44 protein-coding genes, 15 tRNA genes, 1 rRNA gene and 1 other annotated feature (2 of these 61 only partly in view) are annotated in these 44,657 nt (G+C 53.3%); of the genes, 16 read left to right on the top strand and 44 right to left on the bottom strand.

Annotation, left to right across the window (positions count from 1 at the left end):
- The 5 genes from uvrA to BN1190_RS04260 form a co-directional block, all read right to left on the bottom strand.
- Positions 1-2,520: the 5' portion of an excinuclease ABC subunit UvrA gene (gene uvrA / locus BN1190_RS04240; protein WP_040285786.1), read on the bottom strand. Its footprint begins 354 nt before the window's first position; only the first 2,520 of its 2,874 coding nucleotides appear in the window; the start codon lies at positions 2,518-2,520; the stop codon falls past the left edge of the window.
- A 6-nt stretch (positions 2,521-2,526) separates the two neighbouring features.
- Entirely contained in the window at positions 2,527-4,509 is a 1,983-nt protein-coding gene (gene uvrB, locus BN1190_RS04245; RefSeq protein ID WP_040285787.1) for an excinuclease ABC subunit UvrB, read from the bottom strand.
- A 134-nt stretch (positions 4,510-4,643) separates the two neighbouring features.
- Positions 4,644-4,877: an IDEAL domain-containing protein gene (locus tag BN1190_RS04250; RefSeq protein ID WP_040285788.1), complete on the bottom strand. Its 234-nt coding sequence runs from the start codon at positions 4,875-4,877 to the stop codon at positions 4,644-4,646.
- Positions 4,878-4,953: 76 nt separating this feature from the next.
- On the bottom strand, positions 4,954-6,162 hold the full coding sequence (locus BN1190_RS04255; protein ID WP_040285789.1) for an ABC transporter permease: 1,209 nt from the start codon (positions 6,160-6,162) through the stop codon (positions 4,954-4,956).
- The gene (locus BN1190_RS04260) at positions 6,146-6,895 is read right to left on the bottom strand and encodes an ABC transporter ATP-binding protein (protein ID WP_040285790.1); all 750 of its coding nucleotides are present in this window, start codon (positions 6,893-6,895) and stop codon (positions 6,146-6,148) included. The genes BN1190_RS04255 and BN1190_RS04260 overlap by 17 nt, the downstream gene beginning before the upstream one ends.
- Before the next feature lie 120 nt (positions 6,896-7,015).
- Between BN1190_RS04260 and BN1190_RS04265 the strand changes: the two genes are divergently transcribed.
- From BN1190_RS04265 to BN1190_RS04280, 4 genes are all read left to right on the top strand, one after another.
- Positions 7,016-7,438 (top strand): HIT family protein, encoded by a 423-nt coding sequence (locus BN1190_RS04265; RefSeq protein ID WP_040285791.1) that lies wholly within the window; start codon positions 7,016-7,018, stop codon positions 7,436-7,438.
- A gap of 75 nt (positions 7,439-7,513) precedes the next feature.
- Positions 7,514-7,870, top strand: a complete 357-nt coding sequence (locus BN1190_RS04270; protein WP_040285792.1) for a YtxH domain-containing protein — start codon at positions 7,514-7,516, stop codon at positions 7,868-7,870.
- Between the two features lie 219 nt (positions 7,871-8,089).
- A complete protein-coding gene (locus tag BN1190_RS04275) occupies positions 8,090-8,677 on the top strand; it encodes an HTH-type transcriptional regulator Hpr (protein WP_040285793.1) in 588 nt (195 codons plus the stop codon).
- A 53-nt stretch (positions 8,678-8,730) separates the two neighbouring features.
- The gene (locus BN1190_RS04280; RefSeq protein ID WP_425313920.1) at positions 8,731-8,922 is read left to right on the top strand and encodes a hypothetical protein; all 192 of its coding nucleotides are present in this window, start codon (positions 8,731-8,733) and stop codon (positions 8,920-8,922) included.
- A gap of 49 nt (positions 8,923-8,971) precedes the next feature.
- On the opposite strand, the gene BN1190_RS04285 is transcribed toward BN1190_RS04280, so the two are convergent.
- Positions 8,972-9,073 (bottom strand): YjcZ family sporulation protein, encoded by a 102-nt coding sequence (locus BN1190_RS04285; RefSeq protein WP_082023261.1) that lies wholly within the window; start codon positions 9,071-9,073, stop codon positions 8,972-8,974.
- A gap of 144 nt (positions 9,074-9,217) precedes the next feature.
- Between BN1190_RS04285 and BN1190_RS04290 the strand changes: the two genes are divergently transcribed.
- Complete coding sequence (locus tag BN1190_RS04290) at positions 9,218-10,150, top strand: peptidylprolyl isomerase (protein WP_052461681.1); 933 nt, start codon at positions 9,218-9,220, stop codon at positions 10,148-10,150.
- A 476-nt stretch (positions 10,151-10,626) separates the two neighbouring features.
- Here BN1190_RS04290 and yhaM read toward each other — a convergent pair whose 3' ends face one another.
- The 8 genes from yhaM to BN1190_RS04330 form a co-directional block, all read right to left on the bottom strand.
- A complete protein-coding gene (gene yhaM / locus BN1190_RS04295) occupies positions 10,627-11,565 on the bottom strand; it encodes a 3'-5' exoribonuclease YhaM (RefSeq protein WP_040285794.1) in 939 nt (312 codons plus the stop codon).
- A complete protein-coding gene (locus BN1190_RS04300; protein ID WP_040285795.1) occupies positions 11,562-14,459 on the bottom strand; it encodes an ATP-binding protein in 2,898 nt (965 codons plus the stop codon). Before BN1190_RS04300 ends, yhaM begins: the two co-directional genes overlap by 4 nt.
- 16 nt (positions 14,460-14,475) lie before the next feature.
- Positions 14,476-15,726, bottom strand: a complete 1,251-nt coding sequence (locus tag BN1190_RS04305) for a metallophosphoesterase family protein (protein ID WP_052461682.1) — start codon at positions 15,724-15,726, stop codon at positions 14,476-14,478.
- Positions 15,727-15,826: 100 nt separating this feature from the next.
- On the bottom strand, positions 15,827-17,089 hold the full coding sequence (locus BN1190_RS04310; protein WP_040285796.1) for an ABC transporter permease: 1,263 nt from the start codon (positions 17,087-17,089) through the stop codon (positions 15,827-15,829).
- Positions 17,082-17,981 (bottom strand): ABC transporter ATP-binding protein, encoded by a 900-nt coding sequence (locus BN1190_RS04315; RefSeq protein WP_040285797.1) that lies wholly within the window; start codon positions 17,979-17,981, stop codon positions 17,082-17,084. The genes BN1190_RS04310 and BN1190_RS04315 overlap by 8 nt, the downstream gene beginning before the upstream one ends.
- Before the next feature lie 57 nt (positions 17,982-18,038).
- Positions 18,039-18,341: a hypothetical protein gene (locus BN1190_RS04320; RefSeq protein WP_040285798.1), complete on the bottom strand. Its 303-nt coding sequence runs from the start codon at positions 18,339-18,341 to the stop codon at positions 18,039-18,041.
- A 13-nt stretch (positions 18,342-18,354) separates the two neighbouring features.
- Positions 18,355-18,666, bottom strand: a complete 312-nt coding sequence (locus tag BN1190_RS04325) for an LPXTG cell wall anchor domain-containing protein (protein WP_040285799.1) — start codon at positions 18,664-18,666, stop codon at positions 18,355-18,357.
- A gap of 2 nt (positions 18,667-18,668) precedes the next feature.
- The gene (locus BN1190_RS04330) at positions 18,669-18,866 is read right to left on the bottom strand and encodes a helix-turn-helix transcriptional regulator (RefSeq protein WP_040286004.1); all 198 of its coding nucleotides are present in this window, start codon (positions 18,864-18,866) and stop codon (positions 18,669-18,671) included.
- Between the two features lie 168 nt (positions 18,867-19,034).
- On the opposite strand from BN1190_RS04330, the gene BN1190_RS04335 reads away from it, so the two are divergent.
- Together BN1190_RS04335 and mgsA are read left to right on the top strand one after the other, a co-directional pair.
- Positions 19,035-19,220 carry a YhzD family protein gene (locus tag BN1190_RS04335; RefSeq protein ID WP_040285800.1) on the top strand — a complete coding sequence of 62 codons (186 nt, stop codon included), beginning with the start codon at positions 19,035-19,037 and terminating at the stop codon, positions 19,218-19,220.
- 56 nt (positions 19,221-19,276) lie between these two features.
- A complete protein-coding gene (mgsA, locus tag BN1190_RS04340) occupies positions 19,277-19,711 on the top strand; it encodes a methylglyoxal synthase (RefSeq protein WP_179860747.1) in 435 nt (144 codons plus the stop codon).
- A gap of 12 nt (positions 19,712-19,723) precedes the next feature.
- On the opposite strand, the gene BN1190_RS04345 is transcribed toward mgsA, so the two are convergent.
- The 5 genes from BN1190_RS04345 to BN1190_RS04365 all read right to left on the bottom strand — a co-directional run bounded on the left by BN1190_RS04345 (position 19,724) and on the right by BN1190_RS04365 (position 24,684).
- Complete coding sequence (locus BN1190_RS04345; protein ID WP_040285802.1) at positions 19,724-20,542, bottom strand: STAS domain-containing protein; 819 nt, start codon at positions 20,540-20,542, stop codon at positions 19,724-19,726.
- A 145-nt stretch (positions 20,543-20,687) separates the two neighbouring features.
- Entirely contained in the window at positions 20,688-21,467 is a 780-nt protein-coding gene (locus tag BN1190_RS04350) for an enoyl-CoA hydratase (protein WP_040285803.1), read from the bottom strand.
- Positions 21,468-21,556: 89 nt separating this feature from the next.
- The gene (locus BN1190_RS04355) at positions 21,557-23,062 is read right to left on the bottom strand and encodes a coproporphyrinogen III oxidase (RefSeq protein ID WP_040285804.1); all 1,506 of its coding nucleotides are present in this window, start codon (positions 23,060-23,062) and stop codon (positions 21,557-21,559) included.
- Between the two features lie 102 nt (positions 23,063-23,164).
- Positions 23,165-23,515 carry a YlbF family regulator gene (locus tag BN1190_RS04360; protein WP_040285805.1) on the bottom strand — a complete coding sequence of 117 codons (351 nt, stop codon included), beginning with the start codon at positions 23,513-23,515 and terminating at the stop codon, positions 23,165-23,167.
- Positions 23,516-23,535: 20 nt separating this feature from the next.
- Entirely contained in the window at positions 23,536-24,684 is a 1,149-nt protein-coding gene (locus BN1190_RS04365) for a DUF445 domain-containing protein (RefSeq protein WP_040285806.1), read from the bottom strand.
- Between the two features lie 237 nt (positions 24,685-24,921).
- On the opposite strand from BN1190_RS04365, the gene BN1190_RS04370 reads away from it, so the two are divergent.
- Positions 24,922-25,713, top strand: a complete 792-nt coding sequence (locus BN1190_RS04370) for an ABC transporter substrate-binding protein (RefSeq protein ID WP_040285807.1) — start codon at positions 24,922-24,924, stop codon at positions 25,711-25,713.
- Positions 25,714-26,009: 296 nt separating this feature from the next.
- Here the strand turns inward: BN1190_RS04370 and BN1190_RS04375 are convergent, their stop codons facing one another.
- Complete coding sequence (locus BN1190_RS04375; protein WP_040285808.1) at positions 26,010-26,402, bottom strand: ferritin family protein; 393 nt, start codon at positions 26,400-26,402, stop codon at positions 26,010-26,012.
- A gap of 73 nt (positions 26,403-26,475) precedes the next feature.
- Between BN1190_RS04375 and BN1190_RS04380 the strand changes: the two genes are divergently transcribed.
- Positions 26,476-26,679: a DUF5342 family protein gene (locus BN1190_RS04380; protein WP_040285809.1), complete on the top strand. Its 204-nt coding sequence runs from the start codon at positions 26,476-26,478 to the stop codon at positions 26,677-26,679.
- Between the two features lie 54 nt (positions 26,680-26,733).
- Positions 26,734-26,877 (top strand): hypothetical protein, encoded by a 144-nt coding sequence (locus BN1190_RS14985; RefSeq protein WP_179860748.1) that lies wholly within the window; start codon positions 26,734-26,736, stop codon positions 26,875-26,877.
- Positions 26,878-26,933: 56 nt separating this feature from the next.
- Here the strand turns inward: BN1190_RS14985 and BN1190_RS04385 are convergent, their stop codons facing one another.
- The 3 genes from BN1190_RS04385 to BN1190_RS04395 all read right to left on the bottom strand — a co-directional run bounded on the left by BN1190_RS04385 (position 26,934) and on the right by BN1190_RS04395 (position 31,845).
- Complete coding sequence (locus BN1190_RS04385) at positions 26,934-28,193, bottom strand: MFS transporter (RefSeq protein ID WP_052461683.1); 1,260 nt, start codon at positions 28,191-28,193, stop codon at positions 26,934-26,936.
- 167 nt (positions 28,194-28,360) lie between these two features.
- Positions 28,361-30,106 carry an ABC transporter ATP-binding protein gene (locus BN1190_RS04390; RefSeq protein WP_040285810.1) on the bottom strand — a complete coding sequence of 582 codons (1,746 nt, stop codon included), beginning with the start codon at positions 30,104-30,106 and terminating at the stop codon, positions 28,361-28,363.
- Positions 30,103-31,845, bottom strand: coding sequence for an ABC transporter ATP-binding protein (locus tag BN1190_RS04395; protein ID WP_040285811.1), 1,743 nt, complete (start codon positions 31,843-31,845; stop codon positions 30,103-30,105). The genes BN1190_RS04390 and BN1190_RS04395 overlap by 4 nt, the downstream gene beginning before the upstream one ends.
- A gap of 162 nt (positions 31,846-32,007) precedes the next feature.
- Here BN1190_RS04395 and BN1190_RS14810 point away from each other — a divergent pair, with 162 nt between their 5' ends.
- On the top strand, positions 32,008-32,253 hold the full coding sequence (locus BN1190_RS14810; protein WP_144036069.1) for a hypothetical protein: 246 nt from the start codon (positions 32,008-32,010) through the stop codon (positions 32,251-32,253).
- Between the two features lie 145 nt (positions 32,254-32,398).
- Positions 32,399-33,754: a hemolysin family protein gene (locus tag BN1190_RS04400; RefSeq protein ID WP_040285812.1), complete on the top strand. Its 1,356-nt coding sequence runs from the start codon at positions 32,399-32,401 to the stop codon at positions 33,752-33,754.
- A gap of 332 nt (positions 33,755-34,086) precedes the next feature.
- On the opposite strand, the gene BN1190_RS04405 is transcribed toward BN1190_RS04400, so the two are convergent.
- Positions 34,087-34,344 (bottom strand): hypothetical protein, encoded by a 258-nt coding sequence (locus BN1190_RS04405; RefSeq protein WP_052461684.1) that lies wholly within the window; start codon positions 34,342-34,344, stop codon positions 34,087-34,089.
- Positions 34,345-34,980: 636 nt separating this feature from the next.
- The gene (locus BN1190_RS04410) at positions 34,981-36,537 is read right to left on the bottom strand and encodes a carbon-nitrogen hydrolase family protein (RefSeq protein ID WP_040285813.1); all 1,557 of its coding nucleotides are present in this window, start codon (positions 36,535-36,537) and stop codon (positions 34,981-34,983) included.
- 116 nt (positions 36,538-36,653) lie between these two features.
- Here BN1190_RS04410 and BN1190_RS04415 point away from each other — a divergent pair, with 116 nt between their 5' ends.
- Genes BN1190_RS04415 through BN1190_RS04425 form a run of 3 tightly spaced genes read left to right on the top strand, consistent with a single transcriptional unit; the run spans position 36,654 to position 38,422 of the window.
- The gene (locus BN1190_RS04415; RefSeq protein WP_040285814.1) at positions 36,654-37,079 is read left to right on the top strand and encodes a disulfide oxidoreductase; all 426 of its coding nucleotides are present in this window, start codon (positions 36,654-36,656) and stop codon (positions 37,077-37,079) included.
- 1 nt (position 37,080) lies between these two features.
- A complete protein-coding gene (locus tag BN1190_RS04420) occupies positions 37,081-37,554 on the top strand; it encodes a thioredoxin family protein (protein ID WP_040285815.1) in 474 nt (157 codons plus the stop codon).
- 22 nt (positions 37,555-37,576) lie between these two features.
- Positions 37,577-38,422: an RluA family pseudouridine synthase gene (locus BN1190_RS04425; RefSeq protein WP_040285816.1), complete on the top strand. Its 846-nt coding sequence runs from the start codon at positions 37,577-37,579 to the stop codon at positions 38,420-38,422.
- 48 nt (positions 38,423-38,470) lie between these two features.
- Here the strand turns inward: BN1190_RS04425 and BN1190_RS04430 are convergent, their stop codons facing one another.
- From BN1190_RS04430 to queG, 3 genes are all read right to left on the bottom strand, one after another.
- Positions 38,471-39,298: an aldo/keto reductase gene (locus tag BN1190_RS04430; protein WP_040285817.1), complete on the bottom strand. Its 828-nt coding sequence runs from the start codon at positions 39,296-39,298 to the stop codon at positions 38,471-38,473.
- A 311-nt stretch (positions 39,299-39,609) separates the two neighbouring features.
- Positions 39,610-40,083, bottom strand: a complete 474-nt coding sequence (gene trmL / locus BN1190_RS04435; protein WP_040285818.1) for a tRNA (uridine(34)/cytosine(34)/5-carboxymethylaminomethyluridine(34)-2'-O)-methyltransferase TrmL — start codon at positions 40,081-40,083, stop codon at positions 39,610-39,612.
- Positions 40,080-41,237 (bottom strand): tRNA epoxyqueuosine(34) reductase QueG, encoded by a 1,158-nt coding sequence (queG, locus tag BN1190_RS04440; RefSeq protein ID WP_040285819.1) that lies wholly within the window; start codon positions 41,235-41,237, stop codon positions 40,080-40,082. Before queG ends, trmL begins: the two co-directional genes overlap by 4 nt.
- Positions 41,238-41,291: 54 nt before the next feature.
- Here queG and BN1190_RS04445 point away from each other — a divergent pair, with 54 nt between their 5' ends.
- Positions 41,292-42,011 carry a B3/B4 domain-containing protein gene (locus BN1190_RS04445; protein WP_040285820.1) on the top strand — a complete coding sequence of 240 codons (720 nt, stop codon included), beginning with the start codon at positions 41,292-41,294 and terminating at the stop codon, positions 42,009-42,011.
- Between the two features lie 121 nt (positions 42,012-42,132).
- On the opposite strand, the gene BN1190_RS04450 is transcribed toward BN1190_RS04445, so the two are convergent.
- The 16 genes from BN1190_RS04450 to rrf all read right to left on the bottom strand — a co-directional run bounded on the left by BN1190_RS04450 (position 42,133) and on the right by rrf (position 43,964).
- Positions 42,133-42,213: transfer RNA gene (locus BN1190_RS04450), tRNA-Leu, on the bottom strand.
- Positions 42,214-42,245: 32 nt separating this feature from the next.
- Positions 42,246-42,319 (bottom strand) — tRNA-Cys (locus tag BN1190_RS04455).
- 10 nt (positions 42,320-42,329) lie between these two features.
- Positions 42,330-42,404: transfer RNA gene (locus BN1190_RS04460), tRNA-Gly, on the bottom strand.
- A gap of 6 nt (positions 42,405-42,410) precedes the next feature.
- Positions 42,411-42,482: transfer RNA gene (locus BN1190_RS04465), tRNA-Gln, on the bottom strand.
- Between the two features lie 12 nt (positions 42,483-42,494).
- Positions 42,495-42,567, bottom strand: a tRNA-His gene (locus BN1190_RS04470).
- Positions 42,568-42,607: 40 nt separating this feature from the next.
- A tRNA-Trp gene (locus BN1190_RS04475) sits at positions 42,608-42,681 on the bottom strand.
- 7 nt (positions 42,682-42,688) lie between these two features.
- Positions 42,689-42,773, bottom strand: a tRNA-Tyr gene (locus BN1190_RS04480).
- Positions 42,774-42,782: 9 nt separating this feature from the next.
- Positions 42,783-42,858 (bottom strand) — tRNA-Thr (locus tag BN1190_RS04485).
- Between the two features lie 11 nt (positions 42,859-42,869).
- Positions 42,870-42,942: transfer RNA gene (locus BN1190_RS04490), tRNA-Phe, on the bottom strand.
- Between the two features lie 20 nt (positions 42,943-42,962).
- Positions 42,963-43,038 (bottom strand) — tRNA-Asp (locus BN1190_RS04495).
- A gap of 3 nt (positions 43,039-43,041) precedes the next feature.
- Positions 43,042-43,116: transfer RNA gene (locus BN1190_RS04500), tRNA-Met, on the bottom strand.
- Between the two features lie 202 nt (positions 43,117-43,318).
- Positions 43,319-43,394, bottom strand: a tRNA-Val gene (locus BN1190_RS04505).
- Positions 43,395-43,536: 142 nt separating this feature from the next.
- A tRNA-Glu gene (locus BN1190_RS04510) sits at positions 43,537-43,611 on the bottom strand.
- A 22-nt stretch (positions 43,612-43,633) separates the two neighbouring features.
- Positions 43,634-43,724, bottom strand: a tRNA-Ser gene (locus BN1190_RS04515).
- A gap of 4 nt (positions 43,725-43,728) precedes the next feature.
- Positions 43,729-43,803: transfer RNA gene (locus BN1190_RS04520), tRNA-Asn, on the bottom strand.
- 45 nt (positions 43,804-43,848) lie between these two features.
- Positions 43,849-43,964, bottom strand: a 5S ribosomal RNA gene (gene rrf, locus BN1190_RS04525).
- A 272-nt stretch (positions 43,965-44,236) separates the two neighbouring features.
- Positions 44,237-44,657, bottom strand: a sequence feature (23S ribosomal RNA rRNA prediction is too short) (it continues 448 nt past the right edge of the window).

Raw genomic sequence — 44,657 nt, forward strand, 5'->3', positions numbered from 1 at the left:
CGACGCGAGCTTCACGCGCTGCGCTTCACCGCCCGACAACGTAGTCGCCGGCTGACCCAGCTGCACATACCCAAGGCCGACATCGACGATCGTCTGCAGCTTGCGCTGGATTTTCGGGATGTTCTCGAAAAACTCCGCAGCCGTCTCGACGGTCATCTCCAGCACATCCGCAATATTCTTCCCTTTGTACGTGACTTCCAGCGTTTCGCGGTTGTACCGTTTGCCGTGGCAGACATCGCACGGAACGTAGACATCCGGCAGGAAATGCATTTCGATCTTCAGGATCCCATCTCCGCGGCATGCTTCACAGCGTCCGCCCTTCACGTTGAAGCTGAAACGTCCTTTCTTATAGCCGCGCACCTTCGCTTCGTTCGTCATGGCGAATACATCCCTGACATCATCGAAGACGCCTGTGTACGTCGCCGGGTTGGAACGCGGGGTCCGGCCGATCGGGGATTGGTCGATCTCAATGACCTTTTCCAATTCTTCCAGTCCGGAAACCGATTTATACGCCCCCGGCCGCATTTTCGCCCGGTTCAGCTTCTGGGCCAGGATCTTATAGAGCACTTCGTTGATGAGCGTGCTCTTTCCGGATCCCGACACGCCGGTCACCGCGATGAATTCCCCAAGCGGGAAATCGACATCGACTTTTTTCAGGTTGTTCTCAGCAGCCCCTTTGATGGTCACTTTCCGTCCATCGGATTTCCGGCGCTCCGTCGGCAGGGGGATGAATTTCCGGCCGCTCAAGTATTGGCCTGTCAGTGAATCCGGATCTTCCATCACTTCATGCGGAGTTCCTGCTGAAACGATTCTGCCGCCGTCAACACCTGCACCCGGTCCGATATCGATCAGGTAATCCGCTTCCATCATCGTATCCTCATCATGCTCGACAACGATCAGGGTGTTGCCGATATCCCGCATGCTTTTCAAGGTCCGGATCAGACGGTCGTTATCCCGCTGATGAAGTCCGATGGAAGGTTCGTCCAAGATATAGAGGACACCGGTCAGCCGGGAGCCGATCTGCGTGGCAAGCCGGATGCGCTGGGCTTCCCCGCCGGAGAGCGTGCCCGCCGAACGGGACAGAGTGAGATAGTCGAGACCGACATTCTCGAGGAAACCGAGGCGTTCCCGGATTTCGCGCAGAATCAGTTCTGCAATCTGTGCGTCCTTTTCAGACAGCTCAAGCGTGCCGAAAAACTGCAGGGCTTCGACGATCGACTTCTCAGTCACTTCACCGATGTGGAGCCCATCCACTTTGACGGCGAGCGATTCTGCTTTCAGCCGGTATCCCTCACATGTCGGACACGGCCGCTGCGCCATATATTTCTCCATCTGTTCCCTGACATAGTCGGAGGACGTCTCGCGGAAACGGCGCTCCACATTTGCGAGCACCCCTTCGAAATAGATCGAGTTATCCCGCGTCTGGCCGAATTCGTTCGTATAGCGGAAACGGATCTTTTCATCACGCGAGCCGTACAGGATCTTGTTCAGATCGTCTTCTGCGAGTTCGCTTACCGGAGTGTCCATCGGGATGCCATAATGTTTCGCTACAGTCTTCAGCAGTTCGGGATAGTATTGCGAACTTGTCGGGATCCAGGGGACGATTGCATGCTCTTTCAGCGACAGCGAAGGGTCCGGGATGACGAGACCCGGATCGACTTCAAGCTTTGCGCCGAGACCATCACAGTCCGGGCATGCGCCGAAGGGACTATTGAACGAAAACATCCGCGGTTCCAGTTCACCGATCGAGAACCCGCAGATCGGACAGGCATGATGCTCGCTGAACAGCAGTTCCTCGCCATCGATGATATCCACGACTGCGGTGCCTTCGGACAGCCGGAGCGCCGCTTCCAGTGAGTCGCTCAGCCGGCCTGCGATCCCTTCTTTCATGACGATACGGTCCACGACGACTTCGATCGTATGCTTCTTGTTTTTGTTGAGATCGATATTATCATCGAGATCATACGTTTCGGCATCGATCCGGACACGCACATATCCCTGCTTCTTCAGATCCTCAAGCAGTTTGACATGCGTCCCTTTCCGGCCCGAGATGATCGGTGCGAGCACTTGGATGCGTGTCCGCTCTTCGAGTTCGAGCACCCGGTCGGTCATCTGTTCGACAGTCTGGGATGTGATTTCAATGCCATGGACCGGGCAGATCGGTTTGCCGACACGCGCATAGAGCAGTCTCAGATAATCGTAGATTTCCGTCACGGTGCCGACCGTCGAGCGCGGATTGCGGCTCGTCGTCTTCTGATCGATCGAGATTGCCGGAGACAGCCCTTCGATCAGATCGACATCCGGCTTGTCCATCTGCCCGAGGAACTGACGGGCATAGGAAGACAGTGATTCGACATAACGGCGCTGGCCTTCGGCATAGATCGTGTCGAAAGCGAGGGATGATTTCCCTGATCCCGAAAGGCCGGTCATGACGACGAGCTCATCACGCGGAATGGTGACGTCGATATTTTTCAAGTTATGCGCACGGGCGCCCTGAATATAGATTTCTGTATTTTTCATGCTTCCTCACCTTTCTGCTTTCAATTCCAGGATCGTATCCCGAAGTTCTGCCGCCCGTTCGAAATCGAGTGCTTTTGCTGCATCTTTCATTTCTTTCTCGAGCGATGCCAGCAGGTCGGCTTTCTCTTCTTTGGTCAGTTTCTTTCCTTCGGTGACTTTCTCCACATACGAAATCGTTTCATCAGCAGCCTGTGTGGCTTTGATGACATCACGGATTCCTTTTTGGATTGTCTTCGGAGTAATGCCATGTTCTTCGTTGTATGCCATCTGGATCTCACGCCGCCGCTGTGTCTCCTCGATAGCTTTTGTCATGGAATCCGTATATTTGTCAGCGTACATGATGACGCGGCCTTCCGAATTCCTCGCAGCCCGTCCGATCGTCTGGATGAGCGAACGTTCCGAACGGAGGAAACCTTCCTTGTCCGCATCGAGGATCGCAACGAGCGACACTTCCGGTATATCGAGCCCTTCCCGGAGCAGGTTGATGCCGACCAGGACATCGTATGTACCGAGCCGCAGTTCCCGGATGATTTCGATCCGTTCCAGGGTTTTGATCTCCGAGTGGAGGTAGTTCACTTTGACGCCGGCTTCTTTCAGGTAATCGGTCAGATCTTCCGACATCTTTTTCGTAAGCGTTGTTATGAGCACCCGCTCGTTGCGTGCGGCACGCTCGTTGATTTCATCCAGAAGGTCATCGATCTGGCCTTCGATCGGCCGGACTTCGATGATCGGATCGAGCAGCCCTGTCGGACGGATGATCTGTTCGACCATCTCAGGCGTGTGTTCGATTTCGTAAGGACCGGGTGTCGCCGAGACATAGATCGCCTGGTGGATATGCTTCTCGAACTCTTCGAACATGAGCGGACGGTTGTCTAGGGCGGACGGCAGGCGGAAGCCGTGCTCCACAAGCACTTTCTTCCGCGCCTGGTCGCCGTTGTACATCCCGCGGATCTGCGGCAGGGTGACGTGGCTTTCGTCCGCCACGATGAGGAAGTCATCCGGGAAATAGTCGAGCAGTGTATAGGGTGTTTCCCCCGCTTCGCGGAGGGACAGATGGCGTGAATAGTTCTCGATACCGGAACAGAAGCCCATCTCCCGCATCATTTCCAGGTCATAGCGTGTCCGCTGCTCCAGACGCTGCGCTTCGAGGAGCTTGTCGTTCTCCCGAAGGATCTTCAGTTGTTCTTCGAGTTCCGCTTCGATGCGTACGATCGCTTTCTCCATTTTCGCTTCGCCTGTGACGAAGTGGGAATTCGGGAAGATGGCGACGTGCTCACGCTCGCCGACGACTTCGCCTGTCAGTGCGTCGATTTCCCGGAGCCGGTCGATTTCATCTCCGAAGAATTCGATACGGGTACACCGTTCGTCCTGCGACGCGGGGAAGATCTCGACCACATCGCCGCGCACACGGAATGTCCCGCGTGTGAAGCTGACATCATTCCGTTCGTACAGGTTATCGACAAACCGCCGGAGCAGCTGGTTCCTGTCGATTTCCATGCCCGGACGGAGGGAGATCATGTGGGAACCGTATTCCTCCGGGGACCCGAGGCCGTATATGCAGGACACCGACGCGACAATGAGGACGTCGTTGCGCTCGAACAGCGCAGCTGTTGCGGAGTGACGCAGTTTGTCGATTTCGTCATTGATGCTCGAGTCTTTTTCGATATACGTATCCGTCTGCGGCACGTAGGCTTCCGGCTGGTAGTAATCATAGAAACTTACGAAGTACTCCACCGCGTTGTCCGGGAAGAACTCCTTGAATTCACTGTACAGCTGCCCGGCAAGTGTCTTGTTGTGGGCGATGACCAGCGTCGGCCGGTTGATCTCCTTCACGACATTTGAAACCGTGAAAGTCTTTCCGGTTCCTGTCGCCCCGAGCAGTGTCTGATGCTTTTCGCCGTTCTCCACGCCTTCCACCAGCGACCGGATGGCGGCGGGCTGGTCTCCCTGCGGAGTATATGGCGCCTGCAGGCTGAATGTTTCTTTCACTGAACGTCACTCCCTAGTATTGCTCGTATTCCTTTAGTTTAGCACATTCCCGTTCTTCTCCAAAGCAAAAAGCGAACGTACGTTTTTTCTCACAAAAAAAGCTGCACGCGGTAATTGCGTGCAGCCAGAAGCATTCAATTTTCATCCAAAGACCGGAGCGAAGACGTCAGCTTACGGAACGCCAGCTCGTCACGGCTGTCCAGGGCGCTGTCGATATCACCAAGCAGGCGCACCCTTGTTTGTTCACGGTGAATATGGTTCAGAAACAAATCGATGTAGATATCATTCAGCAGTTTCTCCGCCTGCATAGTGGAACTGTTCTGTCCAACGGCTTTGAGGAACTCAGCATGTGAATACTTCTTCTCCATCCTTCTTCACCTCGGAACTCTTTTTTCCATTGTACCGAAATCAGAGCTGTCTTTGCAAGGACTTTTTCGAATATTCCTACTCCTGTTCACTTGTACCTGTCAGACGGATGGTCGCCTCCGAAACGATCAGGACGATGCCCCCGAGGAGAACCGGTGTCAACGACAGCCCGTGGAGGATGAACGCCGGGACCATGACAAGGACGGCCTGGAGCCATTGAACCCGCTCCGTCAGTCGGAAGATCTCCCTGCCGCGGGTTTCTTCGGCATGCGGGAACAGGAGATCCATCCGGAATTCATCGCCGCCGCGCAGCGCCTGCAGCGTCTGGATCGCCGATGCAAAGGCGAGCGCCCCAATAAAGATGAACGCGACCGCCGGAAACGGGATGAACACAGCGCCTGCCATCGACAGCATTGTCAGACGAAGCCACAGCCAGAACGGCTCATCCGTCCTGATGAACGTCCGGCGCAGCAGGAATGCCTGTGCATCCGTCGTTTCCACGGCGGGATCGCGCATGAACAGGCCGAGCCACGACCGTTTGCTGACTGACCCTTTCAGATGGGGCACATCCGTGAAGTAATTTGCAAAACGGTAGAACCCCATCATCCTGTTCTGTTCAAGCTCGATGAAGTGGGTGTACGGGAACGGCTTTCCGGCCGCGCGCCTCACCCAGTATACATAGTAGGCAGCAAATATGACTGCCGCCCCTGCCGCCAGAACCCAGGAGGCGGTCAAGACTCCGTAAATGGTGATTGTCCCCGCCAGGAACCGGATAGCACGGTCCACCCAGATCCCCTGCCCTTCTTCGGCACCGCGAAACGCGAATTCTGAGCGCACATTCAGCCAGACTGCGCCGAGAATCAGGATGAACAGCACGAGATACAGCGGTTTACTGCCCAATCCATACGCACTCAGCATCGGCAGCGAAACGATGAACAGGATGACCGGTAGCGGCAGCTTCGAGAAGAATGTCCACGTCAGGGCACGTCCCATATAAGCAGGCAGTTCCGTCTCCAGAGGCAGCAGATAGACGGCATCCGCCGGTTTCAGCAGTGTGACAGGCGTTGCCAGCGTTATCACCGCGGCAATCAGGACAGCGGCAATCCAGGCGGCTGGTAATCCAGGCGGCACATCCTTCAGCCATTCACTGTATGCATAGCCGGCGGCTCCGATCGAGAACAGCAGGACGATCGCCAGGTGTCCGGTGAAGACATACTGTAAATAACGCTGCAGCTCTGCTGCATATTTCCCGAACCGGTTCCCCCACAATTCACGTAAGCTGTTCATGGTCCGCTTCCTCTGTCATTGCAATATAGAGATCATCCAAGGATGCATCCGGCCGCCCGAACGCTCTCCTGAGATCGTCCATCGTCCCCGACGCACGAACCCGGCCTTCGTGCAGCAGGATGATCCGGTCGCAATGCTTTTCCGCTGTCGCCAGGACGTGTGTCGACATGAGCACTGCAGCCCCCCGCTCCGTCCGTTCCGTCAGCTGGGCGAGCAATGACCGGATACCGAGCGGATCCAGCCCGACAAACGGCTCGTCAATGATATACAGAGACGGTTCTGCCAGGAAGGCGCACATGATCATCACTTTCTGCCGCATCCCCTTCGAGAAGTGGGACGGATACCATTTCAGCCGTTTTTCCATACGGAATTCTTTCAGCAGTGCCGCTGAGCGTGCCTCGAAGACATCTTGGGGAATGCCGTACGCCATCGCCGTCAATTCCAGATGCTCGCGAAGTGTCAGCTCCTCATACAGCACCGGTGTCTCCGGAATGTAGCTGAACGATTTCCTGTACATTCCTGCATCTTCGGCGAATGTGACCCCGTTGATACTGATGGTGCCGCCCTGCGGGTTCATCAGCCCGATCACGTGTTTGATGGTCGTACTCTTGCCGGCTCCGTTCAGACCGATCAGTCCGACCAGTTCGCCTTTTTGAATGTTGAATGATACATCGTGCAGGACAGGTTTCCTCGTGTAACCGCCTGTCACGTCCTGTAACTCAAGTATAGCCATGCGTCTTCCTCCAATCTTGTTCTCAGTTTACCAAATCCCGGACAACTATGCCTTGTCCGGCGCATGATGATTATCTGAAAATATGCTACACTGAGGACATTCATGAAAGGAAGTGTCTAAATGTCCTCTTGTATTTTCTGTCAGATCGCCGCGGGTGAACTCCCGGGGGAAATCATCTACGAAGATGAGCATTCCGTCGCTTTTATGGATATCATGCCTGTCACGAAAGGCCATGTGCTGCTCATCCCGAAAACCCATCGTGAAAACATCTATGAACTGACTGCAGAGGAATCGTCCCATCTGTTCGCTGCAGCTCCTAAAATCGCAAATGCCATCAAAGAGGCATTCGAACCTGCCGGCCTGAATCTCGTCCAGAATAACGGCGCAGCAGCCGGCCAGGCCGTGTTCCACTTCCATCTGCATTTCGTCCCACGTTATGACGAAACAGACGGGTACCAGCCGACCTGGAATCAGAAAACGGAAGAGTTCCCGGCCGAGCGCATCCAGCAGCTTGCTGCAGATATCAAAAAACAGCTGAATTGATCTGCACCAAGGCCTCCGGCAGGTTTCAACCGGGAAGGCCGAGGAAATGATACCAAAAGGAAGGAGTGTGCAATCATGAAATCATCTACATTTTTTGCAGGTCTCGCAGTGGGCGCGACAGCTGCCGCAGTGACTGTCCTTTACTCAACCCCCCAGACAGGGAGCGACATGCGCATTTCCGTCAAGACCGCTTCCGCCGATCTGATGGCGAAGCTGAAGGACGTCAGAGGGAAAGTCGACGACCTCAAGGAATCCGTCGCCGATTTCAACAGTGAAACGGTACAGCCCGCCATCGACGGCGTGAAAGATTCCATCGGCGGCTGGCGGACAGCTGACGAAGGCTCACGGAACCGACTGGAGAGCGAAATCCAGGAAATCCAGGATGCCATTGCCGAACTCGAGCGGTCTGTCGCTTCCCAGCACAATAATTGACTATCACGACCGATGGCAGAATCAGTCATATGAATACCGGCCGGAACCACTTCTTTCCTGTGGCTCCGGCCGTTTTTTGCCGTACGGATGCTGGTCATTCCGATGCCGGCTCTCATGGAAATAGCTTGAATTGAATTATTTTTAAATTCTAACTTTTTTATTTGTTGCTTTCCTGCTATAATTAAATCATCTATAGAAAAACAGGAAGCAGGTGCTTGCATGTCCGAACAAGAATACTCCTTGAAAGAAGCGATGATTTACAGTCAGCGGCTTGCTCAGATGTCGAAAGCGTTGTGGAAAGCTGTCGAGAAAGACTGGCAGCAGTGGATAAAACCTTATGACTTGAATATTAACGAACACCATATTCTTTGGATCGCCTATCATCTGCAGGGCGCTACGATTTCGGATATTGCCAAGTTCGGTGTCATGCACGTCTCCACCGCTTTCAACTTTTCAAAGAAACTGGAACAGCGCGGCTACTTGGAGTTTTTCAAAAAAGAGGAAGACCGGCGGAATACATATGTGCTTGTCACCCAAGAAGGAAAAGACCTGCTTGACGGAATGACCGAGAATTATTTCGATACCCATCATGCAATCCTGGACGGCTCCCTGCCGATCCAGAGGATTTACGGTAAGTTCCCGGAGTTCCTTGAAGTTATGTCCGTCATAAGGAACGTATACGGAGAGGATTTCATGGAGATTTTTGAAAAGGGGTTCGACAGTCTCGGCAGCTCCTTCAGCGACGAGGGCGGGAGCCTGAAAACAGCGGCCCCTGACCTGAAGCTCGCATCCGGTGAACATAATTAGTTCCCATAATTCGTCCCTGTCTGCTATGATAGAGTGAGATGTCCAAAGGGGGTATGTCCGTGATTTTGATAATAACCGTTCTCTTTTCACTATTCTACCTGTTCCAAATCAACAAAATGACGTTCGCGCTCTGCGAATCACGTGAAATTCCGGAAGAAAAGCAAAACAAGATATATGCAACCGTCAACGTACTGATCACCATCCTGATGCTGTCCCTGTACGTTGAGGTTTTCCTGAAAGTCTGAACGAGAAAAAGTCCATCCCTCCGGAAAGGGATGGACTTTCTTTCATTATTTAGTACAGGTAAGCTGCGCCTACAATGATCAGCAAAATGAACAGGACTACCAGCAAAGCGAATCCAGAACCTGCTCCAGTATTTCCACCGTAACCACTCATTGAAGCACCCCCTCTCTTCTCTAACAGTCTATGCGATTCCCTTTTCAATGGCTGGGCGGTCAGGGATGGAACTTTTTTGTGCTCAATTCGTTTGTATGGTATAGTGTCACTTGTTAATTACATTTACAGAGGAGTATCAAAGTTATGAAAAAAACTGTTCTATCGTTCACATTAGCAGCATCCGTTCTCGCCCTTTCTGCTTGTTCCGGCAATGCTTCGGATGACGAAGCCATCGTTACCTCAAAAGACGGGGATATTTCAAAGAGCGAGTTCTATAAGGAAATGAAAGACTCCGTCGGGGAGCAGGCCGTGCAGATGATGGTCATTGAAAAGGTCCTCGAGTCAAAGTATGACGTTTCCGACAAAGATGTGCAGGCGGAATACGACGATGCAAAAAAACAGCTCGGTGACAATTTCGATCAGTACCTCGCTTCCCAAGGTCAGACGGAGCAAAGCTTCAAGAAGTCCATCAAGCTGAACAAACTGCAGGAAGCCGCTTTGACGGACGGCATCGAAGTGAGCGATGACGAAGTCAATAAATATCTCGAAGAGAAGAATGTGGAGCTGAAAGCGAGCCACATCCTTCTGGATGACGAAGAAAAAGCGAAAGAAGTCCAGAAAAAAGCTGAAGCGGGCGAAGACTTCGCCAAACTGGCTAAGGAATACTCCACTGAAGAAGCCGCGCAGCAATCAGGCGGCGAGCTCGGCTGGTTCAAGAAAGGCGATATGGTCGACGAATTCTGGCAGGGCGCACTGAAGCTGAAAAAAGGCGAAATCAGCGGTCCCGTCCAATCTGAACACGGCTTCCACATCATCAAGCTGGAAGACAAGAAAGTAGATGACAAAAAGCCATCCAAAGAAGACAAAGAAAAAGCAAAAGAAGAATTGAAGATGAACAAAGCCGACAGCAGCAAGCTGGTCGACAAAGTTTCGAAACTCGTCAAAGATGCTGATGTGAAAGTGAAAGACAAGGATCTGAAAGGCGCTCTGGATCTTTTCAATCAGAGCCAGCAGGCACCGGCCGATGACGCAGGTGAACCTGGAGATGTTGAAACAGATACTGATTCAGAGAAATAATGCGATACTGGCAAAACCGCCCTCCCGGTTATCGGAGGGCGGTTTTTTTGGTGCGGGCGGCTCTGTTGAGACTGGGTGCTGACTATTGTGAAATGTAAATCTCCCCCGCCTGAGGGTTCCATAAAAAAAGCGGAGCGCAGCGAAGCCGACAAGCTGGATCTTTAGAATTTTCTTGAAGGATTAGCGGCGCGGCAGTCTTTTCACCTGTCCCCTGTGGAACGGCCGCGGGCATGCTGTGTGGATGTGTGAAGTTATGAGCGGTTTCACGCTGGTTATGAGCGGAATCCGCTGTTTATGATCACTTTGCCGGGTTTATGAGCGGTTTCCGCCATTTATGATCACTTTGCCAGAGTTATGAGCGGTTTCCGCCAGTTTATGATCACTTCCCCGCAATCCGGGCCCGCTCTGCTCGCCTGGCCGATGATGATAGACCAAAAGGAGCTTCCCCGGCATGGGGAAGCTCCTCTAGTTTTGATTTATTCAAATGCCGGCTTGTAGAACGAGCGGTTTTCGAGCGGGAAGATCCGTTCCGAGAATGTGCCGGGTTCGGTCTTGCCCATCGCCCGGTTGAGCATGTTCATCTTTGCATCAATATTATCGATATAGTGAAGCATTTCGGCTTCCGGCAGCATCGGCCGTTTCGGGCTGCCCCATTCCTCTTTGCCGTGATGGGACAGGACCATATGCTGGAGCAGCATGACTTCCTCCCCGGATACGTCCAGCTCATCCGCTGTTTTCGAGATTTCGGTCACCATGATGCTGATATGGCCGAGCAGGTTCCCTTCCACCGTATAATGCGGCGCGACGGCACCGGACAGCTCGATGACTTTCCCGATATCGTGAAGGATGACCCCTGAATACAGAAGATCCTTGTTGAGGGTCGGGTACAGATCCGATATCGCCTTGGCCAGCCGCAGCATGGAGACGACATGGTCCAGCAGACCGGTCACATAGTCGTGGTGGTTCCGCGTGGCAGCCGGGTAGGTCATGAAGTCGTCCTGATGCTTTTTGATAAGATGGCGGGTGATCCTCTGGATTTTCGGGTTCTTCATTTCGAAGAAGAACTGGAGCAGTTCCTCCATCAGTTCCTCTTTGCTCTTTTCTGCGGACGGCACGAGATCCGACAGCGTGATGCCCTCTTCTTCCCGGATCGGGCGGATGCTCTTGATGCGCAGCTGGTTCTTTCCGCGATATTCGTGGATTTCCCCGCCGACGCGCACGATGCCGCCCGCTGCGTACAGACGCTCTTGTTCGTCCCCGGTGTCCCATAGTTTCGCTTCCAGGTCGCCGCTTTTATCCTGCAGGACGAGCGACATGAACGGGCTGCCCTGCTGGGTGATACCCTTGTTCGATTGCTTGATGAACAAATAGAGATCGATCGGTTCCCCTACTTTATAGTCCAATAGTTTTTTCATAGTTTCACTGCCTCCTGACTGTTTCCGATTTCGGAAACATTGATGATCGCTGCGTCCGGCCATTGTGCAGCCAGTTCTTCATGGCAGGTGAAGATGAACAGCTGATGGTCTGCCGCAAGAATCTCCAGCAGACCAATCATACGGCTGAGCCGTCTGCCATCGAAATGGACGAACGGGTCATCCATGATGATCGGGAATGGTGCGTCTCCCAGCAGCTCCCCTGCCAATGCCAGACGGAGTGATAAGTACGCCTGTTCTTTTGTCGCCTGGCTCAGTTCGGCGATTGAAAAGGACTGTCCGTCACTGCGGAGCGCAAGAAAATGATCGCTGTCCCCTATAGCCAGTGTATCATAGGCGCCGCCTGTCACATGATGGAAGTGCCGGTTTGCGCGCTGCAGGACGGCAGGCAGTTTCGTCTCTTTCAAGTCTGCCATCGTCTGCCGGATCGCTTCCGCGACTGCCTGCTTCACCGACCACTCCATGGCAAGTTCATTGAATTCGGCTTTTTTGCTTTCGAATTTCTGCTGTGTCAGCAGATGGGCGTCCTCCGTCAGCAGCGCCTCCGTTTTGTGCCGGAGAGCAGCCTGCTCCTCGGTCAGTGCGGTCAGTTCCTTTTCGATATCCGCAAGGCGCTGTTCCTGATGATCTTCAAGCGCCGCGAGTTCCGTTTCTGAAATATCCCGGACATCCGCGTCACGCTGCGAGGCCAGCTGCGCTTCCAGGCTGTCGAGCCGAGCCGTCAGTGCCTGTCTGCGCTGCGACCGGTCATATGCCTCGTAGAATGTCTTTTTGTCCGCGGCATCGGCTTTTGCGAACAATGCAAGTTCCTTCTCCCGATATGTCTTGAGCTCATTTTCCTTATCATGGATCGTCCGCTTGAGCTGCTCCGCCTGCACACGGCCGGTTTCCGCTGCATTCACCTGCTCCTGCAGGCTGCCTGCATACTGTCTGATGACAGTATACAGGTCGGTTTCCGGAAGTTCACGTCCGAGGCAGTCCTCGGCCTTCCTCCGATGGGTGTCCAGCCGGCTGCGGATCGCAAGCAGCTCATCCGTCAGGTCAGCCAGCAGCCGATCGGTTTCCTGGAGTTTGTTCAGCATGCGGAACAGCTCGGGAATCATGCCGGGGCTCGCATATGGCTGGAACCCGTGTACTGCAAGCGCCTGCTGGAGCAAGCGCCCATTCTCCTCTTCCGTGTCACGGATCCTTGCCAGTTCCGCTCCAAGTGCCTCCCGCTGCCCCGCGCTCTGCCGGACAGTAAGCTGAAGCTGCTCCTCCGTTCTCGCATATTCCGCTACACGGCTGCACAGCTTTTCATAGTCCTCTTCTTTCCCGGCATATGCTTTCACCAGGGCCCGCATCTCTTGTTCCCGATCATCCTGCCGATCTTCCGCAGGCCGCTTCTTCAGGAGGATGACGGCGGCTGCGGCTGTCAGCAGACCGAACAGGACAAGCGCCCATTGCTTCAGGAAGGCACCTGCCGCCATGGCGATCAGAGCTGCAGCAATGATCACCCATCCAGCATTCGAGGCTCCGTCTGCCTGCTGTCCGCCGGCGAGTGCCGTGTAGGCTTTCGCCTCCGCCAAACGCATTCTGACTCCCGGCCATTTCGATGCAGCCGCCTCGTCTTCCGCAGACGGTTTCCCGGCTTGGTGCTGTCTGAGAGCTGCAAGTGACCGGTCTTCCTGTTCTTTCGCCCGCCGCCATTCCGTTTCGCAGGATTGTGCGGCCTGTTCCGCCCTCTCAACTGCCGCCGCCAGTCCCTGCAGCCGCTGTTCGGCGGCAAGGGAGCTGTCGGCACTGCGCAGTTTGGCGGCCGTTTCCGTATCCGCCGCTCCCAAGCGGTCGAGGAGGTGCTGCTGTTCATTCAGGAGGCGTGTCTGCTCGGATGCACAGCGGTATTCCTGCTGCCGGAGATCCTGCCAATCCTGCTCTTTGTCCAGAAGCACCTTTAAAACCGTCAAGTGTTCAGGGTCCGCCTGTCCCTCCGTACGATCGGTCAGTGCTTCCAGCTCGTAACGGGACCGGCTGAGCACCGCTTCCGTCTCCATTTTCTTCGCTTCCAGCATTTCCTGCTCGCGGATGCCGTTGGGCGGGAACACAGCATTGCCAAGTCGTTCCAATTCAGCAGTCAGCTTCTTCCGCTCTTCTTCGGCCGGCAGCCTGAGCCGCATAGCCTGCAGCTTTCCTGCTTCCTGACGAATTCCATCCAGTTCCTGCCGCTTCTGTGTAATGAGCTGTCCCGTTTCGTGCAGACGCTCCATGGAGGGACCGTACTCATCCATTCGGCTGCGCTGTTCTTTCATTGCCGTCTCGAGTTCGCGCAGTTCCTTCAAAACAATATTCATCCGCGGATTCTTGCCCGATTTCTTGAACAGTTCGCCCTTCTCCTTCTCCAGCTTCTTTTCCAGCTGCAGAAGAAGGTCGACTCCCGTCGTTCCGGAAGAAAGAAGAGTCCGGCTCAGTTCGTCCGCATCCATCTGTTCGAGCCCCTGCAGCTGGAACAGCGAAAAGGAGAAGATCGACTCGAAAGCGGTCCGGTCGTATTGCCTGAGTATCGCCGACAGCTTTTCCTGACCGGCTGTCGTGCCATCCGAAAAGCGTACGGTCACATCGCCTGCCGACCTGCCGCGGACCCTCTCCACTTCGAACTGCCCATATTCCGGATCTTCCAGCAGCAGCTTCCCTCCGTAGGCCGCACCGTCTTTCGGTTCATAACGCAGGAGCGCACCGTTTTTCGGCGGAAATCCGAAAAGGACCTGGAGGATGAACTGATGGATCGTCGTCTTTCCCGCCTCGTTCTCACCAAAGAATATTGTAATCCGTTCTCCAGGCGTCACCGTGACATTGCGATGCCTGCCGAACCCATAGATCGTCAGCTCTTTAATGCGCACTGCCGCTCCCCCTTTCTCATTTCGCCAGTTCCCCGGCAACCAGATCGGCTGCCGCCGCCTTCACGCGCTGCTGCCTCTCTTCATCAGCCGGCTCGAGATACGGAGCCGATCTGGCATGCTGATAGACGTCTGCCAGTACGGATTGCCATTCTTCTGCGTCCCAGCCTGAAAGCCGCTCCATCACCGAACGGATCAAAGGGGAATCCCCGAGACCTGAACCTGTTCCCGAAGGTTCAAAATCCACCCCGGAGAACCAGACGTCATCGCCTGCCGATTCACGGAGAATCTCGAGCCATTCGGCACGCGGCGCTCCCGCAAAAAGCTGTTCCGCTTCTTCGGACAATCTGCAGTTGTGGACCCGCAGGATAACGGGACCAGTACGGGCTGTCATCGATCCCGCCTTCGCCAGACAGGCATTCAGCCAGTCGGTCGCATGACGGACATGTGAGCAGTCGACCTCGATTTCCCCGAAAACAACTGCCGAACATGGGACGAACTGCATGGAAACTTCAGGTCCGCCGAGTTCCACATCATAGAACCCTTTCATGCCTGGCTCGGTTTTATGACGGCCCTGCAGGCAGCCGGGGTAGACGATCGGCGGATTGCTGTGCAGCAGCTGCCGTTTATGTATATGACCGAGCGCCCAGTATGCATAATTTTTCTGAAGCAGCGATTCTTTCGTGAATGGCGCGTAGACGGCATGGCTCTTATCACCTGCTATGCTGCCATGCAGCATTCCGATATGGAGGATGCCGTCATCCGGCGCTGCAGCCGGATAGTCTGTGATCATCGCCCGTTCGATATGGCGCTCGCGATAGCTGAAGCCATGGATGGCGACTTTGTGTTCCCTGACCGTAAGCTCATATGTCTCCACATCCGGTCCGAATACGGTCACATTGTCCGGCAGGCCGAAGCGCACCCAGCCGCCGGACAGGTGATCATGGTTCCCATGCGACAGGAAGACCGGAATCCCGGCGGCACCCAGCTGTTCAAGACCGTCGTGGAACCGTTTCTGCGCACGCAGGCTGCGATCCTCCCCATCGTAGATGTCCCCGGCGAGCAGCACGAAATCCGGCCGGACAGCCAGAGCATGCCGAATCAGGTTACGGAATGCTGTGAAAGTGCTTTCCCGAAGACCGGCCAGCCGGTCTGCCGGCATGTCTGTGATCCCTTTGAACGGACTGTCGAGATGCAGGTCGGCTGCATGTAGAAAACGGATCATCTTTTCCTGCTCCTTCCGGTCGAATATTTGTTCTAATTTTACCATAGTTCCCCTCATCCCGCGACCGTCTCCTGGAGATTCCGGGAACGGTTAAAAAATCGAAAAGCGGAGGAACCGGCTGTTCCCCCGCTTTTCGATGGGTGAGTTACTCTTTCCCTAATTGGATCGCCTTCTTAATGTCCTTCAATGAACGGGATGGGCCGTACATGAGCACGCCGCCCCGATAGACGCGAGCGCCGAACCAGCCGAGCACAAAGATCGTGACGAGCATGATGGCGATGCCGAGCAGCGGTTCCCATACCGGCAGATCGAGCATACCGACCCGCAGGAACATGACAAGCGGTGTGAAGAACGGGAAAAACGATGCGTATTTCAAATACCCGAGTTCCGGATTCCCGAGGCCTGATGCCGCCAGGATGAACGCCGCCACAATCAGGAGTGTCATCGGCATGATCATCTGCTGGACGTCTTCCGTCCGGCTGACGAGCGAGCCGAGCAGCGCCGCAAGGGTCGCATAGAGGAAGTAGCCGAGCAGGAAGAATATGACCGCATAGACGAGTGTCATCGGATCGATATCCGACAGACTGAAGAAACTTGCAAATCCTTCCGTCGCTTCCGACGCAGTCGTCTTGAAGGCGATGAATCCTGCGATTGCGTAAACGACGATCTGGACGATCCCGAGCGACCCGATGCCGAGCACTTTCGCGAACATGTGCTTGACCGGTGACACACTCGAAATGAGGATCTCCATGACGCGTGACGATTTTTCGGTCGCCACTTCCGTCGCGATCATACCCGAGTAGAGGATGACGGCGAAGTAGATCACGAACATGAGCACGTAAACGAGGATCCGCGCCTGATTCAGTTCGTCTTCGGATTTCGCAGTGGCCGAAATGTTATTCGTTTCGAAGTTCACCTGCGTGAAGAGCGAATCCACCTGTTCGGAAGACAGGGACAGCTCATCGGCCTTGACTCCGGCCTGGACGGTCTGCAGAGCATTCCTCACGTCGTCTGGAAGTCCGGTGTCGATGCTGCTGAGTGTCGTGTAGGTCGCGTGGATTGTATTTGTCTTGTCGAGATCGAGCGTCAGAAATGAGTCGATATCCTCCGACCGCACTTTCTCTTCGAGCGCCTTCGGCTGTTCGTCCGTTTTCTCCAATTCGATGTAGGAATCCGGATCGTTCGCTTTCACAACAGCCGCCAGCGGATCGAACAGCTGCCCGCTTGCATCATATACTTCCAGCGTCTCGTTTTCGCCGTCGCCGATACCGTCGATGGCGTCCAGGATACGCGGCAGGTTGGACAGCAGGAAGATGCCAGCGATGACCAGAACAGTTGTGATGACGAACGATTTCGTCCTCGCCTTGGTCAGGAAGGCCTGTTTGAAGATGATCCAGAATTCACGCATGTTCTTTCCCCACCTTTGCTATGAAGATATCCTGCAGTGTCGGTTCCTCGATCTCGAACTGACGGACCGGCCCGGATTTCAAGGCTTCTTCCAGCAGTTTACCGGCTGTTTCATCGGACTCCACCTGATAGACGGCCCCTTCGATCGTCGTCGTTGCCGCGAGCACACCTGGCACCTCGTTCAGTGCATCGAGCGGGTAGTCCGAACGGATCCGGACATTCTGTTTGCCGAATGACCGCTTCACGTCCTTCAGCGTGCCGCTGACGATCTGCCTGCCGTGGTCGATGATACTGAACTGCTCGCACAGCTCTTCCACATGATCCATCCGGTGGCTTGAAAAGATGATGGTCGCCCCGCTGTTACGGATGTCGAGGATCGCTTTCTTGAGCAGTTCCACGTTGACGGGATCGAGACCGGAGAATGGTTCATCCAGTATGATCAGCTTCGGCTTATGAAGGAGTGCCGCAATGACCTGGATTTTCTGCTGGTTCCCTTTTGACAGTTCCTCCACTTTCTTATTCAAGTATTGCGGCACTTCGAACCGGTCGAGCCATGCGCCGAGCTCGCGTTTTGCATCTGCCCGTTTCATGCCGCGCAGTTCAGCAAGAAACAGCAGCTGGTCCTCGACTTTCATCTTCGGATAGAGCCCCCGCTCTTCCGGCAGATAGCCGATCTGCGGGCTCGTCGCGTAGTTGACAGGCCGGCCATTCCAGGTAATCGTTCCTTCGTTCGGCGTCAGCAAGCCGAGGATCATCCGGAATGTCGTCGTCTTGCCGGCGCCATTCGCACCGAGGAAGCCGTACATCGTCCCTTCCTCCACGGTCAGTGATAAGTCATCGACAGCCGTGAAATCACCGAATCGCTTCGTTACATGTTCGATTTGCAGTGTCATCAAATATCCCCTTTTCTATATACTCAGTTTTCTATACGCACGAGACTATAATCCGTTTCATAGTTTTCGATTCAGGATGAACACGCTGCTCATATAAGACAGGAGCAAGACAATATATGCTGATAAAACAAGATAGAATGCCAGTTTCGGACCTTCCATCAATAGGAGGGTGATCCACATGGCGGTCAGCGTGACCAGTGTCAGCGACCAGGACACATTTCTCGCAAGCGTGTGGATCCGTTCATACCGTTCATCGAAACGCCGGTCTTTTTTGCCTTTCCTGAAGTACAGATATAGCAGCAGCAGACTGACACCAGCCCCTGTGAAAAAACCTGCAATCGTGTCTATAGAAATATCCATTGACAGTCCTCCTTCAATTTTGGCTGGATGCAACAGCGGCGCCGATCATATAGGAGAGCATGTGCACAACCCAAATACCGGTCAGCAGAAAGAATGCAAGTTTCGGTCCCTGCACAATCAGCACAATCATCCAGGCAGCCAGCACTGCCGCAGTCGTCGCCATCCATGAAATCGAACGTGCGTGACGGTGGATGGTCCTGTACCGTTCGTCGAAGGCGCGTTCCTTCTTCAGCTTTCTCCGTGTCAGCAGCCACACCGCTCCGGCAATCAGAAGCCCAAGCGGCAGTCCCGCCAGAAATGTCCATATATTGAAATTATCATACATCTTCATTCCTCCTCGGGTATGAAAATATCCTCTATCCTGCAGCCGAACAGCTTCGCGATCTTAAACGCCAGGATGAGCGACGGATTGTAACGGCCTTTTTCAAGTGAAATGATTGTCTGTCTGGAAACATCCAGTTTTTCCGCAAGATCATCTTGCGTCCAGCTATGCTCGGTCCGCCGTTCCCTGATCTTATTCTCCAGGTCGATACCCTCCTTCAAGCTGTGCGTGTATACCGTCCTTTACGTAAAGCTTACTTTACGTCACCCGCCATGTCAAGCATCCTTTACAAAGTGTTTGAAATGAATGACTGTTCACCTAATGATTTTTCATAGTATAATGGTGGAAACACCAGGGAGGGGACTGATTAAATGAGAACTTACAAACTGACAGCGTATGAAAAGGACGGAACACTGATCACGGACGAATCATTCACAGCAGAGACCGACGAGGCCGCAAAAGTCATCGGCCGTGAAATGATCGAGAAGCAGAACCTGTCCGATCAGACACACCGGCTCGCATCGCCGGCAGGCAAACTGCTGCTGTTCCACGTATGAGGTATGAAGCTTGATATTATGATATCCTTAGGCTGACCAGAGGGGAGTGTCAGACGTTGAAGATTGCATTGATTGCACACGACGAGAAGAAAGACGAAATGGTGAATTTCGCCATTGCCTATGAATCGATTTTCAAGAAATTCACGCTGTACGCGACGGGGACAACCGGAAAACGGATCATGGATGAGACGGATCTGACCGTCAATCGGATGAATTCGGGACCTCTTGGCGGTGATCAGCAGATCGGTGCGATGATCGCGACCGGCGAGCTGGATCTCATCTTGTTCTTCCGGGACCCGCTGACGGCGCAGCCCCATGAGCCGGACGTCAGCGCCCTGCTGAGGCTCTGTGATGTGTACGGCATCCCGCTCGCCACCAATATCGCGACGGCCGAACTGCTGATCCGGGCTATCGAAAAAGGATATTTCGAATGGCGAACGACTGCCGATAAATACAAACAAAAAACGCTTGCCCGCTTTGAACGCGGATAAGCGTTTTTTCTATTACAAATACCATTGGATGGCTTGCTGGAGCGTACCGAGCGTTTCCGTGCCGCTGTCGAATTCCCGTCCGAGCACCGCCATCTTGCGTACAACATCCGGTCGCAGTCCGGTGATGACGACTTCGCATCCCATCAGTTTCGTGCTGTCGATCACTTTCCCGAGATTGTCGATGACCTCGTCTTCCATTTCAGCGATCCCTGACATATCCAAGATCAGCCGCTGTATGTGCATCCGGCTGATTTCGAACAGCACCTTCTCCTGGATGACCGTCGTCCGGAAATAATCCAGTTTGCCGATGAGCGGCAGGATGCTTATCGTTTCAGTGATCGGTATGATCGGTACCGACAAGTCCTCCACAAGCTCCCGCTGTGATGTGATCTGCTCGTCCTTGTAGCGTGAATAGCTGAGGAAGAACTCATTCAGGAAGACATCCAGCCTGGAGTTGATTTTCTTCTCCAACTCGAAAAACTGGCCGGCTGTAAAGTCTTTCTTATACTGCTCGATATACTGGCGGATGAATTTCCACATGGTGCGGCGGATGGCTGATACCCATTCCAGTTTAAAATAGAGTGTCAGCGAATGCTTCGCCCATGCGATCCCTTCCACTTTCGCGAAAGCGACCAGTTCATCCTGCTGGGCCTCACTGACAAAGGTGACGAGTTTATGTGCATTATTGATAAGGTCGATATTGCCGATCCGGAGTATTTCACCTATCTTGTCATTCACCGTAACTGCTTCGATCAGCAGCTGCCTTTCAAACTCGTCACGGTGATCGGCGATGAACCTCTTAACATCCGGCCGGATTTCCGCGTTCCCCACGACTGAGCCCTCCTCGACTATAGTTTCCGTATGCAGGTTCCTGCTGCAACATTCATTATAACGCTTTCCCGATATACTGCACTCTAATTTGCTTTGCCGATGAAAAACCGGCATCTTCCTTTTGGTCGGATGCCGGTTTTTAACTTTACTTCCCTTCAAAAACAGGTTTTCTTTTTTCGATGAATGACCGGATCCCTTCCGTATGGTCGGCTGTCTGCCTCATCGCAATCTGAGCGGCAGCCTCCCTGTCCAGGATGTCCGCAAGTTCAGCCTCATTGCTTCCATGCAGGATCCGTTTCGTTGCCATCATGGCGGACAGCGGCGACTTCAGCAGGGAAGACACCAGATGAGTTGCGGCCTGCCCGGATTGGCCGCTCGGCACGAGCTCGTCGACGAGACCCGCCGCCTTCGCTGTTTTCGCATCGAGCACGTCGCCGGCCCAAATCATCTTCTTGGCGTTCGCGGCACCGATCCGTTCTTTCAGGTAGAAGTGGCCGCCCCCATCCGGAACAAGACCAATTCCGATGAAGTTCATCGCAAGCTTGCTGTCCTCTTCCGCGATGATGATATCACACGCAAGCGCCAGTGTGAATCCGAGCCCGGCGGCCGATCCGTGGACAGCCGCAATCGTGATCTGCGGGAGCAGATATAATGCTCTCGATAAACGTGTGATCGACTTCATCACGTCTGTCATGTCCATCGGTGATGCGGGATCCGCCATCTTTTTTATATCTCCGCCCGCCGAAAACGTCCGGCCTGCCCCCCGGATCGTCAGCAGCTGGACTTCTTGATCATCCCTTAGTGATTCGAACGCATCCGCAAGCTCAGCCATCATAATATCATCCATGGCATTCATCGATTCCGGACGATTCAGCGTCAAGGATGCGTGCCTGCCGTTTTTTGTAAGTATAATTGTCTGAAACATGGTAGTCCCCTTCCTTCCCCGTTATCCGGCCAGCCTTCTGTAAATGAATGGCTGTTCAGTACCTATTCGGGAACGGAAGGGAAACTCCTTTAATTCGTGACGGTTTCCGGAAAGATTTCATCCAGCAGCTCCAGCTTCTTCTCCATCGACTCCTGATACGACAAGATATACGCAGCCGGGTCTTTCGGATTCTGGAATTGCGTGATGCGGCCCGTTGCAGGGTCGCGGAATTTACTGGATGCTCCGCAGCCGATGCCGATGATCGACTGGACCTCTTCCATGATCATGATATTGTAGATGCTCTCTTCACCGGGCTTGGAATAGCCGACGTTTTCCAGATTGCCGAGGATGTTTTTCTGGCGGTACAAGTAGTAAGGGACGTAGCCGTTCTCCTCTGTCCATTGTTCACCGAGTCTCATCATCTCTTCAGCGGTCGGACGGTCGGCCACTTCGTACTTCTTTTTGTTGCGTGTCATTTCGGATGCCCGCTTGAACGACAGCGTATGGATTGTCAGGGATTCCGGCTGAAGTTTTCCGGTTTCCGCAAGTGAATGGCGGAACTCTTCCGTCCCTTCGTTCGGCAGGCCGATGATCAGGTCCATGTTAATGTTCTTCATGCCCATCGAGCGTGACAATTTGAACTTGTCGATCGTCTCCTGGACGGTGTGATGGCGGCCGATCGCTTTCAGGGTTTCGTCCGTATAGGATTGCGGGTTCACACTGATCCGGTCGATGCCCCACTTCTTCAGCACGTCGATCTTTGCCGGGGTGATCGTATCCGGACGTCCGGCTTCCACGGTCACTTCCCGCACGTGCTCCATGAACGGGAAGGATTCGGCCATCACTTCGTACAGCGCGTCCATCTCCTCCGCTTCGATGGACGTCGGCGTGCCGCCCCCGAAATAGATCGTCGTCACACGGATCTGCCGGCGCTCGAGCCATTCGCCGAGCTGACGGATCTCTTCGTGCAGACCGTCCAGGAAATTTTCCACCCGCCCGTTTTTCCGGTGGATGGCATACGCAGGAAACGTACAGTAGGCACATTTCGTCGGGCAGAATGGGATACCGATGTAGATGCTGACCTCCCGTTCCAGTCTGTACAGGTCCGGAACGGCTTCCAGCTGCACATCAGCAATCTTCTCCAGCAGGTCTGCCTTCCTGCGAGACACCCGGTGTTTCGACATCAGCAGACCCTTGGCCTCTTCCTGGCTCAGCCCCTTCTGCAAATAGGTATGATACAGCTTCGTCGGTCTGATTCCCGTCAGGATGCCCCACTCCTGCGTTATACCAGTGTACGCCTCGAGCGTTTCAAGGAACACATGGGAATACAGCCGTTTCCATTGACGGTTCCGTTCCTTTTCCGTGCCGCCTTCCGCCTTTTCGGTGAATGATGCTTCGAATGTGCGTTCATCCGCTGAAAGGAAGCCTTTTACAGAAAGCTGTCCTTCTGCCGCCTGTTCTTCAAAACGGAACGTCAGGCTGCCGGACTCACCTTCCCGGCAAATATGGGTCTCCTCGAAAAACAAATTCGCCAGGTGGATGAACATCCGCTTCCAATCTTCTTTGAAATCGCCCTGCAGCGCGATCATTTGCATAACTAGCCCAACTTTCTCCGGCAGTCCGTGCCGGTCTTCTCTGTCACTCAGTATAGCAAATCCGGAAAACAAAAAACCAGCCTGTCCGGCTGGTTTTTTGCATCAATTCATTGTTTCGTACAGGTCCTGCACAGGTTTCATGAGGATGCGGTTGATTTCATCGATGATACCGCTCAATTTCATCTCCGCTTCAAGCATTTCCATGATCTTCGGGTTCTGCTGGGACAGCTGCGCCGTCTTCTGCGCGTGCTCCAATTCGTCCGGCTGGATCTCTTCCCCTGCCATCTGCTTCTGCTGGAGCGTCATCTGGATCTCACGGAAATTACGGAACAGTTCCAATGCTTGCTTATCTTGTTTTACGCGCTCGATCGCTTCTTTCACGCCTTCAAATTCGTCTGTTGCGCGAAGTGAGCTTTCCAATGTGTTGATGTCGTCATAGATGTTGACTGCCATGTTCAATTCCCCCTAAATGATTACGTCAGATTGGTAAAGTATACAATGAGTCCTTGTACAATTCCAATGATACCGCCGAGCAGTGCACCAAGGACAGTGATCATTTTGAACTCCCGTCTCGAGATGCCGAGCACAAGATCCTCGAGGACGGCTACCGGGAACGTATCGACCTGTTCTTTGACGATCTGGTCGAGTTTCAATCTCTTCAAGGACTGCTCGAGCTGGACTTCCGCCTGTGCAAACGCGAACTCGACGAGCTGCGGTGTAAGATGTTCTGCGGTCCAGGCAGCCCCGTCCGCCCAATAATGGCGGATCGGCTGTGCCAGACGGCCGGCTGCATCCAGCTCATCCAGCGCATAATTGCGCAGGGATGTGCCGAGCCCTTCCCAGTCGAACCCGCCAGCGAGTTCTGCCATCGGACGCTGTTTCAGCTTAGTCCATTCATTCGTCAGCATCGTTTCGATCAACTGCGTCGTCCCAGGTGCGGCGATGAACTTCCTCGCTTCCCGCTGCACCTTCTCAACCAGCGAATTCGAATCGCCGAACAGCATTTTGACCATGCCGCCGAGCGTTCCTTTCGATTCAAGGAAATCCGTGATCAGCCGCTGGAACATCACCTTGCCTTCATAGCTGTCCACAAAGCCGTCCGCCCTTCCGAGTATGTAGGAAGTGAGTGACGGGATATGCTCTTCCGCCTGCTCCAGCCACTTGGCCGGGACTGTCTCCTCAACTGTTCCGGACAATACAGCCGTCTTGACCGCCTGGAACCGTTCATCGATCAGCTGACCGGCCTTTTGGTCGATCTTCCGTTCCATTCCGTGCACGCCGCCGAGTTCCAGCCAGTCCGCGAGCGTCCTGTCCGACAAGAGAATCTCCTTCTCCAATTTACCTTGCAGGAACGTCTCGGTCTTCTTCGCCATTTCAGGTGTCAGCAGGCGTTTCCGGAACGTTTCCGGCGTCAGCAGATAATTTGTGACCGTCTTGCCGAGCTGGACAGCCAGTTCATCCCGGCGTTTCGGAATGAGACCCGGTGTGAAGGGGATATGCCACTTGCCTATATATTTCGCTTCATGCGGACGGAACAGCATCTTGATCGCCAGGTGGTTTGTAAAGCCGCCGATCAGTGCCCCGATCAGCGCCATGAACAGCAGTACCCATAGAAAATCCATTGCCTCACCTTTTTCTGTTCAGTTTCATCCAGTATACCAGAACAGCGCTTTCCGCCCAATCGTTAGGGCCGGACAGCTCAGGGTGCGGCGGATGAATTCCATCTGTGTTTCCTGTACGATGGAAGTGACATAGAGGTCATGAGTTAAATGCAGCGCCGTATTGGCATGTTGCCGTTTCGTATGGAAATGCCATTCAGGCAGACTGCTGCCACTACTTTAAGCTGAAAGGATGATTGCATGGAGCGGACAGTTACGGACGCACTCGGCCGGACGGTCACGTATACATACCCGCCGAAGCGGATCGTGTCCCTATGTCCTGCTGTGACGGACACCCTGTTCGCACTCGGACTGGCGGATGAAACGGCGGGACGCACCCGGTTCTGCATCCACCCTTCTCCGGATGTGCTGGACGTTCCGGCGGTGGCCGGGACGAAAGATCTGAAACTCGATCGGATCCTGGAATTGCAACCCGATCTGATCATCGCCGAGAAGGAAGAGAATACGAAAGAAATGGTGGAAACGCTTGAACCGCATGTGCCTGTCTACGTGGCGGAAGTACAGTCCATCGAAGACGCCTATCGGATGATGATAGACATCGGCGATATAACCGGCCGTCTGCCCGAAGGTCGGCAGCTGGCAGAGAAGGCGAAAGCAGGATTCCAAGCGCTGGAAGGAACCGTATCAGGTGACGTGCTCTATGTCATCTGGAAGAAGCCGTATATGGCTGCCGGGAGGACGACATACATCCAGTCGGTTCTGGAGCACCTCGGCTTCACGAATGCTGCGGCACGATTTCTCGGGCGTTATCCGGCACTTGAGCCGAAAGACATCCAAGACCTGGATCCTTCAGTAGTCCTTTTGGCTTCCGAGCCGTATCCATTCAAGCAGAAGCACATCAAGGAATTTCAGGAGATCCTGCCGCATTCCCTGATTCTCCCAGTAGACGGCGAGATGTTCTGGTACGGTCCGAGGATGCTGGAAGCCGTCCATTACTTCAGCAGCCTGCTGTCCGATATGCAGCACGAGTGAGAGGAAAAGCCTGGAGCGGCCAGTATACATTCCCAGCACCCCGGATATTTACACCTCCCCGTTTTAGTGCTATAGTTGTTTTGCCGGCAGATCTTTACTCATGCAGCAGGAGGATAACACAGGGCTTATAGTAATGTCCTCCTGACCGATCTTCCAACATATTCTTCGTGCAGTCCTTTGGCAGCATGCTGTCTACTGAACGATGACTTTCTGATTGGCCTCAGGAATTCATTTCAATGCATTATATATAGTTCTTTTTTCGAACCGTCCTTCCTGCGAGGACGGTTTTTACTTGTTCACTGAAGTCCATTGTAGATGACCGACAGCCGGATCGCGTGCTCCATCTCATCCTGCATGGCGATGAACAGCGGGTTATAGGCGTCCTGGATCGGTATGGACAGCAGCATCTCCTTATAGGTTTCAACTGCTTCCAGTTCATCAAGAAGCGCCTGCTGGACGCATGCTTTGACGTCATAGCAGGGAGCCGGACGTTTCGGATTGGCAACATAACTGCCGGTCAGCATATAATGGAGCTGCTGGAACATCTCATAGTGGCTTTTTTCGTCTTCATACATATGGCGGATGAAGTCTTTCCACATCGGCTTCTCGACTGTATCGTACAGCGACCGGTATAGGAAATACGCTTTGTATTCCTCATGGATGGCCGATTTCAGTTTGGCAACGAACATGTACTGCCCTCCTGTCCCCTTTTGCAGTTACTGTATGCCTAAAATCTTTGAATCATGAAAGGAGGCGATGGATATGCTTCAGCACTTCAAAGTCCAGCCGATGTTTGCAGGCGGACAGCTTCCGGGATGGACTTTCTCCTTCCACCTGGGCCCGGATCGCTACACCGGCGACTATCTTCCCGACGGAACGATCCGGTGGACAGGCAGCATACCGGATGATGAGGATAAAGTGAAGAAGATGGTCCATGAACTGATGATTTTCCATGTATATGAATAATAGCTGGCGCGGGATCCATACTACGTCCGATCACCAGTTACGGAGGGATGCAGGATGGATGGCAAAACACCTGATCAGCTGAAGAAAGAAAAGACCCAGCTGCACGTCGAGGATCAGAAAACGGAGAATGTCTTCGAGGACAAGAGCCGGGTTCCGGACGAGCAGAACGCCTGGAAAGAAACACAGCCGAAGCGCTGAAACGCTTCCATGCAAAGATGCCCGAACAGTCAATTGACTGCCCGGACATCTTTTTTTCATTCGGCGGATAAGTCCTGCTTGCCGATCACAATGTAATAGTAGATGGATGAAACGACATACAGACCTGCCGTGATGGAAAATGCGACGGCATATCCCCAATAGAACCCCTGCGCCACTACGAGACCCGTGGCAATCGGGCCCATCGATGCCCAGCCGAGCTGGAATACCGTCTGGTTCATGGAATTTGCGAGCCCCCGGTACTTATCGGTCACCAGTTCCATGGCGATGGCACTCTGGATCGGATTGCCGGCATTCATGAGTGCCTGCCGGAGCAGGAAACCGAGCGATGCGAACAGCAGTGAATTCGTGAAGGCTGTGAGCAGGAGGAACGGAATCGACAGCAGCTGAAAAATGATGAGCGCTTTCACTTTGCCCACCTTCTTGACCAGTATGGGACCGATCATCGCCGCCACCGCCGTCATGGCAGCACCGAGTGACAGCACAAGTCCGATCGTCGAATTGGACGCATGGAACCGGTTGGCGAAGTACAAGTTCAAATAAGGGACGACGAGCCCTGAGCCGAGACCGATCAGCAGTCCTGCGAATGAGAAATGGAGGATGAGCGTAAAATTCCGTTTGAAACTGTCGGCGGCCGCATCAGCGGGTGCTGTCCCGGCCTCATCACGGACCTGCACAGGCACAGGCGGCCGATCTTTCAGGGCGAACAGCGGGGGCAGTCCGAGCGCAAAGATTCCTGCACCGATATACAGCGACCAGCGGATCGCATCGACCGTCTCCATCTTGAAAAGCAGTTCCAGCGCATCCGCGAGCAATCCTCCCGCCAGGCTCCCTGCCACTTGTGCGACCGTCACGAGTGCGAATTGTATGCTGAACAGCTTGACCCGTTCGGACGGCGACGAGTTCTCTGCAAGAAACGGAATTCCAGACACCTGGACAAATGCCATGAACACTCCCGTCAGCAGGGAAGCGAAGACGATCGGCCCTTCCAAAACAGCGGCACTCCGCAGGAACAGCGTGGCCATCGCAAGGGCGGTCCCTCCGGCTATGAGCCACTTCCTGCCGAACCGGTCACTCAGGAAACCGGCCGGCACAAGCATGACAGCCGTCGCAAGAGCTGTCATGGAAATGACCTTCCCGTTGACCGTTTCCGGCATGCCGAGTTCCCGGATGTACAAGTTATACATGACCATGAACACGCCAAGACCGATCTGGATGAATACATTCGCCAGCAGGAAATTTTTGATATTGCGATTAAAGGATGAAATCGTCTGGACCCAGTCCTTGATGAGATTCAAAAGATGCCCTACTTTCTTGTCAAAACATTTCGATACTCTAAATATATGTTTTTTTCTGCCGCTTGGCAATCTTTTTCATACAATCCTCAGAAACTCATGAAACGAAAAAACTGCCCCGAACCATCTGTAGGATGATTCGGGGCAGTACGGTTCACTGCATATTCAAGTTACGAAACGGAAATGCCCGATTGCAGTTTATACATCTGGGCATATTGACCGTCCAATGCAACCAATTCGTCGTGGGTTCCGCTTTCTTTGATCTCTCCGCGGTCAAGCACGAGGATGCGGTCGGCATTTTTGATGGTCGACAGGCGGTGGGCGATGATGAACGTCGTCCGGCCCTTCTTCAGGACATCCATTGCATGCTGGATGATTTCCTCGGTTTCGGTATCGATGTTCGAAGTGGCTTCATCCAGTATGAGGATGGCCGGATCGAATGCAAGTGCACGCGCGAAGGAGATGAGCTGGCGCTGTCCGCTCGACAGCGTACTGCCCTTCTCTACGACCGGCTCGTCGATGCCGCCCGGCAGATGTTCCAGCACACGTTCGCCGCCGACCGCATCGAGCGCTTCCTGGACAGCATCCCGGGTGATACGCGGGTCCCGCAGGCTGATGTTGGACTCGACAGTGCCTGTAAACAGGTACGGATCTTGCAGGACGATCCCCATGTGGCTGCGGACAGTCTGCCGCGGAAGCGCAGTGATGTCCTGCCCGTCGATCAGGATCTTCCCTTTCACCGGGTCGTAGAAGCGGAACAGCAGGTTCATGATCGAGCTCTTCCCTGATCCTGTATGTCCGACCAGGGCGACCGTCTCTCCCCGCTTCGCTTCGAAATTGATATCTTTCAGCACGTACTCATTTTCCTTATAGGCGAACCAGACGTCTTCGAAGGCGACATTCCCTTGATAACGTTCCATCCGTTCGTCGCTGACCGGCTCTCCCGCACGGTCCATCAGCTGGAATACACGCTCCGCCGCAACCAGCGAGTGCTCAAGACGTGCAAACTGGTTGACGATTCCCGTCACCGGGTTGAACAGCCGGGTGATATAATCCACGAATGCATACAGCATCCCGACAGAAATGACACTGCCCGCAGAAAATGATGCGCCAGCGAAATACCAGATGAAGATGACGAACGTCAGCGACCGGATCGTGTTGACCAGGTTGTGTGAGGTGGCCGCTTCGACTTTCAGCAGTTTCGTCTGATAATTGTAATGCGTCGTATTCAGTTCCTCGAATTCCTCTTCCATCTGCTTTTCCCGTCCGAACGCCTGGATGATCGTCATCCCGTTGATGGACTCATTGATCATCCCGTTCATGTCGCTCACTTTCGAGCGGATGACATGGTTCACCTTGGAGGCGAATTTCCGGTACAGAATCATCCAGACATAGAGCAGCGGCAGGACGAACAGCAGGATGGCACCCATTTTGGCATCCAGGCTGAACAGGGCGATATAGATCCCGATAATGTACATGCCGCTGATCGCGAACTGCGAGACGACTGTCACATACAGATGGCGGATCGCTTCCGTGTCGTTCGTCACACGTGCCACCACTTTTCCGGCAGGCAGATTATCGAAGTAGCTGATCGGCAGTGTCTGGATGTGCCGGTACAGCTCATTCCGCATCTTCTGCACGATCCGGTTCGCGGTCGCCTGCAGCATGATGTACTGACCGTAGCGGAATATTGCCGTCACGACGGCGAGGGCAAAGAAGATGACGAGCAGTTTCGCAATCGGAGAGAAGTCGATGCCCCCGGAATCCGAGCCTGCGATATGGTTATCGATGATCTGCTTCGCGATGATCGGCCCGAGCAGGTCGGCGCCTACCGCGACGGCGAGCAGCGCCATGCCGCCGATGAAGTACCCTTTGAATTGCAATGCATAGTGGACGAGCCGTTTACCGGTTGTCATGACTCGTCACCTCCAATCTGCTGCCGGTCATATTGTTCCTTGTACCAGCCATTCTGTTCAAGCAGTTCTTCATGTGTGCCTTCTTCGGTGACACGGCCGTTTTCAAGCACGATGATGCGGTCTGCATGCTGGACGGCGGACAGTCTGTGTGTCGTAATGATTGTCGTCTTCCCGCTCCGCTCGTTCTGGATGTTTTCAATAATCCTGGTTTCCGTCTTGGCATCGACGGCCGACAGTGAATCATCCAAGATGAGGATTTCCGGATTTTTCACGAGAGCCCGGGCAATCGAAATCCTCTGCTTCTGGCCGCCTGACAGGGCCACGCCTTTTTCACCGACAAGCGTTCCAAGCCCTTCCGGCAGCATTTCCAGATCCTTTTCGAAATGGGCAAGGCGGATCGCCTCCGCAATATCCGCTTCCGTTGCATCCGGCTTCCCGAACAGGATATTGTCACGCACGGAACGGGAGAACAGCACATGGTCCTGCGGGACGTAGCCCACCCAGTTCCTCACCTGCTCTTTGGTCATATCATCGAGCCGTCTGCCGTCGAACGTCAGCAGCCCTTCGCCCGCCGGATACTCACGCAGCAGCTGTTTGACGAACGTCGTCTTGCCGCTGCCTGTTTTACCGACGATGCCGAGTGTCTGGCCGCCGCCGAGCTGGAGACGGATCTGATCCAGATTCTTCCGTTCGGACGTAGGATAGCTGAAGCTCACATCACTGAAACCGACCATGCCCGGTCGTTCCATCTGCACAGGCATTGACGGATCACGTACATCTTCAACAGCATCGAGCGTCTCCTGGACACGGTCGAGCGATGCGTTCCCCCGCTGCATGACGTTGATCAGTTCCCCGATCGCAAACATCGGCCAGACGATCATGCCGAGATAGACGTTGAAGGTGACAAGACCCCCGAGAGTGATATCGCCGACCGAGACGAGATAAGCTCCGTAGCCAAGACCGATAATGTAGGACATCGACGTCATGATCTTGGAAATCGGTGTGAACAGAGCGTCAATCCGCTCGACATCCATATTTTTCTTATAGACATCTTCCGTCGCATCCGCAAAGCGCTGCTCTTCAGCACGTTCCTGTACATAAGCTCTGACGACACGGACACCCGCCACAGCTTCGAGCACGTCATCGTTTAAATCGCCGAATGCACGCTGCGCCGTCACGAATTTCAGATGGATCCGTTTGCCGAGCACCTGCATGAGATAGGCGAGGATCGGCAGCGGCAGGATTGCTGCGAGCGTCAGTTTCCATGAGACGGCGAACCCCATCATGACGATGAGTGTGAACAGATAGACCGTCGAGTCGATCAGCGTCATAATACCGAATCCCGCAGTCTCCGAAATCGCCTGAAGGTCATTCGTCGAACGGGCCATCAGATCGCCCGTCTTATTCCGCTGATAGAACGAAGGCGTCATCTTAAGAAAATGGCGCATGAGATTGCCCCGCAGCTTCCGTTCAATGACATTCGCGCCGCCGAACAGCTGATACTGCCAGACGAAATCGCCGATATAGCCGATGACGGTGATTACAAGCAGAATGCCGATGTACGTCCACAGCAAGTGCGGGGTCATCGTATTCAGGTGGATTCCGTCGATCGCCTTCCCGATGATCCATGGGGGAACAATCGCAAATACACTCGTCATGATCAGCAGCAGCAATGCTACTGTGTAACGCATTTTATTCTCTTTGAAAAACCATCCTAATTTCCCTAATACCGAAAACATACTTTTCTACGACCTTTCTTTGAAACATCCGGCTATCCGCCATCACCTGTCTCTTTTTTCTCAGTTTGTTCCGCTTTCATTGCTTTTTCGATCTGAATCACATCCATAACGCTCCTCTCGTCATCATTTCTATGCACCACGCTGACGCGTGAGGACATCCAATTGAAGACAGAAAAAAAGACACGTGCCCGCATTTTCAGCAGCACGCGTCTGAATCGGGATCATGCCCCTCCGTCCATCCTTTCCGCTAAAGAGAATGCGGAACAGGCAATCGTCCAAAAGGGGGTGCTTGAAATTGGCGGCGCGTTTTCTTTTCGGCTGTCATCATGTCAGGCACCCCTTTCTTTCGGATTTCGAATGTTTTCAGATTATCATGCTTTTTTCACTATTGTCAATAGTTTCTTTTAATCTTTTGAAAATTTTCTCATATAGCAGCAGGAAAACCGTTTGGAAGGAAAATTCATTGAAATCCACGCCCTTTTACCTTATTATTGAATCAACTACCCTATTTTAAACCACAGGAGGTGTACGCTTTGTTCCCCCCTTGTTCGGCATGGAACAAAGCACCTATTTGGATATTCCCATACGCTTGGCAGCATTTGCTGCCTTGATCGCCCTCACTGCCTTTTTCGTGGCAGCTGAGTTTGCAATAGTGAAAGTGCGGATGACACGGATCGACCAGCTCGCTCTTGAAGGAAATAAAAGAGCGATCAACGCCCAGCGCGTCGTGACCAACCTGGACGACTATCTGTCTGCCTGCCAGCTCGGTATTACGATCACTGCGCTCGGGCTCGGTATGCTCGGTGAACCGACCGTCGCCCTGCTGTTCGCGCCTGTTTTCGATCACTTGGCCCTGTCTCACAGCCTGACCGCATTTCTGTCCTTCGCCATCGCTCTGATCATTGTGACGTTCCTCCACGTAGTTGTCGGGGAACTGGCACCGAAGACAGTCGCAATCCAGAAGGCGGAGCGGATCACACTGTCATTGGCCATGCCGCTCATCATCTTCTACCGGACAATGTATCCGGTCATCAAGCTCATGAACCTCAGTTCTCGGTTTGTGACACGGCTGTTCGGCTTCCAACCGATGTCCGAAGCAGACGTCGCCCATACGGAAGAAGAGCTGCGGATGATTCTGTCCGACAGCCTCAAGAGCGGAGAGATCAACCAGTCCGAATACAAGTATGTGAATAGAATTTTCGAATTCGACGACCGGGTCGCAAAAGAGATCATGGTGCCCCGGACCGAAATGATGTCGATCGACAAAGAGATGACCGCGAAAGAGCTGTTCAACACGGAAGGCGTTGAGCAATTCACACGCTATCCGGTCATCGACGGTGACAAGGACCACGTCATCGGGCTAATCAACATGAAGCACCTGCTCACCGCCTATATCAAAAACCCGAAAAACGGTGAACTTCCGGTTGTTGCCTACATGCAGCCGATCATCCGTGTCATTGAAACGATGGCAATCGGGGACCTTCTGCTGAAAATCCAGCGGGAACGCATCCACATGGCAATCCTTATGGATGAATATGGCGGGACATCGGGCTTGGTGACCATCGAAGATATTCTGGAGGAGATCGTCGGGGAGATTCAGGACGAGTTCGACAAAGATGAGCTTCCGGATGTCCAGGTCATCGGAGAGAACCATTACATCCTGGATGCCAAAATGCTGCTGGAAAACGTCAATACGACACTCGGCATTGACATCGATGAAGAAGATATCGATACGATCGGCGGCTGGTTCATGTCCCAGCGATTCGAAGCGATTCCGGGAGAAAAGATCATCGAGCAGGGCTATGAGTTCTCCGTGAAAGACGTGGAAGGCCATCATATCCTGTATTTGGAAGCGGAAAAACTTGTACCGGATGAAAATGATCCGGACACAGAAGATACGGAAGACTGATCATCAAGTAAAACGGCTGACAAAAGGGTTGGAAATCGAAAAGATTTCCAACCCTTTTGGTTTTGTACGTGTAAATCAGCAAGTAGTCAAACGCCGTTGATCTCCGTTCCGGGCGGACGCTTTCCGGGGGGGGCTTGCCCTCAGCCTCCTCGTCGCTTTGCTCCTGTGGGGTCTTCGCGCTGCGCTGATCCCCCAGGAGTCGCCGCCCTGCACTCCGATCAACTCAATTCCCCGCAGAACACTGGATATGTGTGGGCATCTTTGTTATCAAGTGGACTTCATGTCCACCTGGCGAGTTTCTTCAAATTTTGGACGCCAAAAGATGGCATCGCCTACATGGACAATTTTTTAAGGCCCTTCAGGTCTGTCCATTGCATTCCATGCTTCTCTTTCGCATCCGCAAAAACACGTTCAACCGGATCGACGCTCGTCCGTCCCACATCGGAGTACAAGTTCTCGACCAATGGACAGATGAACGAAAAATCAATCGCTGCATCCAGTTTGCGAACCAAATGATTTGGTGGAACCAATTGCTCGACCGCCAAGATTTCCATCTGTTTTCGTTCATTGACTTGTTTCTTCTTCATCATATCCATCACCTCATCTAGTCATAAAAGACACTTGTTGATCGGAGAGGAGAGCGGCGAATAAAAGCGAAGTGTTATGAGCAAGGCTGTCTGAATTTCTGCAAAGTACGCAGAAATACGGCCAAGCGAACCCTTGTCGCGATTCGTTTGGCTGAAGCCGTGCCCCCCCCGGGAAAGCGGCCGCTCGTAGCGGAAATCAACAGATTTCGTGTTGAATCTATTGTAATAGAAAAAAACTGCAGGCATGAGTCGAGTCCGTTGAAAAACGCACGACTAATTTTTATGCGGTGCAGCGTTCACAAAAAAAGACGTTCGGTGAGTCGAATTTGACCCACCGAACGTCTTTTCACTGCTCCGTACCTTGTTTTCTCTGCTCCCTGAGTTTGGGGTCCGTTTCAAGTTTACTACAACTATGGAGACAGCCCCTTGCGTCAGCCCGTTTCCCGTTGATTGGAGCGGAAGGCGGCGACTCCTGCGGGAACAGCACGCGCGGAAGACCCTGGACTGAGCGCAGCGAGGGAAGCGGCTGGAGCCGTGCCCGCGGAAAGCGTCCGCCTGCAGCGGAAATCAACCTTACCGAGGATGTTCCAGCTTTCATGAGACTTTTTCAGCAGCCCTCATGAGTCTGCAGCCGTTTTTTCATTGCTCCGGATTCTTGGCGAAGTATTCAACCCGGTACACGTCATGCCGGCGGTCCTTCAGCTGTTTGACGGTCCCTTCCTGCCGCTGACGTTTCAGCACTTCCAAGTCCACGTCGCCGATCAGCACCGTCTCCAGATTGGCGTTCGTTTCCCCGACGATCCCGTCACGGGCAAATTCAAAATCGGACGGCGCGAAAATTGCCGACTGTGCATACTGGATGTCCATATTGACGGCCTGCGGCAGGTTTCCGACTGTGCCCGAAATGACCGTATAGATCTGGTTTTCCACAGCGCGCGCCTGTGCGCAGTATCGGACACGCAAATAACCTTGGCGGTCTTCCGTACAGAACGGCGTGAAGATGATATTGGCACCTTTTTCCGTAGCGATACGGGCCAGTTCCGGAAACTCGATGTCGTAGCAGACCTGGATGGCAATCTTGCCGCAATCCGTATCGAACACCCGGACGGAATCCCCCGCGCTGATGCCCCAGTACTTCTTCTCATTCGGCGTAATGTGAATCTTATACTGCTTGTCGATCGACCCGTCCCGGCGGAACAGGTAGGAAATATTGTAAATTTCCTCGTCCTCTTCTTCCACGAAGTGCGAGCCGCCGATGATGTTGACATTATATCGGACGGACAGCCCGTTGAAGAGCTCGATATACTCCTCGGTGTATTCCGAGATTTTGCGGACCGACTGGCTGGCGGACGGCTCATCGAGGAATGACATGAGCTGCGTCGTGAAGATTTCCGGGAACACAACGAAGTCCGAGTTGGCGTCAGCCGCCACCCGTACGAAGTATTCCACTTGCGATGCAAGCTCATCGAAACAGGATATTTTACGCATCAGATATTGGACGACGCAGATCCGGACCGGATAGCTCGTCTTGTAGTGCCGTTTGCTCACTGCCTTGTAATCGATGTTGTTCCATTCCATCAGCGTCGCATACCGCTTCGATGCCTGATCATCCGGCAGATAGTTCGGATTGATGCGCATCAGTGTGAAGTCGTTCATGAGCTGGAACGTCAGGACCGGATCATAGATTTTGTGACGGGCGACGGCATTCACGTATTCACGCGGTGACATTTCATCGGCATGCTTGTGATAATTCGGAATGCGGCCGCCGATGATGATCGATTTCAGGTTCAGCTGGCGCGCCAGTTCTTTCCTTGCCTCATACAGCCGTTCCCCGACCCGCATTCTTCTGTATTCCGGATGCACCATCACTTCGATGCCGTATAAGTTATAGCCTTCCGGATTGTGGTTCGTTATGTAGCCATTGTCCGAGATATCATCCCACGTATGGCGGTCATCGTATTCCGCGAAATTGACGATCAGGCTCGAACACGATCCGATGATGCTGCCGTCAAGCTCCGCTACGAACTGGCCTTCCGGGAAAACCGATAAGTGGCTTTCCAGATGTTCCGTCTCCCAAGGTTCCATCCCCGGGAAGCAGACTTTCTGCATTTCAAGTATTTCCGGTATATCCGTCAGCTGCATCTGACGGACAATCATACTCATTTCAAATGGCGATAAATCAAATTCCTCGCTCAACACAAATCACCTCCTTATCCTTAGTACCCGTTTTTCTGATAATCATGCCGCAGAATGGCTTAAATTATACTTTCCCATTATAATTGAGAACGGATAAGCGCGGAAGGAGAGAACTCATGGACAAACGACAGGAAAACCGGCTGGTATTCATATGGACAGTTGCGCTTGTCGCAACTGCTGGCTCACTCTATTATTCTGAGGTGAAAGGCTACATCCCATGCTTGTATTGCTGGTATCAGCGAATCCTTATGTACCCCCTTGTATTGATTGCGGGGATCGCCCTTTTCCAGAAGAACAGCGGGATTGCACTGACGACAGCTGTCTTCAGCCTGATCGGCGGTCTGCTGTCAGGCTATCATTATGCACTGCAGAAGATCACGCTGCTGCAGGAGCATGGCGGTACGTGCGGAGATGTGCCTTGTACAGCCCAATATGTGAATCAGCTGGGGTTCATCACTATCCCTTTCATGGCGCTGACGGCGTTCACCCTCATATTCATCACGAGTGTGCTCATGCTAAAACAATCGAAGGAGCGTAACTGACTTGAAGAAACTTCTGATCATCGGCGGAATCGTCGTCGTATTTTTTGTGGCGATCATCGCGCTGACCAATGCATCGAACAAATCCAAGCTGCAGGATAACCCGTACGGGACGGATGATCTCGAGAAATCGACAATCGACCTGATCGGCAATGAAAACTACGACAGCATCGTGCTCCCTGACGTGGTGGATAAGAAAATCCAGTCCGGCGAACCGACGACGGTCTACTTCTTCCACCCCGAGTGTCACTATTGCATGGAAATGACACCGATTCTCATGCCCATCGCAAAAGAAGAAGGCGTGAAAGTGAATCAGTACAACATGCTGGAATTCGGGCAGCAGGCGAAGGATAAGTATGGGATCGACCAATGGCCGGCTCTCGTCCAATACGAAAACGGCAAAGAGGTCGGACGTCTTGTCGGACTCCAGCCGGAAGAAAATATCCATGAATTCTTCAATACGTATTATGGAAATTAACCATTCGGAAAGAGGCGTATAAATGATCATCTTCCACTATACTGTACCGGAAGACGGCCGGACGCTCGAACAGCTCCTTCGGGATGACTGGCGTGCCGGCAAGAAAAATATCCACGAGCTGCGGATGACCAATGGCGTGACGCTTGCTTCCGGGGAAGCGGCAGTCTGGCGCACCCCGCTCGCAGCAGGAACAGTGCTCACCTTCCGGCTGCCCGATGCAGTGTCGGAGTATGAACCGATGGACGTGCCGGAAGTCCGTGTACTGCAGGAGGACGCACATTACATGGCAGTCTTCAAACCTGCCGGAATCCCTGTCCATCCGGACAACACAGCCAGCGGACCCACGCTCATGAACGCCGTGATGGAACAGATCCAGGAGGATGGCGGCACGTATGCCGAACACATCCAGCGGCTCGATAAAGGGACGAGCGGTATCATCCTCATTGCAAAACACCCGATTGCAAAAGCGATGTTTGACAGGATGCTTGCGGAAAATGATATCCACCGGACCTACCACGCAGAACTCGAGGGACGGCTGAAGAAGACGAAAGGAACCGTCAACTTGCCGATCGGACGCGACCGCCATCATGCTTCGCGCAGACGTGTTTCCATGTCCGGCCAATCTGCGGTCACCCATTTCAATGTTCTTGAGCGCAAAGAGGTTTCCACGATCATCCAGGCAGAACTCGATACTGGCCGGACACATCAGATCCGCGTCCATATGGCCCATCTCGGGCACCCTGTAGTGGGCGATAATCTATATGGCGCCAAGTCACTTCCGGACGGTACATACCGCCTGACCGCTGCGGAAACATCGTTCGTCCATCCGCTCACCGCGGAAAAACTGTCGATCTCGATTGATAACTGAGCCATAGCAAAAGACGGCATGGAACCGAATCCATGCCGTCTTTTTGTATTATCCGAGTGAATCGGGATCCGTTCCTGTCCGTTCGTTCCGGTTCAGTCCGTCGATTGCAGTCATCTCTTCATCCGTCAGCCGGAAATCCCCGATCTGGCTGTTCTCCAAAATCCGTTCCGGTGTGATCGACTTCGGGATGACGATCAGATCATGCTGCAGATGCCAGCGGATGATCACTTGTGCAGCCGTCTTCCCGTGCCGTCTGCCGATTTCGTTCAGTACTGTGTTCTCGAGCAGCTGTCCTCTTGCAAGCGGCGACCAGGACGTTATCGCAATTCCATTATCCAGGCAATAATCGCGCAGAGGAATCTGTGTGAGAAGCGGATGCAGCTCGACCTGATTGACCATCGGCTGCACATTTGCCGTCAGTTTCAGTTCATCCAGATGGCGGACGTGGTGGTTCGACACCCCGGGCACACGAATCAGCTTCTCTTCGTAGAGCCGCTCGATGGCACGGTATGTATCCACATAAGTCTCTGGGACTGGCCAGTGCGTCAGATACAAGTCCAAATAGTCAAGGTCAAGCTTTTTAAGGGAAGTTTCGAAAGCACGGAGCGTCTGGTCATAGCCCTGATCGGTATTCCAGACTTTCGAGGTGATGAACAGTTCGCTGCGATTGATGCCCGCTGCACGGATCGCCTCCCCGGTTTCCCGCTCATTCTCATAGACGGCCGCCGTGTCGATTGCCCGATAGCCGTTCTTCAAGGCAAAGGTGATTGCTTTCACTGTTTTTTCAGGGTCTGTCATTTTGTAAACACCAAGACCGAATCTCGGCATGTCGACTCCGTTCCTCAGCTGCTTCGTCTCTGTATACATTGAAGTCATCGTCCTTCCTCCTTTTCGTCTCACTGATATCCTACCACTTCGGCGGACTGGAGGAAAAGCAAATGCAGCCGCATCGTCAAGGAGATGACACAATTTTTCGGGCCGGTCATTTCTTTTTCGCTCCTGTTCCGGTATAATGGGGAAAGAACAAGTGATCCAACAGGAGGGTATCTGATGAGACTAATCTTAATCATGGGTGTCTGCTTCGCATTCCTTTCCGCAATCTTCACAGGCGGGTACGAAGACAAGCCAGGCAAGGTGAAAAAATAACACATAAAAAGGATGCAGTCCCCCGGGGCTGCATCCTTTTTTTAGTGTAATCCGGGGTATTGCTGCTGCCGCAGCGCTTCATAGACCAAGATGGCTGCTGTGTTCGAGAGGTTCAGCGATCGGATGTGGTCATTCATCGGTATGCGGAGGCATGTATCCTTGTGCGCCGCCGTCACTTCATCAGGAAGTCCCGTCGTCTCCTTCCCGAAGACGAAGAAGATATCCCTTGTGCTTCCCGAGAAATCGAAATCGGAATACGTCTGTTCCCCGAACTTGGTGATGAAATAGAAATCAGCATCCGGGTACTGGCGGAACAAGCCATCGATACTGCCGTGATAGGTGATATCGACATGCTCCCAGTAATCGAGTCCTGCACGCTTTAGCATCTTATCGTCTGTGGAGAAGCCGAGCGGTTCGATCAGATGCAGTTTCGCCCCTGTCCCTGCACATGTACGTGCGATGTTACCTGTGTTGGCAGGGATGAGCGGTTCAAATAATGCAACATGTATGGTCATCGTTTCACTTCCTTTTCAGATTGTGCTGCAAGCTTGCGGAGCGCCTCTTCAATCTCTTCGCACACCGAAGAGTCGTTTTCTGTGTGAAGCGACTCGTCCAGCGCGGTGTACCCCTCATCCGTTCCGATTTCTCCGAGAGCCCATGCGGCGGCCCCTCGGATCATCGGCCGTGGGTCTCCATGCAGCAGCTCCGCAAGTTCCGGAACAGCAGCGGTTTCCTTGAAATGGGCGAGCGCCAGGATAGCATTCCGCTGGATCGGGTTCTTTCCCCGCCACGAACCTGACATATGCCCGAATGTCTCCTTGAACTGCCGATTGGACAATTTCAGCAGAGGCTGGAGCAGCGGCTTGACGAGATCCGGTTCAGGCACGAAGGAATCCTGGTCCAAATTATACTTACGTTTGTTCTTCGGACAGACGGTCTGGCAGGTGTCGCATCCATAGATCCGGTTGCCGATCTCTTTCCTGAATTCCTCAGGGACAGGCTGCTTGGTCTGCGTAAGGAAGGCGATGCAGCGCTGTGCATTGAGCTGCCCTCCCTGGATAAGCGCACCAGTCGGACACGCATCGAGACAGAGTGTACAATCGCCGCATTGGTCTTCCATCGGCAGGTCAGGTGCAAACGGCAGATTCGTGATCATCTCACCCAGATAGACGTAGGAACCGAATTCGGGGGTGATGATCGAGCAGTTTTTCGCCGACCAGCCGAGACCTGCCCGCTCAGCGACAGCCCGGTCCGCCAGTTCGCCCGTATCCACCATGGAGCGGGTTTTGACGCCAGGCAGACGTTCATGCAGAAAAGCTTCGAGCAGGGACAGCTTCTCGCGCAAGACAAGATGGTAGTCGGTCCCCCAGGAAGCACGGCAGAACATCCCCCGCCGCTCCCCTTTCTTTCCTTTTGGAGCATCTGCAAGCTTGGACGGATACGCGACAGCAATCGAGATGATACTCTCCGCCTGTTCCAGCAGCAAGGACGGCTCAGTCCGTTTTTCGATATCCGGTTCCTCAAAACCGGATTGGTAGTTCAATGCCTGCTGACGTTTCAGCCGATTTTTCAATTCCCGAAAAGGAGCGGCTGTCGTAAATCCGATTTTATCGACACCAATCTCGTCTGCGTATGCGGTCAGGTCGCGCTGCAGTTGAGCGATATTCACCAGTTGCCACCTCCAATATGATAAGCTTGAGAAAAATATGAACAGGGGGATTATATGAAATTTGAAATAGCATCCTCTATTTTTGAAAAGGTTCCCGGCTTTAAGCTCGGTATACTCCATTATAACAAAACAACCGTCTCCGATTCTCCTCAAATGCTGAAAGGGCGGCTCCAGTTATTCCAGGAGCAATTGTTTTTCGAATTGGAAGAACGACCGCTGACAGACATTAAGGGGCTTTCGGAGTGGCGTGATAGTTGGAGAGCGTTCGGGGCGGATCCAAACCGACACAGACCGTCAGCAGAAGCCCTATACAGAAGAGTCCGCAGCCAGAACTTTTTGGAAAGCCACTCCAGTGCAGTCGATCTGAATAATCTGTTCAGCCTGCAGTATGGGATTCCTGCCGGGATATATGATGCAAGTGAGCTGGTAGGCGATATCCGTGTGTCAGTCGGCCATGAAGCCGATGGGTATGAAGGATTGAATGGAAGATACAATTCGCTGCACAAGCTGATCATACTCCACGACCAATACAGCCCATTCGGCAGCCCGTATGTGGATTCTGTACGAACCGCTATCACACAAGACGCAGCAGAAATCATTCAGGTGCTGTACGTGCGCCCGGGGATGCCGTCGGAAGAGGCCCGGAAGCTGACAGAAGCATGTGGAAAAATGTACACAAGCATCAACGGCGGAGAGGCGGCAGCCTACATCATCGACAAAGAGACACCGATCATGCGGCTGCCGGTCGTATCCAGCAATCAGCTGATCGATTGAAAAGACTGAAGAAAAATGCAAGAGCCTGACTGCTGAACAGCAGCTGGGCTCTCTGCTTTGCGGACACCTGCGGATACCAGAACATAAAAAAAAGAACAACCGAAGTTGTCCTTTTGCAAGATACCCGAGGCCGGACTTGAACCGGCACGCCTCGCGGCATCGCATTTTGAGTGCGACGTGTCTGCCATTCCACCACTCGGGCATTACGATAACACAATAACGGAAAACATAGATTGGAGGCGGCAACCGGAATCGAACCGGTGGTAAGGGTGTTGCAGACCCGTGCCTTACCGCTTGGCTATGCCGCCGTAGAATAAGTGGAGCGGAAGACGGGATTCGAACCCGCGACCCCGACCTTGGCAAGGTCGTATTCTACCACTGAACTACTTCCGCTTAAAACTGGGGTAGCTGGATTCGAACCAACGAATGACGGAGTCAAAGTCCGTTGCCTTACCGCTTGGCTATACCCCAAAAGTAAAAAGGGGCGACCGAGGGGAATCGAACCCCCGAATGTCGGAACCACAATCCGATGCGTTAACCACTTCGCCACGACCGCCATAATAAAATATTCAGTTCACCGAGACACATATGTGAAATGGCAGGGGCAGTAGGAATCGAACCCACACCAAAGGTTTTGGAGACCTCTATTCTACCGTTAAACTATGCCCCTGTAAAGATGGTGGTGGGGGACGGATTCGAACCGCCGAACCCGGAGGGAGCGGATTTACAGTCCGCCGCGTTTAGCCACTTCGCTACCCCACCAAAGGGTTATGGTGCCGGCGAAAGGAATTGAACCCTCAACCTACTGATTACAAGTCAGTTGCTCTACCAATTGAGCTACACCGGCAAGATGAAAGGTGGTTCAGGACGGAATCGAACCGCCGACACAAGGATTTTCAGTCCTTTGCTCTACCGACTGAGCTACTGAACCAGATGATGTTTCAGAAAAAATGGCGGTCCCGACCGGGATCGAACCGGCGATCTCCTGCGTGACAGGCAGGCATGTTAACCGCTACACCACGGGACCATTTGGTTGCGGGGGCAGGATTTGAACCTGCGACCTTCGGGTTATGAGCCCGACGAGCTGCCACTGCTCCACCCCGCGATAATAATACTACTGTCACATCGAGCTTTCACGCTCAAGTTTACTTCTTTGCAAGGTTATGGATTTCCTTTCAGGAATTCCTACAAATCGTCATCTTCGTATAACGCTTTGCTCCACCCCGCGATAATATTATTAGTATTGCATTTGAGCTTTCAAGCTCGTTGTTTACTGTATGCAAGATGAACTTGCAATAGAAGTGTTATGGTGGAGGATGACGGGCTCGAACCGCCGACCCTCTGCTTGTAAGGCAGATGCTCTCCCAGCTGAGCTAATCCTCCGGGTGAAATTGCGATAAGCTTCATTCGATCAATCAGTTACGTACGCAAGTACGCTCCTTCCTTCTCTCAATCGCTTCCTCGTTCCCTCGCTTCTCCCAATTTCACAGGAGTCGCAATAAACTTCGCATTATAATTTTAAAGATGGTGACCCCTACGGGATTCGAACCCGTGTTACCGCCGTGAAAGGGCGGTGTCTTAACCGCTTGACCAAGGGGCCGTATTGGAACTAATAAGATAACTGGCGGAGAGCAAGGGATTTGAACCCTTGATACGCGGTTAGCGTATACACGATTTCCAATCGTGCTCCTTCGGCCACTCGGACAGCTCTCCATTATGGCTCCGCAGGTAGGACTCGAACCTACGACCGATCGGTTAACAGCCGATTGCTCTACCACTGAGCTACTGCGGAATAACTGGTATTTGTTCAAATCAAGTGTTTCACTCGAAAGTGAAAGCCCGGCGACGTCCTACTCTCACAGGGGGAAGCCCCCTACTACCATCGGCGCTGAAGAACTTAACTTCCGTGTTCGGTATGGGAACGGGTGTGACCTCTTCGCCTTCATCACCAGACTTTTTCACAACACAAGTATTATTATATCACACTCGGATTGTAGAAGCAAGCGTTAATTTCAATTAAAATTGCTCACTCAAAACTGGATAAAACAGACATTGTGTTTTCAAGACCGCCTTGCGGCGCTTCCGCTTCTAATCCAGCTTCGACTCCCTGATGCTCGAGGTCATAAGTCAACTCGTCTGCGTGGCAGAAACCGCCACTCCGCCGATTCGCCTTATGCTTGTCGCATCAAAACGGTCGTCTCCGCTTTTTTGTTTTGGTTAAGTCCTCGATCGATTAGTATCTGTCAGCTCCACATGTCGCCATGCTTCCACACCAGACCTATCCACCTCATCATCTTTGAGGGATCTTACTTACTTGCGTAATGGGAAATCTCATCTCGAGGGGGGCTTCATGCTTAGATGCTTTCAGCATTTATCCCGTCCACACATAGCTACCCAGCGATGCCTTTGGCAAGACAACTGGTACACCAGCGGTGTGTCCATCCCGGTCCTCTCGTACTAAGGACAGCTCCTCTCAAATTTCCTGCGCCCGCGACGGATAGGGACCGAACTGTCTCACGACGTTCTGAACCCAGCTCGCGTACCGCTTTAATGGGCGAACAGCCCAACCCTTGGGACCGACTACAGCCCCAGGATGCGATGAGCCGACATCGAGGTGCCAAACCTCCCCGTCGATGTGGACTCTTG

Origin of the sequence: Sporosarcina koreensis (assembly GCF_000826145.2) — a bacterium.
GTDB lineage: Bacteria > Bacillota > Bacilli > Bacillales_A > Planococcaceae > Sporosarcina > Sporosarcina trichiuri.

Excerpts from the sequence above, each read along its gene's own strand:
- BN1190_RS04390 (WP_040285810.1), bottom strand. The coding sequence starts at position 30,106 with ATGACAACCGGTAAACGGCTCGTCCACTATGCATTGCAATTCAAAGGG.
- BN1190_RS04415 (WP_040285814.1), top strand. The coding sequence starts at position 36,654 with ATGGACAAACGACAGGAAAACCGGCTGGTATTCATATGGACAGTTGCG.
- BN1190_RS04260 (WP_040285790.1), bottom strand. The coding sequence starts at position 6,895 with ATGGCTATACTTGAGTTACAGGACGTGACAGGCGGTTACACGAGGAAA.
- BN1190_RS04360 (WP_040285805.1), bottom strand. The coding sequence starts at position 23,515 with ATGGCAGTCAACATCTATGACGACATCAACACATTGGAAAGCTCACTT.
- BN1190_RS04315 (WP_040285797.1), bottom strand. The coding sequence starts at position 17,981 with ATGACACTGCAAATCGAACATGTAACGAAGCGATTCGGTGATTTCACG.
- BN1190_RS04305 (WP_052461682.1), bottom strand. The coding sequence starts at position 15,726 with ATGGTAAAATTAGAACAAATATTCGACCGGAAGGAGCAGGAAAAGATG.
- trmL (WP_040285818.1), bottom strand. The coding sequence starts at position 40,083 with ATGACCATACATGTTGCATTATTTGAACCGCTCATCCCTGCCAACACA.
- BN1190_RS04365 (WP_040285806.1), bottom strand. The coding sequence starts at position 24,684 with ATGGATTTTCTATGGGTACTGCTGTTCATGGCGCTGATCGGGGCACTG.
- BN1190_RS04290 (WP_052461681.1), top strand. The coding sequence starts at position 9,218 with ATGAAAAAAACTGTTCTATCGTTCACATTAGCAGCATCCGTTCTCGCC.
- BN1190_RS04380 (WP_040285809.1), top strand. The coding sequence starts at position 26,476 with ATGCTTCAGCACTTCAAAGTCCAGCCGATGTTTGCAGGCGGACAGCTT.
- BN1190_RS04355 (WP_040285804.1), bottom strand. The coding sequence starts at position 23,062 with ATGCAAATGATCGCGCTGCAGGGCGATTTCAAAGAAGATTGGAAGCGG.
- BN1190_RS04405 (WP_052461684.1), bottom strand. The coding sequence starts at position 34,344 with ATGATGAAGAAGAAACAAGTCAATGAACGAAAACAGATGGAAATCTTG.
- BN1190_RS04275 (WP_040285793.1), top strand. The coding sequence starts at position 8,090 with ATGTCCGAACAAGAATACTCCTTGAAAGAAGCGATGATTTACAGTCAG.
- BN1190_RS04320 (WP_040285798.1), bottom strand. The coding sequence starts at position 18,341 with ATGGATATTTCTATAGACACGATTGCAGGTTTTTTCACAGGGGCTGGT.
- BN1190_RS04335 (WP_040285800.1), top strand. The coding sequence starts at position 19,035 with ATGAGAACTTACAAACTGACAGCGTATGAAAAGGACGGAACACTGATC.
- BN1190_RS04445 (WP_040285820.1), top strand. The coding sequence starts at position 41,292 with ATGAAATTTGAAATAGCATCCTCTATTTTTGAAAAGGTTCCCGGCTTT.
- yhaM (WP_040285794.1), bottom strand. The coding sequence starts at position 11,565 with ATGAAAAAACTATTGGACTATAAAGTAGGGGAACCGATCGATCTCTAT.
- BN1190_RS14985 (WP_179860748.1), top strand. The coding sequence starts at position 26,734 with ATGGATGGCAAAACACCTGATCAGCTGAAGAAAGAAAAGACCCAGCTG.
- BN1190_RS04375 (WP_040285808.1), bottom strand. The coding sequence starts at position 26,402 with ATGTTCGTTGCCAAACTGAAATCGGCCATCCATGAGGAATACAAAGCG.
- BN1190_RS04400 (WP_040285812.1), top strand. The coding sequence starts at position 32,399 with ATGGAACAAAGCACCTATTTGGATATTCCCATACGCTTGGCAGCATTT.
- BN1190_RS04285 (WP_082023261.1), bottom strand. The coding sequence starts at position 9,073 with ATGAGTGGTTACGGTGGAAATACTGGAGCAGGTTCTGGATTCGCTTTG.
- BN1190_RS04370 (WP_040285807.1), top strand. The coding sequence starts at position 24,922 with ATGGAGCGGACAGTTACGGACGCACTCGGCCGGACGGTCACGTATACA.
- BN1190_RS04310 (WP_040285796.1), bottom strand. The coding sequence starts at position 17,089 with ATGCGTGAATTCTGGATCATCTTCAAACAGGCCTTCCTGACCAAGGCG.
- BN1190_RS04280 (WP_425313920.1), top strand. The coding sequence starts at position 8,731 with ATGTCCGTGATTTTGATAATAACCGTTCTCTTTTCACTATTCTACCTG.
- BN1190_RS04325 (WP_040285799.1), bottom strand. The coding sequence starts at position 18,666 with ATGTATGATAATTTCAATATATGGACATTTCTGGCGGGACTGCCGCTT.
- BN1190_RS04425 (WP_040285816.1), top strand. The coding sequence starts at position 37,577 with ATGATCATCTTCCACTATACTGTACCGGAAGACGGCCGGACGCTCGAA.
- BN1190_RS04255 (WP_040285789.1), bottom strand. The coding sequence starts at position 6,162 with ATGAACAGCTTACGTGAATTGTGGGGGAACCGGTTCGGGAAATATGCA.
- BN1190_RS04250 (WP_040285788.1), bottom strand. The coding sequence starts at position 4,877 with ATGGAGAAGAAGTATTCACATGCTGAGTTCCTCAAAGCCGTTGGACAG.
- BN1190_RS04265 (WP_040285791.1), top strand. The coding sequence starts at position 7,016 with ATGTCCTCTTGTATTTTCTGTCAGATCGCCGCGGGTGAACTCCCGGGG.
- BN1190_RS04270 (WP_040285792.1), top strand. The coding sequence starts at position 7,514 with ATGAAATCATCTACATTTTTTGCAGGTCTCGCAGTGGGCGCGACAGCT.
- BN1190_RS04350 (WP_040285803.1), bottom strand. The coding sequence starts at position 21,467 with ATGTTTCAGACAATTATACTTACAAAAAACGGCAGGCACGCATCCTTG.
- BN1190_RS04430 (WP_040285817.1), bottom strand. The coding sequence starts at position 39,298 with ATGACTTCAATGTATACAGAGACGAAGCAGCTGAGGAACGGAGTCGAC.
- BN1190_RS04395 (WP_040285811.1), bottom strand. The coding sequence starts at position 31,845 with ATGTTTTCGGTATTAGGGAAATTAGGATGGTTTTTCAAAGAGAATAAA.